This window comes from Pseudomonas sp. B21-035 (genome assembly GCF_024748945.1).
Lineage (GTDB): Bacteria > Pseudomonadota > Gammaproteobacteria > Pseudomonadales > Pseudomonadaceae > Aquipseudomonas.
Window position 1 is genome coordinate 4022816 of record NZ_CP087179.1, and the last position, 56874, is coordinate 4079689.

At 63.4% G+C, this 56874-nt stretch carries 49 protein-coding genes, 1 tRNA gene and 2 pseudogenes (2 of these 52 only partly in view); 25 read left to right on the forward strand and 27 right to left on the reverse strand.

Annotated features, from left to right (window positions below; all coding sequences use genetic code 11):
• Window positions 1-64: the 3' portion of a response regulator transcription factor gene (locus LOY22_RS18255; protein ID WP_045194934.1), read on the forward strand. The gene continues 596 nt to the left of window position 1, outside the view; only the last 64 of its 660 coding nucleotides appear in the window; its start codon lies off the left edge, out of view; it ends in the stop codon at window positions 62-64.
• Here the strand turns inward: LOY22_RS18255 and yegS are convergent.
• The gene (gene yegS / locus LOY22_RS18260) at window positions 48-947 is read right to left on the reverse strand and encodes a lipid kinase YegS (protein ID WP_258594356.1); all 900 of its coding nucleotides are present in this window, start codon (window positions 945-947) and stop codon (window positions 48-50) included. The genes LOY22_RS18255 and yegS overlap by 17 nt on opposite strands.
• 280 nt (window positions 948-1227) lie before the next feature.
• On the opposite strand from yegS, the gene LOY22_RS18265 reads away from it, so the two are divergent.
• Window positions 1228-2682: a mannose-1-phosphate guanylyltransferase/mannose-6-phosphate isomerase gene (locus LOY22_RS18265; protein ID WP_258594358.1), complete on the forward strand. Its 1455-nt coding sequence runs from the start codon at window positions 1228-1230 to the stop codon at window positions 2680-2682.
• A gap of 64 nt (window positions 2683-2746) precedes the next feature.
• Window positions 2747-3994, forward strand: coding sequence for a glycosyltransferase family 4 protein (locus tag LOY22_RS18270; protein WP_045194940.1), 1248 nt, complete (start codon window positions 2747-2749; stop codon window positions 3992-3994).
• Here LOY22_RS18270 and glp read toward each other — a convergent pair.
• Together glp and moaB are read right to left on the reverse strand one after the other, a co-directional pair.
• Complete coding sequence (glp, locus tag LOY22_RS18275; RefSeq protein WP_195884688.1) at window positions 3983-5185, reverse strand: gephyrin-like molybdotransferase Glp; 1203 nt, start codon at window positions 5183-5185, stop codon at window positions 3983-3985. The two genes, LOY22_RS18270 and glp, sit on opposite strands and share 12 nt — an antisense overlap.
• A gap of 7 nt (window positions 5186-5192) precedes the next feature.
• Window positions 5193-5732, reverse strand: coding sequence for a molybdenum cofactor biosynthesis protein B (gene moaB / locus LOY22_RS18280; protein ID WP_045194944.1), 540 nt, complete (start codon window positions 5730-5732; stop codon window positions 5193-5195).
• 197 nt (window positions 5733-5929) lie between these two features.
• Here moaB and LOY22_RS18285 point away from each other — a divergent pair, with 197 nt between their 5' ends.
• The 3 genes from LOY22_RS18285 to LOY22_RS18295 all read left to right on the forward strand — a co-directional run bounded on the left by LOY22_RS18285 (window position 5930) and on the right by LOY22_RS18295 (window position 6798).
• Window positions 5930-6151 carry a YgdI/YgdR family lipoprotein gene (locus LOY22_RS18285; protein ID WP_010223359.1) on the forward strand — a complete coding sequence of 74 codons (222 nt, stop codon included), beginning with the start codon at window positions 5930-5932 and terminating at the stop codon, window positions 6149-6151.
• 63 nt (window positions 6152-6214) lie between these two features.
• Window positions 6215-6291, forward strand: a tRNA-Pro gene (locus tag LOY22_RS18290).
• A gap of 132 nt (window positions 6292-6423) precedes the next feature.
• Window positions 6424-6798, forward strand: a complete 375-nt coding sequence (locus LOY22_RS18295) for a bacteriocin (RefSeq protein ID WP_038994310.1) — start codon at window positions 6424-6426, stop codon at window positions 6796-6798.
• A 91-nt stretch (window positions 6799-6889) separates the two neighbouring features.
• Here LOY22_RS18295 and mqo read toward each other — a convergent pair whose 3' ends face one another.
• The 4 genes and pseudogenes from mqo to LOY22_RS18310 all read right to left on the reverse strand — a co-directional run bounded on the left by mqo (window position 6890) and on the right by LOY22_RS18310 (window position 12459).
• A complete protein-coding gene (gene mqo, locus LOY22_RS18300; protein WP_045194946.1) occupies window positions 6890-8488 on the reverse strand; it encodes a malate dehydrogenase (quinone) in 1599 nt (532 codons plus the stop codon).
• 374 nt (window positions 8489-8862) lie between these two features.
• Entirely contained in the window at window positions 8863-9630 is a 768-nt protein-coding gene (locus LOY22_RS27125) for a methyl-accepting chemotaxis protein (protein ID WP_408980599.1), read from the reverse strand.
• A 165-nt stretch (window positions 9631-9795) separates the two neighbouring features.
• A pseudogene (locus LOY22_RS27130) lies at window positions 9796-10479 on the reverse strand (methyl-accepting chemotaxis protein); the annotation flags it as partial.
• A gap of 210 nt (window positions 10480-10689) precedes the next feature.
• Entirely contained in the window at window positions 10690-12459 is a 1770-nt protein-coding gene (locus tag LOY22_RS18310) for an ABC transporter transmembrane domain-containing protein (RefSeq protein WP_093380741.1), read from the reverse strand.
• A gap of 277 nt (window positions 12460-12736) precedes the next feature.
• Here LOY22_RS18310 and LOY22_RS18315 point away from each other — a divergent pair, with 277 nt between their 5' ends.
• A complete protein-coding gene (locus tag LOY22_RS18315) occupies window positions 12737-12913 on the forward strand; it encodes a PA1571 family protein (protein ID WP_176794234.1) in 177 nt (58 codons plus the stop codon).
• A 53-nt stretch (window positions 12914-12966) separates the two neighbouring features.
• Here LOY22_RS18315 and pdxB read toward each other — a convergent pair whose 3' ends face one another.
• Window positions 12967-14109 (reverse strand): 4-phosphoerythronate dehydrogenase PdxB, encoded by a 1143-nt coding sequence (pdxB, locus tag LOY22_RS18320; protein WP_258594361.1) that lies wholly within the window; start codon window positions 14107-14109, stop codon window positions 12967-12969.
• A 142-nt stretch (window positions 14110-14251) separates the two neighbouring features.
• On the opposite strand from pdxB, the gene LOY22_RS18325 reads away from it, so the two are divergent.
• A complete protein-coding gene (locus LOY22_RS18325) occupies window positions 14252-15649 on the forward strand; it encodes an MATE family efflux transporter (RefSeq protein ID WP_258594363.1) in 1398 nt (465 codons plus the stop codon).
• Here the strand turns inward: LOY22_RS18325 and tusA are convergent.
• Window positions 15646-15888: a sulfurtransferase TusA gene (tusA, locus tag LOY22_RS18330; protein ID WP_093380735.1), complete on the reverse strand. Its 243-nt coding sequence runs from the start codon at window positions 15886-15888 to the stop codon at window positions 15646-15648. The two genes, LOY22_RS18325 and tusA, sit on opposite strands and share 4 nt — an antisense overlap.
• A gap of 51 nt (window positions 15889-15939) precedes the next feature.
• A complete protein-coding gene (gene rlmM / locus LOY22_RS18335; protein ID WP_045194959.1) occupies window positions 15940-17004 on the reverse strand; it encodes a 23S rRNA (cytidine(2498)-2'-O)-methyltransferase RlmM in 1065 nt (354 codons plus the stop codon).
• A gap of 253 nt (window positions 17005-17257) precedes the next feature.
• Between rlmM and acnA the strand changes: the two genes are divergently transcribed.
• The 3 genes from acnA (at window position 17258) to LOY22_RS18350 (ending at window position 22683) form a co-directional block, all read left to right on the forward strand.
• On the forward strand, window positions 17258-19999 hold the full coding sequence (acnA, locus tag LOY22_RS18340; protein WP_093380729.1) for an aconitate hydratase AcnA: 2742 nt from the start codon (window positions 17258-17260) through the stop codon (window positions 19997-19999).
• 151 nt (window positions 20000-20150) lie between these two features.
• Window positions 20151-20927 carry a CPBP family intramembrane glutamic endopeptidase gene (locus LOY22_RS18345; RefSeq protein ID WP_258594366.1) on the forward strand — a complete coding sequence of 259 codons (777 nt, stop codon included), beginning with the start codon at window positions 20151-20153 and terminating at the stop codon, window positions 20925-20927.
• Between the two features lie 190 nt (window positions 20928-21117).
• Window positions 21118-22683, forward strand: coding sequence for a PAS domain-containing methyl-accepting chemotaxis protein (locus tag LOY22_RS18350; protein ID WP_045194965.1), 1566 nt, complete (start codon window positions 21118-21120; stop codon window positions 22681-22683).
• Window positions 22684-22725: 42 nt separating this feature from the next.
• On the opposite strand, the gene LOY22_RS18355 is transcribed toward LOY22_RS18350, so the two are convergent.
• The 4 genes from LOY22_RS18355 to LOY22_RS18370 form a co-directional block, all read right to left on the reverse strand.
• Complete coding sequence (locus LOY22_RS18355; RefSeq protein ID WP_045194967.1) at window positions 22726-23613, reverse strand: pseudouridine synthase; 888 nt, start codon at window positions 23611-23613, stop codon at window positions 22726-22728.
• Window positions 23614-23663: 50 nt separating this feature from the next.
• Complete coding sequence (locus LOY22_RS18360) at window positions 23664-23975, reverse strand: hypothetical protein (protein WP_045194969.1); 312 nt, start codon at window positions 23973-23975, stop codon at window positions 23664-23666.
• A gap of 92 nt (window positions 23976-24067) precedes the next feature.
• Window positions 24068-24499: a D-Ala-D-Ala carboxypeptidase family metallohydrolase gene (locus LOY22_RS18365; RefSeq protein WP_213603634.1), complete on the reverse strand. Its 432-nt coding sequence runs from the start codon at window positions 24497-24499 to the stop codon at window positions 24068-24070.
• A 93-nt stretch (window positions 24500-24592) separates the two neighbouring features.
• Window positions 24593-24829 (reverse strand): glutaredoxin family protein, encoded by a 237-nt coding sequence (locus LOY22_RS18370; RefSeq protein ID WP_123565427.1) that lies wholly within the window; start codon window positions 24827-24829, stop codon window positions 24593-24595.
• A 178-nt stretch (window positions 24830-25007) separates the two neighbouring features.
• On the opposite strand from LOY22_RS18370, the gene LOY22_RS18375 reads away from it, so the two are divergent.
• Window positions 25008-26966: a monovalent cation:proton antiporter family protein gene (locus LOY22_RS18375; protein ID WP_093380714.1), complete on the forward strand. Its 1959-nt coding sequence runs from the start codon at window positions 25008-25010 to the stop codon at window positions 26964-26966.
• A gap of 5 nt (window positions 26967-26971) precedes the next feature.
• On the opposite strand, the gene LOY22_RS18380 is transcribed toward LOY22_RS18375, so the two are convergent.
• A complete protein-coding gene (locus LOY22_RS18380; RefSeq protein ID WP_045194978.1) occupies window positions 26972-28180 on the reverse strand; it encodes an ammonium transporter in 1209 nt (402 codons plus the stop codon).
• 303 nt (window positions 28181-28483) lie between these two features.
• On the opposite strand from LOY22_RS18380, the gene LOY22_RS18385 reads away from it, so the two are divergent.
• The 6 genes from LOY22_RS18385 to LOY22_RS18410 all read left to right on the forward strand — a co-directional run bounded on the left by LOY22_RS18385 (window position 28484) and on the right by LOY22_RS18410 (window position 35902).
• The gene (locus LOY22_RS18385) at window positions 28484-28798 is read left to right on the forward strand and encodes a YqjD family protein (protein ID WP_045194981.1); all 315 of its coding nucleotides are present in this window, start codon (window positions 28484-28486) and stop codon (window positions 28796-28798) included.
• Between the two features lie 9 nt (window positions 28799-28807).
• The gene (locus LOY22_RS18390; protein ID WP_045194982.1) at window positions 28808-29185 is read left to right on the forward strand and encodes a phage holin family protein; all 378 of its coding nucleotides are present in this window, start codon (window positions 28808-28810) and stop codon (window positions 29183-29185) included.
• Entirely contained in the window at window positions 29182-29514 is a 333-nt protein-coding gene (locus LOY22_RS18395; protein WP_045194984.1) for a hypothetical protein, read from the forward strand. Before LOY22_RS18390 ends, LOY22_RS18395 begins: the two co-directional genes overlap by 4 nt.
• A 473-nt stretch (window positions 29515-29987) precedes the next feature.
• Window positions 29988-31319: a deoxyguanosinetriphosphate triphosphohydrolase gene (locus LOY22_RS18400; protein WP_093387412.1), complete on the forward strand. Its 1332-nt coding sequence runs from the start codon at window positions 29988-29990 to the stop codon at window positions 31317-31319.
• A gap of 291 nt (window positions 31320-31610) precedes the next feature.
• The gene (locus tag LOY22_RS18405) at window positions 31611-32237 is read left to right on the forward strand and encodes a response regulator transcription factor (protein WP_045194987.1); all 627 of its coding nucleotides are present in this window, start codon (window positions 31611-31613) and stop codon (window positions 32235-32237) included.
• A gap of 8 nt (window positions 32238-32245) precedes the next feature.
• Window positions 32246-35902, forward strand: coding sequence for a transporter substrate-binding domain-containing protein (locus LOY22_RS18410; RefSeq protein WP_258594372.1), 3657 nt, complete (start codon window positions 32246-32248; stop codon window positions 35900-35902).
• A 60-nt stretch (window positions 35903-35962) separates the two neighbouring features.
• Here the strand turns inward: LOY22_RS18410 and LOY22_RS18415 are convergent, their stop codons facing one another.
• Window positions 35963-36307 carry a YggL family protein gene (locus LOY22_RS18415; RefSeq protein WP_258594374.1) on the reverse strand — a complete coding sequence of 115 codons (345 nt, stop codon included), beginning with the start codon at window positions 36305-36307 and terminating at the stop codon, window positions 35963-35965.
• Between the two features lie 214 nt (window positions 36308-36521).
• On the opposite strand from LOY22_RS18415, the gene dacB reads away from it, so the two are divergent.
• Window positions 36522-37985, forward strand: coding sequence for a D-alanyl-D-alanine carboxypeptidase/D-alanyl-D-alanine-endopeptidase (gene dacB / locus LOY22_RS18420; RefSeq protein ID WP_045194994.1), 1464 nt, complete (start codon window positions 36522-36524; stop codon window positions 37983-37985).
• A 7-nt stretch (window positions 37986-37992) separates the two neighbouring features.
• Here the strand turns inward: dacB and LOY22_RS18425 are convergent, their stop codons facing one another.
• Complete coding sequence (locus tag LOY22_RS18425; protein ID WP_258594376.1) at window positions 37993-40386, reverse strand: diguanylate cyclase; 2394 nt, start codon at window positions 40384-40386, stop codon at window positions 37993-37995.
• A 102-nt stretch (window positions 40387-40488) separates the two neighbouring features.
• Window positions 40489-42687, reverse strand: coding sequence for a bifunctional 23S rRNA (guanine(2069)-N(7))-methyltransferase RlmK/23S rRNA (guanine(2445)-N(2))-methyltransferase RlmL (gene rlmKL / locus LOY22_RS18430; RefSeq protein ID WP_093380696.1), 2199 nt, complete (start codon window positions 42685-42687; stop codon window positions 40489-40491).
• A gap of 540 nt (window positions 42688-43227) precedes the next feature.
• Between rlmKL and rmf the strand changes: the two genes are divergently transcribed.
• On the forward strand, window positions 43228-43443 hold the full coding sequence (gene rmf, locus LOY22_RS18435; protein WP_010223328.1) for a ribosome modulation factor: 216 nt from the start codon (window positions 43228-43230) through the stop codon (window positions 43441-43443).
• Between the two features lie 96 nt (window positions 43444-43539).
• Here rmf and LOY22_RS18440 read toward each other — a convergent pair whose 3' ends face one another.
• The gene (locus LOY22_RS18440; RefSeq protein WP_045195001.1) at window positions 43540-44562 is read right to left on the reverse strand and encodes a quinone-dependent dihydroorotate dehydrogenase; all 1023 of its coding nucleotides are present in this window, start codon (window positions 44560-44562) and stop codon (window positions 43540-43542) included.
• Window positions 44563-44714: 152 nt separating this feature from the next.
• Here LOY22_RS18440 and LOY22_RS18445 point away from each other — a divergent pair, with 152 nt between their 5' ends.
• The 5 genes and pseudogenes from LOY22_RS18445 (at window position 44715) to cobA (ending at window position 50327) form a co-directional block, all read left to right on the forward strand.
• On the forward strand, window positions 44715-45929 hold the full coding sequence (locus LOY22_RS18445) for a CmpA/NrtA family ABC transporter substrate-binding protein (RefSeq protein WP_093380693.1): 1215 nt from the start codon (window positions 44715-44717) through the stop codon (window positions 45927-45929).
• Between the two features lie 14 nt (window positions 45930-45943).
• On the forward strand, window positions 45944-46519 hold the full coding sequence (locus LOY22_RS18450; protein ID WP_258594380.1) for an ANTAR domain-containing response regulator: 576 nt from the start codon (window positions 45944-45946) through the stop codon (window positions 46517-46519).
• Between the two features lie 150 nt (window positions 46520-46669).
• Window positions 46670-47881, forward strand: coding sequence for a NarK/NasA family nitrate transporter (locus tag LOY22_RS18455; RefSeq protein ID WP_093380690.1), 1212 nt, complete (start codon window positions 46670-46672; stop codon window positions 47879-47881).
• Between the two features lie 10 nt (window positions 47882-47891).
• Complete coding sequence (locus tag LOY22_RS18460; protein ID WP_093380688.1) at window positions 47892-49562, forward strand: bifunctional protein-serine/threonine kinase/phosphatase; 1671 nt, start codon at window positions 47892-47894, stop codon at window positions 49560-49562.
• A 28-nt stretch (window positions 49563-49590) separates the two neighbouring features.
• A pseudogene (gene cobA / locus LOY22_RS18465) lies at window positions 49591-50327 on the forward strand (uroporphyrinogen-III C-methyltransferase).
• A 57-nt stretch (window positions 50328-50384) separates the two neighbouring features.
• On the opposite strand, the gene LOY22_RS18470 reads toward cobA, so the two are convergent.
• From LOY22_RS18470 to ppsA, 8 genes are all read right to left on the reverse strand, one after another.
• Window positions 50385-51422, reverse strand: coding sequence for an OmpA family protein (locus LOY22_RS18470; protein ID WP_045195013.1), 1038 nt, complete (start codon window positions 51420-51422; stop codon window positions 50385-50387).
• 110 nt (window positions 51423-51532) lie between these two features.
• Window positions 51533-52099, reverse strand: coding sequence for an RNA polymerase sigma factor SigX (sigX, locus tag LOY22_RS18475; protein WP_036990388.1), 567 nt, complete (start codon window positions 52097-52099; stop codon window positions 51533-51535).
• Window positions 52100-52213: 114 nt separating this feature from the next.
• Window positions 52214-53038, reverse strand: coding sequence for a mechanosensitive ion channel family protein (locus LOY22_RS18480; RefSeq protein WP_038994250.1), 825 nt, complete (start codon window positions 53036-53038; stop codon window positions 52214-52216).
• A gap of 2 nt (window positions 53039-53040) precedes the next feature.
• Complete coding sequence (locus tag LOY22_RS18485; protein WP_371128640.1) at window positions 53041-53295, reverse strand: CrfX protein; 255 nt, start codon at window positions 53293-53295, stop codon at window positions 53041-53043.
• Between the two features lie 93 nt (window positions 53296-53388).
• A complete protein-coding gene (locus tag LOY22_RS18490) occupies window positions 53389-54384 on the reverse strand; it encodes a zinc transporter ZntB (RefSeq protein ID WP_045195019.1) in 996 nt (331 codons plus the stop codon).
• A gap of 28 nt (window positions 54385-54412) precedes the next feature.
• Entirely contained in the window at window positions 54413-54901 is a 489-nt protein-coding gene (gene rraA, locus LOY22_RS18495; RefSeq protein ID WP_038994247.1) for a ribonuclease E activity regulator RraA, read from the reverse strand.
• A 196-nt stretch (window positions 54902-55097) separates the two neighbouring features.
• Window positions 55098-56087, reverse strand: a complete 990-nt coding sequence (locus LOY22_RS18500) for an alpha/beta fold hydrolase (RefSeq protein ID WP_093380685.1) — start codon at window positions 56085-56087, stop codon at window positions 55098-55100.
• Between the two features lie 107 nt (window positions 56088-56194).
• Window positions 56195-56874 carry the 3' end of a phosphoenolpyruvate synthase gene (gene ppsA / locus LOY22_RS18505; protein WP_045195023.1) on the reverse strand. The gene runs 1696 nt beyond the window's last position, so only the last 680 of its 2376 coding nucleotides appear in the window; its start codon lies beyond the right edge, outside the window; the stop codon is at window positions 56195-56197.

Below are 56874 nucleotides of genomic sequence, written 5' to 3' on the forward strand. Positions count from 1 at the left end.
CTACGACGTCGCCGGCCTGGTGCTGTTTGCCGTGCGCGAGCAAATCATCAGCCTCGACGACTAAGCAGCGGCGAGTCGACCGGCAGGTGCACGCGCAAGGCCGCGGGCAGCACTTCAAAACGCAGGTTGTCGCCCTGCAGGGGCTCACCATCGAGGTTGATGTCCAGGCCTTGCGAGCTTCTGATCTCGACCCATGGCAAGCGCGCACGGACAAACATGCTGTCCAGCCCCAGGCCATCGCTGAGCAGGCCGCGCAAGGTGCCGACCACTTCCTGGGGTGCCGGCAGGATGCTGATGTCGAGCAAACCATCATCAACCTGCGCCTGGGGGCACAGCGCATGCCCGCCGCCGGCCTGCCGCCCGTTGCCGATGCCCAGCGCCAGCAACTCGCCCTGCCACTGGAAATCCGGGCCGTGCAGCGCCACCGAGGCTGCGCGCAGCTCACTAAAACGCGACAGGCCGGTGAACAGGTAGGCCGCCGCACCCAATACCTTTTTCAGGTCTTCGGAGGTGTTGGCGGTAACCTGGCTGCCGAAACCACCGGTGGCCATGTTCAGGAATACCTGCCCACCCACCTCGCCCAGGTCAATGGCCCGGGCCGGTACTTCCAGCAGCATCAGCGCCTGCGCCGGCTCCAGCGGCACGCCGGCAGCCTTGGCAAAATCGTTGGCGGTGCCCAGCGCCAGCAACACCAGGCTGGCGTCAGCGTCGGCACGCACCATGGCCTCGGCGACATCGCGCAGGGTGCCATCGCCACCCGCAGCCACCAAGTGCGGGTAGCCGGCGGCCAGCGCTTCTTCGACCAGGCGCTGGGCGTCGCCCCCCTCCCAGGTCAGGCGCACGTCCAACTGCCAGCCGCGCTCTCGCATGCCGGTCACCGCAGCACGCACCTCTTCGTTCATGGCCTGCTTGCCATGCAGGATCATCAATGCCTTTTGCTGCGCCATGTGTGCGTTCCCCGATGAATTGAGCGTCGAGTATCTCGACCGTTTCCGGCGTCCCTTTACTGCATTGCAGGTAACGTTTCAGCAGAGTTTCGCATGCCATTCACACAAATATCATTGAAAGCTTCGTCGCCGAGGGGCATCATTCGACAAATATTTGGCCTTCATGGACGATGCCAGTGGTAAAAGTCATTTTATTGACTCATTGCGCAAAAGCCTGCCAGGTTGCTCTGTTTACTTTTGCTGCACTGCCCAGGCAGTGCCCCTGACTCGAGGCTGTGAGATGAGTGTTCTGATCCCTTGCATCATCGCTGGCGGCGCCGGCACCCGCCTGTGGCCGGTATCGCGCGAAACCATGCCCAAGCCGTTCATGCGCCTGCCCGACGGCCAGAGCCTGCTGCAGAAGACCTTCGCCCGCGCCAGTTGCCTGGCCGATGTCGAACGGATCCTGACGGTGACCAACCGCGAGGTGTTCTTCCGCACCCAGGACGAATTCCGCCAGCTGAACAAGGCCAACCTGGCCCTGGACTACATCCTCGAACCCTTTGGCCGCAATACCGCCGCCGCCATTGCCGCTGCCGCCCTGCACTGCGCCCGGCTGTACGGTGAGGATGCGCAATTGCTGGTGCTGCCAGCCGATCACCTGATCAACGACCTCAGCGCCTTCGACCAGGCCGTCAGCCAGGCCCGCTTGCTGGCTGCCCAGGGCTGGCTGACCACCTTCGGCCTGCTGCCGACCCGTGCTGAAACCGGTTTTGGCTACATCGAAAAAGGCCAGGCCCTGGATGCCCACGGCTTCAGGGTTGCCCGCTTTGTCGAAAAGCCCGACGCCGACACCGCCCAGCAGTACCTCGATGGCGGCCAGCACCTGTGGAATGCCGGGATGTTCTGCATGCGTGTCGACGCCATCCTGCATGAACTGGAACAGCACGCCCCGCAACTGCTGGCGGCGGTCAATCACTGCCTGGCCCTGAGCCCGTGCAAGGAAGGCGCCCGTGAGTGCCAGGTGGAACTGGACCCGGACAGCTTCGCCCTGGTGCCGGACATTTCCATCGACTATGCCGTGATGGAGACCTCGCAACAGGTCGCGGTACTGCCCAGCCAGCTGGGCTGGAGCGATATCGGCAGCTGGGAGGCGGTGCGCGAGCTCAAGGCCGGTGATCATCAAGGCAATCGCTGCACCGGCGAAACCGTGCTGCACGATGTGCACAATTGCTATATCGACTCGCCAAGGCGCCTGGTCGGCGCGGTGGGCCTGGACAACCTGATTATCATCGACACCCCCGATGCCCTGCTGATTGCCGATGCCGCGCGCAGCCAGGAGGTCAAGGTGATTGCCCAGCAGCTCAAGCGCCAGGGCCACGACGCGTTCCGCCTGCACCGCACGGTCAACCGCCCGTGGGGCACCTACACGGTGCTCGAGGAAGGCCCGCGGTTCAAGATCAAGCGCATCATGGTCCGCCCCGAGGCTTCGCTGTCGCTGCAGATGCATCATCACCGCAGCGAGCACTGGATCGTGGTCAGCGGCATGGCCTGTGTGACCAATGGTGAAGAGGAATTTCTGCTCGATACCAACGAATCGACCTTCATCAAACCCGGCCGGGTACACCGCCTGACCAACCCGGGGGTGATCGATCTGGTAATGATTGAAGTACAAAGTGGCGAATACCTGGGCGAGGATGACATCGTGCGCTTTACTGATATCTATGGACGCGCCCCGGAGCCAGCCGCAAGCTGATTCCCCCGGCGCGTCCATTTTTATCTGCATGCCGTTACCCGCCTGAACACAGAGGAAAGGGGTCATGCGCGTACTCTGGACACTACCCTACCTGCCCTGGCCCACCACCAGCGGCGGTAAAACACGGCAATACCACCTGCTGCGCAGCCTGGCGCAGCGGGGTCACCGCATCACCCTGCTGGTGCAATCGAAAATCCCGCCCAGCGACGCGGCCCGACAGGCCTTGGAACCTTTGCTCGAACGCCTGATCGTGCTACCCAGGCGCCCCTTCCACAGCCCCCTGAACCTGCTGGCGGCGATCTACCCCAGCTATCCGATGCGCGCCAGCATCAATGGCCTGGCGCCGCACCTGCGCCACTGCTTCGAGCAATTGCTGGAAGAGCCCTGGGATGTCATCCAGATCGAGCACAGCTACAGCTTCCAGCCGTTCGAAAAGGCCCTGCAGGCTCGCGGGCTGCCGTTCGTGCTCAGCGAGCACAACATCGAATCGGTCAATGGCGCCGCTTGCCACGACCGCTTGCCACTGTGGCTGCGACCGTTCAATGCCTTTGATCGCTGGCGTTACCGGCGCTGGGAAAACCGCGTGCTCAGCCAGGCCCATGAAGTGGTAGCGGTCAGCCCAACCGACGCCGAACACATCAGCCAGGCGACCGGCGCTGCGGTGTCGGTGGTGATCAATGGCGTGGATTGCGCGCATTACCAGGATATCCAGCCGTCGCTGTGCAGCCAGCGCCTGCTGTTCGTCGGCAATTTCGAATACGGCGCCAACCTTGAAGCCATCGAATGGGCGCTGGAAGACATTCTGCCGCAAGTCTGGCTGAGCAACCCCGCAGTACGCCTGGCCGTGGTTGGCCACGCCTTGCCGCCCAGCTGGAAACTGCGCTGGAGCGACCCGCGAATCGAATGGATTGGCTACCTGCCTGACCTGCGCGAGCTGCAACGCAACTCGGCGATCTTCTTTGCGCCGCTACGTTATGGCGGCGGCTCGAAGATCAAGATACTGGAAGCCATGGCCGCCGGGCTGCCGGTGGTAACCACGGCCAAGGGCGTGTCAGGCCTGCAGGTGACCCATGGCGAGCACTACCTGGCCAGTGACGACGGCGACCAGCTGGCGTTGATGATTAACCAACTGCTCAATCAGCCCTGGCGCCTGCGCCAGCTGTCGCAAGCGGCGCGGGAGTTTGTCTGCAGCCGGCACGACTGGAGCATCGCCGCTGCCCAGCTGGAAAGCGTGCATGCGCGCCCCAGCCTGCGCGCGCCGAGCGGTGCCACCCTGGTGGGCGACACCCTGCTCAGCCGTTCAACCAAGTAGCTCGCTCAAGGGAATGAACTGCACGATATCGCCCTTGCCCGGGGTCTGGCCCTCACGGACTTCGACCAGGCCCTCGGCCCAGGCGGCGCTGCGCAGCACACCCGAGCTCTGGTTCTTGTAGATCAATGCGCTGCCCTGCTCCAGGCGCCCGCGCAGGTATTCGCGGCGAGTGCCAGCCTTGGGCCAGTCGAACCCGGCCGGCACCGCGAACTGCAGCGGCGTGACCTCGGTAACGCCCTGGCGGCGCAACAGGTAGGGGCGGGTCAGCAGGCCGAAGGTCACCAGGGTCGAAGCCGGATTACCCGGCAAGCCAATGACCGGGACGCCCTTGTAATGACCGAAGGTCAGCGGCTTGCCCGGCTTGATTGCCAGCTTCCACAGCGACAGTTCGCCCTCTTCACGCAGGGCGATGCCCAGGTAATCGGCCTCGCCCACCGAAACACCGCCAGTGGAAAGGATCAGGTCGACACCCTGCAGGGCAGCCAGGCAGTTGCGGGTTTTCTCCAGGTCATCGGCCAGAATGCCAGCGTCGATCACCTCACAGCCCAGACGTTGCAGCCAGCTGCCGAGCAGCCGCCGGTTGCTGTTGTAGATCTGCCCGGGCCCCAGGGGCAAGCCGGGCTCGACCAATTCGTCGCCGGTCGACAGCACAGCGACCTTGACCCGCCGCACGACGCTCAGCTCGGCGCACCCCAAGGAAGCCGCCAGGCCCAGCTCGATCGGCCCCAGGCGCGTACCCGCGGCCAAAACCGCCTCGCCAGCGCGGGTTTCCTGCCCTTGCGGGCGAATGTTCTGACCAACGCGCAGCGCCTCGGTAAAGCGCACGCGCTGATCGTCCAGGACGTCGGCGTTTTCCTGCATCTCAACGCAATCCGCCCCCACCGGCACCGGCGCCCCGGTAAAGATCCGCGCACAGGTACCCGGCTGCAACGGCTCGGGTGAATGCCCGGCGAATACCCGCTGGCTGACCGTCAAGGGCTCGCCCGTCCAGTCGGCCAGGCGCAGCGCGTAGCCGTCCATGGCGCTGTTGGGCCAGGGCGGCAGGTCGAGGCTCGAGACCAGCTCATGTGCCAGCACGCGGCCCTCGGCGTCGGCCAGGGCGACCTGCTCGGTAGCGGTGATAGGCGCGGCTTCGGCCAGCGCCAGCAGTTTTGCCAGGGCTTCTTCGACCGGCATCAGTTGAGTGTGCATGGGCGCCTCAACCACGGCTTTCGCAGGGCGCGGCCTGCTTGAGGTGGGTGACGAAGTTGCACGGGCGATGACGGGCGTCGAGCTGCTCGGCAAGGATGCCGTCCCAGCCGGTACGCACGGCGTTGGTCGAGCCCGGCAGGCAACACACCAGGGTGCCGTTGGCCAGCCCGGCCAGGGCCCGGGACTGCACGGTGGAGGTACCGATATCGGCCAGGGAGATATGCCGGAACAGCTCGCCAAAGCCATCGACTTGCTTGTCCAGCAGGCAGGCCACGGCTTCCGGGGTGCTATCGCGCCCGGTAAAGCCGGTACCGCCGGTGATCAGCACCACCTGCACCTGCTCATCGGCGATCCAGGTGGCGACCTGGGCGCGAATCTTGTACAGATCGTCCTTGAGCAGCACCCGCGCCGCCAGAGCGTGGCCGGCCTCGCTCAGGCGGTCGACGAACACCTGGCCGGAGGTGTCGGTTTCCAGGGTGCGGGTATCGCTGACCGTCAGGACGGCAATGTTCAGCGGCACGAAAGGTACATCTGCCTTGGCTTTCATGGGACCTTGAATCCATTGATAGGAACGAATGAGCGGTGTTATATCACAGCCCTGCCTGCCTCGCGCCCGCCAGCGGCCCAGGCATTGTTGCCGGTCAATAATGCTAGATTGCCGCTATGCTGAAATCTGCATGGAACTTGCGCAGGCGCCATGCGTCTCAAGAAACATTACGCACCATCCTTTACTGGAGAAACACAATGATTCAACGGACTCTTCCCGCTTTCCTGCTCGCCCTGGGTCTTGGCACTCTGGCTGGCTGCGCTTCGCCGACCGTCATTACCCTGAACGACGGCCGCGAAATCCAGGCGGTCGATACTCCGCAATACGACGAAGACTCGGGCTTCTACGAATTCGAACAACTGGACGGCAAACGCACCCGCATCAACAAGGACCAGGTCCGTACCGTCAAGGACCTGTGAGCTGATCGACAGGCCGCCTCTGGGGCTTGTCGAGGAGAAGATTTTGAGTAATATTTTCTCCATCGGAGTGTAGCGCAGCCAGGTAGCGCGTCTCGTTCGGGACGAGAAGGCCGCAGGTTCGAATCCTGTCTCTCCGACCACTTTACTCAGCAAAAAGCCCGCCCTCGCGCGGGCTTTTTCGTGCCTGGCAGACGAGCAGCAGTGGCCAGCATTGCGCGGCGGCGACGCTGCCAGCAGAATGCGCGCCTTTTTGAACATTAAGGTTGATTCACATGCGTAAGACTCTTGCCGCCCTGACCCTGGGCCTTTTGTGCGCACAAGGCGCCATGGCCGGTGATGGCCAGACCGCTGTAGGCGGTGGCCTGGGTGGTGTTCTGGGTAACGTGGTCGGGCAGAAGCTTGGCGGCAGCACCGGTGCGGCCATTGGTGCCGGCGTCGGCGGCGCGGCAGGCAGTGCCATGGGCGCGAAAAAAGGCAACAAGACCAAGGCGGCCATTGGTGGCGGCCTGGGTTCGGCCGGTGGCTCGCTGGTCGGCGGCAAGCTCGGTGGCAGCACCGGCTCGGCAATTGGCGCAGGCCTGGGCGGCGCGGCTGGTGGTGCGTTGGGTAACAACCTGGCGGACAGTCATCGCAAGAAACGCCACTGATCCGCAACCGAGTAGCCGGCGATATTTTTGCCAGGCCAGAAACAAACAAGCCCCTGAACAGGGGCTTGTTTGTTTCTGGCAAAGCGAAAGCTTACAGCGCAGGCTCAGCCTGTACCGCAGCTGCCTCTTCCGGCAGCACCGGAACGTACAGCAGGTTCAGACGCGAACTGCTCCACTCACGGGTCTTGTTGGTCAGCTCAAGGTTGTTGTTGAGCTTCTGGCCGTAGGTCGGCACGATTTCCTTCAGCTTGGCCTGCCACTCAGGGGTCTTGATGCGATCCTTGAAGGTCTTTTCCAGCACGCTCAGCATGATCGGCGCAGCGGTCGAAGCACCTGGCGAGGCGCCCAGCAGCGCGGCAATGGTGCCGTCCTGGGCAGCAACGACTTCGGTACCGAACTGCAGGATGCCGCCGTGCTCAGGGTCCTTCTTGATCACCTGGACGCGTTGACCGGCCTGCAGCAGTTTCCAGTCTTCGTTCTTGGCGTTCGGGAAGTACTCGCGCAGGGCCGCCATGCGGTCATCGAAGCTCAGCATCAACTGACCCATCAGGTAGGTGCTCAGGTCGATGTTGTCGATACCGGCGTGGGTCATCGGCATGATGTTGTGGGTGGTCAGCGCAGCGAACATGTCCAGCAGCGAGCCGTTCTTCAGGAACTTGGTCGAGAAGGTGGCGAACGGGCCGAACAGCAGCACTTCCTTGCCGTCGATCACGCGGGTGTCCAGGTGCGGAACCGACATTGGCGGCGCACCAACCGAAGCCTTGCCGTACAGCTTGGCCTTGTGGCGGGCAACGATGTCCTGGTTGTCGGTCATCAGGAACTGGCCACCGACCGGGAAGCCGGCATAGCCGTCAGCTTCAGGGATGCCCGATTTCTGCAGCAGCTTCAGCGCGCCACCACCGGCACCGATGAAGACGAACTTGGCCTTGATGCTGCTCTCGACGCCCTTGTTGGCCAGGTCAGCGACGACCACGGTCCAGGTGTTGTCGGCGTTACGGACGATGTCACGGACTTCGTGCTGGACGTGCAGCTTGACGTTGTCGTGCTTGGTCAGCGAGGCGAACAGCTGGCGGGTGATCTCGCCGAAGTTGACGTCGGTGCCGATCGGCATGCGGGTGGCGGCGATCTTCTGGTCGGCAGCGCGGCCTTCCATCACGATCGGTACCCACTTCTTGATCTGCTCGTGGTCTTCGGAGTACTCCATGCCACGGAACAGCGAGCTGTGCTGCAGGGCTTCATGACGCTTCTTGAGGAACTCGACGTTCTTGTCGCCCCAGACGAAGCTCATGTGCGGCACGTTATTGATGAACGAGGTCGGGTTGCTCAGCACTTTCTGCTCGACCTGGTAGGCCCAGAACTGCTTGGAGATCTCGAACTGCTCGTTGACGCCAACGGCCTTGCTGATGTCGATCTTGCCGTCGGCACCTTCGCTGGTGTAGTTCAGCTCGCAGAACGCGGAGTGACCGGTACCGGCGTTGTTCCAGGCGTTGGAGCTTTCTTCGGCGACCTTGTCCAGGCGCTCGTAGATGTCGATCGACCAACCGGGCTCCAGCTCATTGAGGTAGGTACCCAGGCTTGCACTCATGATGCCGCCGCCGATCAGCAGCACGTCTACGGTTTTCTCGGGCTCACTGGGCTTGGAGCAACCGATGACACTCAGGCACAGGAGCGTCAGCAGGATTTTTTTCATAGTTCAATCCAATTGAAGTGAAGTAATTGGCAATGACCGCAGGTCCCGTAGTGCACGCCCGGATTCTTGTTGTTGCTCGCGCAGTCCAAGGCTTAGCGTAGCTGGTGCTCGGGCAATCGGCCCGGACACCCGCGCACTGGATGGCGGCTGGGGTTGTTCGATGGATCGGGAACGGTCGTCACGCCAGACGCGGGGCATGGCCGCCGCTGTCAGGGTGGGTCGCCTTAAAGCAGGAAGCGGGCCAACTTTTACAAGACCAACGGCTAATAGCTAGGACGTGTCGTCGCACCCCAACTTTAACGGTTTAGCTGGCGACAATCCGCCACATTGCCAGGCCTTTACCGCTGGATGTGGCGGATTTCCCCCGCTTTTGCTCAAGCACTCAGGCGCGCAGTGACCTCCCCCAACTGCCCGGACAAGCCGTGCAAGTGCTGCCCGGCCTGCTCGGTCTGCTGCACCGCCTGCTGGTTGGTGGTGGCAATCCGGGTGATTTCCACCAGGTTGCGCGAGATGTCCTCGGCAACACTGGTCTGTTCTTCCGCCGCCGTGGCGATCTGCCGGTTCATGTCGCGGATAGCCTCGACGGCAACGGTGATGCGCTGCAGCATCTGCCCGGCCTGCTGCACCTGCTCGGCGCCCTCCTCGCTGCGCTGCTGGCCGCTCTCGATGGCTTTTACCGCCGCCACGGCGCCAGACTGCACGGCGCTGATGATCTGGTTGATCTCGGCAATCGACGCGGCCGTACGCTGGGCCAGGCTGCGCACCTCATCGGCGACCACGGCAAAGCCGCGTCCCGCCTCACCGGCCCGTGCCGCCTCGATGGCGGCGTTGAGCGCCAGCAGGTTGGTCTGCTCGGCAATCGCGCGGATCACTTCCAGCACCTTGCCGATGCGGTCGCTGTCGGCTTCCAGATGGCGAATCACCTTGGCGGTGTCGGCAATTTCCTGGTTGACCCCGGCAATGGTGGCAATGGTTGCCTGCATCACCTGCTCGCCGGCCTGAGCGCTGTGGTCGGCTTCATCGGCGGCGCGCGCGGCGTCGGCGGCATGGCGGGCGACTTCCTGGGCGGTCGCCGACATTTCATGCATGGCCGTAGCGACCTGGTCGGTACGCTGGAACTGGTCGTCGGTGCCGCGGGCCATGTTGCCGGCAATGCCGCGCAGCTCGCCGCTGGCGCTTTCCAGCTCACCGGCATTGCGCTGCAGGCGGCTGAAGGTGTCGGCAAGAAAGTCGCGCAGAGTATTGGCCGCCACCGCCAGCCGCCCCAGCTCATCCTGGCGATCGCTGGCGACCCGCGCGGCGAAGCGCCCCTGGCTCAACTGCGCGACATAATCGATCAAGCCACGGATCGGCTCGATCAGGCTGCGGTTGACCAGCCACAGACTGAACAGCCCGACCAGCAACGCCGAGCCGAACATCACCAGCAGCCCCAGCCAGACCGTACGCTCTGCCGACTGGTTGATGGTCTGGGCACGCGCCTGGGCATCGCTGCGCAACTGGCTGACCAACTCACTCATTTGCTCGCTGGCAGCGCGGTCAACACCTTTGACTGCCTGATCGCCTACAACAGGATCAGCGCCCGCCGCCAGAAACGCCTGACGCCCCTGTGCGTAAGCCTGACCCAACTGTCGGTGGCTGGCCTTGAGTTGCTCGGCACGGCCCTTGAGCGGCTGCTCGCTGCGGGCGATCAACTGGTCAAGGATGCCCTGCACCTGCTGCTCACGGGCCAGGAACTGCTGCCAGTACTTGTCCAGCTCAGCGGGCTGCTTGCCGCGCAGCAGCACGTTCTTCCACTCCTGGACCTGGACCTTGAACTGCAGGTTGGCTTCATCGATCAACTGCGACGCCTGCAATGGCCCGTCGATCAGCTGGCCGTAGCCGCGCACGCTGGAGGACAGCAACTGAAAGCACACCAGGGCGATCAGCAGGATCGCCGCCAGGCTGCCGCCGAGCAGGGCGAGAATTTGCACTCTGAGGGATTTACGCAACATCGAAAGAAGTCCCGGAACAAGGAATAAGGGAGCGGCGCCACTCGGCGCCAACCAGGCAAAGACGTCCCTGTCCTCGTTCGCTGGCCACTGACGGCAGGCCAAAAAAAAGCTGCCATCGATCGATAGCAGCCAGGTTCGAGCATTACGCAACAGCTGGAACAGATAGTCTCAAGGGATTGCTACAGAAATGTGACAGTCTGTAGGACGCTGTCACATTTCCGTCACGTTATTGAACTGCAACGCCGCCAGCCGCGCATACAAGGGGCTCTGGGCAATCAACTGGCGATGCGTGCCGATGGCCACCAGCCGGCCCTGATCAATCACCGCAATGCGGTCGGCATGCTGCACCGTGGCCAGGCGATGGGCGATCACCAGGGTGGTGCGCCCGCTCATCAGGGTCGGCAGCGCCTGCTGGATCAAATGCTCGCTCTGCGCGTCGAGGGCGCTGGTGGCTTCGTCCAGCAACAGAATCGGTGCATCCACCAGCAAGGCCCGGGCAATCGCCAGGCGCTGGCGTTGACCGCCCGAGAGGCCAAGGCCGGCGTCACCCAAGTGAGTCTGATAGCCCTTGGGCAACTGCAAGATGAACTCATGGGCATGGGCGCTGCGGGCAGCAGCCTCGACCTGTTCGGCCGTGGCATCGGCGCGCCCGTAGCGGATGTTGTCCTCCACCGTGCCAAAGAACAGCGCCGGGTTCTGCGCTACCAGGGCGAAGTGGCGGCGCAGGTCCTGCGGATCGAGGCACCTGATGTCCTGACCATCAAGCAGGATGCGCCCTTGCTGCGGGTCGTAAAAACGCAGTAACAGGTCGAACAGGGTCGACTTGCCCGCCCCCGACGGCCCGACCAGGGCCAGGGTTTCGCCGGGCTCGACGGTAAGCTTCAGGTCATCGATGGCCGGCGGTGTTGGCCGTGATGGATAAGCAAAACGGATGTCCTGCAACTCGACCCGGCCACTGACCCGCGGCGCCGAGCGCTGCAGGTCAGCAGGCGCGACTATCTCGCTGCGCGCTGCCAGCAGCTCGGCAATCCGCTCGCCGGCACCGGCAGCGCGCTGCAGCTCGCCAATCACTTCGCTGAGGGTGCCGAAGGCGCTGCCGACGATCAGGCTGTAGAACACGAAGGCGGCCAGCTCACCGCCGGAAATACGCCCGGCGATCACGTCCATGCCACCGACCCAGAGCATTACCCCGACCGCCCCGAGCACCAGCACGATCACCAGGGTGATCAGCCAGGCGCGCTGGAGGATGCGTTTGCGCGCCACCTCAAAGGCCGCCTCGACCGTGGCGCCGAAGCGCTGCTGGTCGCTGGACTGGTGGTTGTAGGCCTGCACGGTCTTGATCTGGCCGAGGGTCTCGGCCACATAGCTGCCGACGTCGGCGACCCGGTCCTGGCTCTGCCGCGACAGGTTGCGCACCCGGCGGCCGAAAATCAGGATCGGTGCCAGCACCAGCGGCAAGGCCAGCACCACGATGCTGGTGAGCTTGGGGTTGGTGACAAACAGCAGGACGATGCCGCCCAGCACCATCAGCGCGTTGCGCAGGAACAGCGACAGCGACGAGCCGATCACCGATTGCAACAAGGTTGTGTCGGCGGTCAGCCGCGACTGGATCTCCGAACTGCGGTTACTTTCGAAAAAACCCGGGTGCAGGTAGATCAGATGATCGAACACCTGCTGGCGGATATCGGCCACACAGCGTTCGCCAATCCACGACACCAGATAGAAGCGGCTGAAGGTACCGATCGCCAGGGCCATCACCAACAGCAGGAACAGGCCGATGGACTGGTTGAGCAGGTGCGGCGACTGGGTCATGAAGCCCTGGTCCACCAGCAGGCGAATACCCTGACCCATGGACAGGGTAATCGCTGCGGTAACGATGAGTGCCAGCAAGGCCAGCAGCGCCTGCGTGCGGTAAGGACGGATAAAACGCCAGCCCAGGCGCAGGGCCTGGCGCTGGCGTGAAGAAAACCGGTTGAGCATGGAGTACGCCGTTTGTCCGCTATTTACAGCAGCCTACACCGGACCGTTGATCAAGCGCCAAGGAACTGCGGGCAATGATTGGGCGTCGGAACCAGAACCTGGGCATATAAGACCCAGGCCACAGCCGGCTAGACCGTTTCGGTCTAAAGTACTACTGGAGGTTTACTCGGCTTTCTGATGGACTGGACACGTCGCACAGTGATAACCGAAGGAGCTGTCACAGGCCGGTCACGAGGCGATTCTAGTCTGAGCTTGCAACCTGATGAGGAGACAGGAAATGAGCTTGCAACATCAAGGCAACACCCAGGAAAAACCCGCGCCTAACCCGCAGGCATCGGTAGGCGGCACGATCATCGACAAGGATGGCAATGAGATCACCATCACCGAGGAGATGATCCAGCAGGCCTGCGAGAAGCTGGAAAAAAGCCGGGTAGAACTCGCCAAGAAAGACTGACCCACCCGAATTCTTCAACCCGGCGCACGCGCCGGGTTTTTATTGCCCGCTATTTACACCAGCACGCCGCCCAAGGCGCGGACCAGCTGTGCCAGTTGCGGCGCTTCACCGTGCAGGCGCACGGCCAGGCCTTCGATTTCACGGCGCGGTGGGTAGTGCTTGCGCAAGTTGTCGAAGGCGGCCTTCTGCTGCGCCGGGTCGCGGCTCAAGCTGCGGCGAAAATCGGCATCGTCACGGCGCGGGTCATACACCGCACGGCACAGGGTCGCGAGGGCCCAGGCCGGATCGGTCTCGGCCTGCAAGGCGATTTCGGCCAGCCACGGCTGTGGCAGCAGGTCGCTCAGTTGCACCTCGGCAGGTTCGCCACGCCAGGCGCAATACGCCTGGTAGATCTGCGCCGTACCGCGCTGCTTGCCGTCCAGGCTGTAGCCGGCAATATGCGGGGTGGCGATCACGCAGAGGTCGGCCAGGGCCAGGTCGACCTGGGGCTCGCCCTCCCAGACGTCGAGCACCGCCTGGATATCGTCGCGCTCACGCAGCAACTGGCGTAAAGCCTGATTGTCGACCACCGGGCCGCGGCTGGCATTGATCAGCCAGGCGCCGGGGCGCAGGCGGGCCAGTTGCGCCTGGCCCAGCAGGTGCCAGGTCGGCAGCTCGCCGCTACGGGTCAGCGGGGTGTGCAGGCTAATGACGTCGCACTGCTCGATGATCTGCTCCAGGCTCACATAATCGCCACCCTCGCGCGCCTGGCGCGGCGGGTCGCACACCAGCACCTGCCAGCCAAGGTCGCGCAGCACCTCGACCAGACGCCCACCAACTTCCCCGGCGCCGACCACCCCATAGGTGCGCGCAGGCAAGCTGGCGCCGTCGAGCTCGGCCAGGGTCAGCAGGCTGCCGAGCACATAGTCGACCACCCCGCGGGCGTTGCAGCCTGGCGCGCTGGACCAGTGAATACCAGCCTCGGCGAAATAATCCAGGGCCAGGTGATCGGTGCCGATGGTGCAGGTGCCGACAAACTTCACCTGACTGCCTTCGAGCAAAGTGCGATCGACCTTGGTCACTGAACGCACCAGCAGCACATCGGCATCCTTGACGCAGGCGGCATCGATCGCTCGCCCGGGGTAGCGGCGGATTTCGCCAAAACCGGCAAAGAAGGCATCGAGCAGCGGGATATTCTCGTCAGCAACAATCAGCATGGCGCTCTCCTATCGGGGTGCGCAGTGTAGGCCGATACGGGTGGGGCGATCCACAGGCAGGCGAGGTTCCTGACTGCCGCGTCAAGGCGTAGACTAGCCGGCTTTGCCGATCTTTCCTGTGGACGCCTGCCTTGTGACACCGATGACCGCCGAGACCCAAACCCCCGCCCTGTCGCGCCCGACGCGGATCCGCAGCGAGCTGCGCGGCCTGCTGATGCTGGCCACGCCAATCATCATTGCCCAGTTGGCGACCACCGCCATGGGTTTTGTCGATGCGGTGATGGCCGGCCGGGTCAGCCCCCGCGACCTGGCAGCCGTGGCGCTGGGTAACTCGATCTGGATTCCGGTGTACCTGCTGATGACCGGCATCCTGCTGGCGACCACGCCCAAGGTTGCCCAGCGCTATGGCGCCGGCCAGCATGCCGAGATCGGCCCGCTGGTGCGCCAGGCATTGTGGCTGGCACTGTGCGTCGGCCTGATCGCCAGTGGCCTGCTGCTCAGCGCCGAACCGATCTTGCAGGTGATGAAAGTCGACCCGCAACTGGTGGCGCCGAGCATGGGCTATTTGCAGGGCATTGCCTTCGGCTTCCCCGGTGTCGCCCTTTATTACGTGTTGCGCTGCTACAGCGATGCCCTGGGCCGGACCCGGCCGAGCATGGTTATCGGCTTGTCCGGGCTGCTGCTGAACATTCCACTCAACTACGTGCTGATCTATGGCCACTTCGGCATGCCGGCTCTGGGCGGCGTCGGTTGCGGCTGGGCCAGCGGCATCGTCATGTGGTTCATGGCCTTGAGCATGGCCGCCTGGACCCACTGGGCCCCGGCCTATGCCCGCCAGCGCGTGCTGGTGCGCCTGGACAAGCCGCAATGGCCGGTGATCAAGCGCCTGGTCGGCGTCGGCCTGCCGATCGGCATCGCGGTATTCGCCGAGTCGAGCATCTTCGCGGTGATTGCCCTGCTGATCGGCAGCCTCGGCCCGACCGTGGTGGCCGGGCACCAGATTGCCCTGAACATCAGCTCGCTGCTGTTCATGATTCCGTATTCGCTGGGGATGGCGGTGACCGTGCGGGTTGGCCAGGCGATCGGCGCCGGGCTACCGCGCCAGGCGCGCTTCGCCGCCCTGGTGGGCCTGGGTGCGGCGCTGGTGTTTGCCTGCTTCTCGGCCAGCCTGATCCTGCTGATGCGCGAGCCCGTCGCCTCGATCTACACCCCGGACACGGCGGTGATCCAGATTGCCGCGATGCTGATCGTGTATGCCGCGCTGTATCAGTTCTCCGACGCCATCCAGGTGATTGCCGCCGGCGCCCTGCGCGGTTACCAGGACACCCGGGTGACCATGATCCTGACCCTGTTCGCCTACTGGGGCATCGGCTTGCCGGTGGGTTACGTGCTCGGCCTGACCGACCTGTTCGGCCCCGCAAGCGGCCCTAACGGCCTGTGGGAAGGCCTGATTGCCGGCCTCACCTGCGCGGCGCTGATGCTGGCGATTCGCTTGGCGCGCAGCAGCGCCAAGCACATTCGCCGCGCTGAAAAGCGTTAACCGAGCTTCTTGCGGATCCAGTACAGGTAAGTGCCCGCCTCTTCCTGCTGCCGGACCAGTTCATGGTCGAGGAACACGCAGAACTTGGGGATATCGCGACGGGTCGAGGGATCGGTGGCGATCACCTTGAGCAGGCCGCCGGGGGCCAGGTCGCGAATGTACTGGTGCAGCATCATCACCGGCTCCGGGCAGTTCAGGCCGGTGGCGTCGAGGATGGCATCTGGGGTGAAGTCAGTCATGTAGAACTCCGGAAACAATCAGCTATTGTCGCTCAAGCCGCTCCCGCAGCCTCAGCGCGGTTTCAGATCCAGGCGCCGCAGGTGGCAGGTCACTTCCTCACGGTCGTGATACAGCTGCTTGCAGCCAATCGAGACCTTGACCTTGCGCGCCTTGAAGCCCTCTTCGATGCGCTCGAGCAGGCGCCGCACTTCGGCGTAACGCTGCTTCATCGGCAGCTTGAGGTTGACCACCGCCTCGCGGCACAAGCCCTCGCCGAGCCAGGTTTCCAGCAAGGCGGCACTGCGCGCCGGCTTCTCGACGATGTCACAGACCATCCAGTCCACGGTCTGCCTGGGCTTGTAGGTAAAGCCGTCGGCCATCAGGTGCTGGACCAGGCCAGTGTCCATCAGGCTCTCAGCCATCGGCCCGTTGTCGATGGCGGTCACCAGCATGCCGCGCTTGACCAGTTGGTAAGTCCAGCCGCCCGGCGCAGCGCCCAGGTCTACCCCGGTCATGTCGTCGGACAGGCGCGCATCCCACTGATCGCGAGGGATGAAGTGGTGCCAGGCCTCTTCCAGCTTGAGGGTCGAACGGCTCGGCGCTTCGCGGGGGAACTTCAGGCGCGGAATACCCATCGGCCACATCGCCGAGTTATCCGCCGCCGCCAGGCCGACAAACACCCGCCGGCCGCTGACGAAGGTCAGCAGCAATCGTGGTTTGTGCGCATCCTCAACCAGGCGCCCGGCCTTGCTCAGGGCCTTGCGCAACGGCACTTCGAACTTGCGACAGAAGGTCGACAGTTCTTTGCCATCGTTGGTGTCCATCACCTCCAGCCACAGGCTGCCACACTGCGGGTAATCGGCCAGGGCCTCGAGCAGAACGCTGATGCGGTCGGTTTCCGGCAGCTCGATGAACGCGCCGCGGGCCCATTGCCGGGGGAAGATCAGTTGGGCAAAACGCAGCTCGCGCATCAGTTGCTCGGCACCTTCGGCGTCGTTGCAGATGAACTCGGCGCAGGCGCTCTGCGGCTTGGCCTTGGCATAGCCGGCGACATTCAGGCGCGCGGCGTGCTCGGCGATTTCGGCACAGACTTCGCTCTCGAAACCGGGCCGGCAATGCATAAACAGGGTATTCATCTTCACTCCAGGACGGCTGACGGCCATTACCGCCAACCCTGACCGGGCGCAATACGCAGCGCCGGTAAATCGGCGAATGATAAAGGAAGATCGGAACCTGCGACACTTCCGGCCGGTCCAGTACATGGTCAGGTCCGCCAAACAGGGCTACCCTGACCGTTCAGCCAGGTCCGTGCCGTGCGGACTGTCACAGAGGCGGTGAACCGGCGACAGCAGGGAAGATTGCCGATCACCGGCGCAGAAGGAGTTGGTAATGCCCTCGCTCGATAGCCTGAAAACCCTCAAGACCCTGACGGTCGATGATCGTCTCTACCACTATTACAGCCTGCCCGACGCTGCCCACAGCCTCGGCGACCTGCAGCGCCTGCCGATGTCGCTGAAAGTGCTGCTGGAAAACCTGCTGCGCTGGGAAGACGGCAAGACCGTCACCAGCGGCGACCTTTCGGCGCTGGCCAACTGGCTCAAGGAGCGGCGTTCCGACCGCGAAATCCAGTACCGCCCGGCGCGGGTGCTGATGCAGGACTTTACCGGCGTACCGGCGGTGGTCGACCTAGCCGCCATGCGCGCGGCCATGGCCAAGGCCGGCGGCGACCCGCAGCGGATCAACCCGTTGTCGCCGGTGGACCTGGTCATCGATCACTCGGTGATGGTCGACCGCTACGCCAGCCAGCAGGCCTTTGCCCAGAACGTCGACATCGAAATGCAGCGCAACGGCGAACGCTACGCCTTCCTGCGCTGGGGCCAGAATGCTTTCGACAACTTCAGCGTGGTGCCGCCGGGCACCGGTATCTGCCACCAGGTCAACCTCGAGTACCTGGGGCGCACCGTCTGGACCCGTGAAGAAGACGGGCGCACCTACGCCTTCCCCGACACCCTGGTCGGCACCGACTCGCACACCACCATGATCAACGGCCTGGGCGTGCTCGGCTGGGGCGTCGGCGGTATCGAGGCGGAGGCTGCAATGCTCGGCCAGCCGGTGTCGATGCTGATCCCGGAAGTGATCGGTTTCAAGCTGACCGGCAAGCTGCGCGAAGGCATCACCGCCACCGACCTGGTGCTGACCGTCACGCAGATGCTGCGTAAAAAGGGCGTGGTCGGCAAATTCGTCGAGTTCTACGGCGACGGCCTGGCCGACCTGCCCCTGGCTGACCGCGCCACCATCGCCAATATGGCACCGGAGTATGGCGCCACCTGCGGCTTCTTCCCGGTCGACCAGATCACCCTCGATTACCTGCGCCTGTCGGGCCGTCCTGAAGCCACGGTGAAACTGGTCGAGGCTTACTGCAAAGTCCAGGGCCTGTGGCGCCTGCCCGGCCAGGAGCCGGTGTTCAGCGACGCCCTGGCCCTGGACATGAACGAAGTCGAAGCGAGCCTGGCCGGGCCCAAGCGCCCGCAAGACCGTGTCGCCCTGGGCAATGTCAGCCAGGCCTTCGATGACTTCATCGGCCTGCAACTCAAGCCCTCGAGCAAGGAAGAAGGTCGCCTTGAAAGCGAAGGCGGTGGCGGCGTGGCGGTGGGCAATGCCGACCAGGCCGGTGAAGTCAGCTATGAATACCAGGGCCAGCAACACCTGCTCAGAAACGGCGCGGTGGTGATCGCGGCGATCACCTCCTGCACCAACACCTCCAACCCCAGCGTGATGATGGCAGCCGGGCTGGTGGCGAAAAAGGCAGTGGAAAAAGGCCTGCAGCGCAAGCCCTGGGTCAAGAGCTCGCTGGCCCCCGGCTCCAAGGTGGTTACCGACTACTACAAGGCCGCCGGCCTGACCCAATACCTCGACGCCTTGGGCTTCGACCTGGTGGGCTATGGCTGCACCACCTGCATCGGCAACTCCGGCCCGCTGGACGACGCCATCGAAAAAGCCATCACCAGCGCCGACCTCACCGTCGCCTCGGTGCTCTCGGGCAACCGCAACTTCGAGGGCCGCGTGCACCCGCTGGTGAAAACCAACTGGCTGGCCTCGCCACCGCTGGTGGTCGCCTATGCCCTGGCCGGCAGCGTGCGCGTGGATATCAGCCGCGAACCGCTGGGCGTCGGCAAGGATGGCCAGCCGGTGTACCTGCGCGACATCTGGCCCAGCCAGAAAGAAATTGCCGACGCCGTGGCCAGCGTCGATACCGCGATGTTCCACAAGGAGTACGCCGAGGTGTTTGCCGGCGACGCCCAATGGCAAGCCATCGAAGTACCGCAGGCGGCCACCTATGTCTGGCAGGACGATTCCACCTACATCCAGCATCCGCCGTTCTTTGACGACATTACCGGGCCGCTGCCGGTCATCGAGGATATTCACGGCGCCAGGGTCCTGGCCCTGCTGGGCGATTCGGTGACCACCGACCACATTTCCCCGGCCGGCAACATCAAGGCAGACAGCCCGGCCGGACGTTACCTGCGGGAAAAAGGCGTCGAGCCGCGCGACTTCAACTCCTACGGCTCACGCCGGGGCAACCATGAAGTGATGATGCGCGGCACCTTCGCCAATATCCGCATTCGCAACGAGATGCTCGGCGGTGAAGAAGGCGGCAACACTCTCTATGTGCCCACCGGCGAGAAGATGGCGATCTACGACGCGGCCATGCGCTACCAGGCCGATCGCACGCCACTGGTGGTGATTGCCGGCCAGGAATACGGCACCGGCTCCAGCCGCGACTGGGCCGCCAAGGGCACCAACCTGCTGGGGGTCAAGGCGGTGCTGGCGGAGAGCTTCGAACGCATCCACCGCTCCAACCTGGTGGGCATGGGCGTGTTGCCGTTGCAATTCAAGCCCGGGCAGAACCGCAAGAGCCTGGCCCTGGACGGCCGCGAGCGTATCGACATTCTTGGCCTGAGCCATGCAAAGGTGCAGCCGCACATGACCCTGAACCTGAAGATCACCCGCGAGGACGGTCGCCAGGAGCAGATCGAAGTGCTGTGCCGCATCGATACCCTCAATGAAGTGGAGTACTTCAAGGCCGGCGGGATTCTTCACTATGTACTGCGGCAATTGATCGCAGCCTGAAGTAACGGCCCGGTCCCTGTGACCGGGCCTTTGCCTGATGGAGCAGACCACGTACGATAAGCAGTAATGGCCAAAGGATGGCCGAGTGGCGTGTCCTCGATTGTAAAAGCGCAGTCGAAGGTTTCACGTTTTGCTTTTCAAAGGATGTCTCATGCTTGCCCCGCAATGGATCGGCCTGGCGCTGCTCGGCCTCGGTTACCTCTTCGCCCTGCTCAAGGGCAACCTCGGCCTGCTGGACCTGCCCACCCTGATTGCCCTGCTGTGTGCAGGCTTGCTGGTACGCCGCGCGAGCCTCTGGCAAAAGCTGGTCGGCCATGCCCTGTTCGTGCTCCTGGCCTTTGCCCTGGCCCTGCACATGCTGCCCGGTTTCAGCGGCGCCAAGGTCATCGACAAGGTGCGTTTTAGCAGCGAAGCCCTGCCCTTCTCCATGTACCTGAACCTCGACAAGCCGCTGATCGGCTTCTGGCTGCTGCTGGCGTGCCCCTGGGTGCTGGCCCTGAAGAACAAGCGCCCACTGGCGAGCCTGGCCTGGACCTTGCCATTGGTCATCGCGGTCTGCCTGGGCGGCGCCTGGCTGCTGGCAATGATCGCCTGGGCGCCGAAGTGGCCTGAACAGGCGTGGATCTGGGCCATGAACAACCTGCTGCTGGTGTGCCTGACCGAAGAGCTGCTGTTTCGCGGCTACATCCAGGGCGGCCTGCAACGCCTGCTGAAAAACCAGAACCTGGCCCTGCTGCTGGCCGCCAGCCTGTTCGGCCTGGCCCATCTTGGTGGCGGCTGGCAATGGGTGCTGCTGGCTGGGCTTGCCGGTGTCGGCTACGGCCTGGCATACCGTCATGGCGGCATTTTCGCCGCAGTACTCTGCCATTTCGGCCTGAACCTGGCGCATTTCGCCGGTTTCAGTTACCCGATGCTGGCGCCGTTGTGAACTTGCGGTCATTAGCTGACTTTTGTGTCAAAAACATGAAAGAATGCAGCTAATTTGTTGAACTTTGCACGAGTGACTTAGCGCAGGTCAGATCAGGACTCATTGATCGAAATCAAGCCCTGCAAATATTCATTCAACAAAACCCCCGGCGTGCCGATACCTCTCGAAAGCCTTGCGGATTGAACAGCTAATGCGTAACAACCAGCCGATTACCCAGCGCGAACGGACTTTCCCAGCTCAGCAACGGTTGATTTCGACCACTGATGCCAAGGGCGTTATCACTTACTGCAACGACGCCTTCGTCGAAATCAGCGGCTTCTCCCGCGAGGAGCTGATGCGCGCACCGCACAACCTGGTCCGCCACCCGGATGTGCCGCCTGCTGTGTTTGCGCATATGTGGACCACGCTCAAGCAAGGCCTGCCATGGATGGGCATCGTCAAGAACCGCTGCAAGTCGGGTGACCATTACTGGGTCAACGCCTATGTTACGCCGGTGTTCGAGAGCAACCAGGTGGTGGGCTTCGAATCGGTGCGGGTCAAGCCCACCGCCGAACAGGTACGCCGCGCCGAAGCGCTGTACCAGCGCATCAACCAGGGCAAGCCGGCCATTCCGCGCCGCGACAAGTGGCTGCCGGTGGTGCAGGACTGGCTGCCGTTCATCCTCATCAGCCAGATCGGCTTCCTGATCGGCAACTGGCTCGGCCATTCCTGGGGCTTTGCCCTGGCCGCCGGCCTTTCGGTGCCGCTCGGCCTGCTTGGCCTGAGCTGGCAGCAACGCGGCCTCAAGCGCCTGCTGCGCCTGGCCGAACAAGCCACTTCCGACCCGCTGATCGCGCAGATGTACACCGACAGCCGCGGCGTGCAGGCGCGCCTGGAAATGGCCATGCTCAGCCAGGATGCGCGGATGAAAACCTGCCTGACCCGCCTGCAGGATACCGCCGAGCACCTCAACGAGCAGGCGCGCCAGTCCGACACCCTGGCCCACAACAGCTCCTCGGGCCTGGAACGCCAGCGCGTGGAAACCGAACAGGTTGCCGCCGCCGTCAACCAGATGGCCGCCACCACCCAGGAAGTGGCCAACCACGTCCAGCGCACGGCCGATGCCACTCAGGAAGCCAATCGCCTGACCGGGCGCGGCCGTGACATCGCCGGGGAAACCCGCGAAGCCATCCAGCGCCTGTCGGCTGCCGTCGGCGAGACCGGCCTGACCGTGACTCAGCTGGCTCGCGACAGCGACGAAATCGGTGGCGTGGTCGATGTGATCAAGGGCATTGCCGACCAGACCAACCTGCTGGCCCTGAACGCCGCCATCGAAGCGGCCCGGGCCGGTGAGATGGGCCGCGGCTTTGCCGTAGTGGCCGACGAAGTGCGCCAGCTGGCGCAACGCACCGCCGAATCCACCGGGCAGATCCACGGCCTGATCGCCAAACTGCAACAGACTGCCAACAGCGCCGTGCAGACCATGGAAAGCGGTCATCGCCAGGCTGAAGAAGGCGTTGCACGGGTGATGGAAGCCGACCAGGCATTGGTCGGCATCAGCGAAGCGGTAGCCAACATCACCGACATGGCCACGCAAATTGCTGCTGCCACTGAAGAGCAGACTGCGGTGGCCGACGAGATCAGCCGCAACATCAGCACCATCGCCCAGCTGGCCGACCAGACCTCGGAACAGGCCCAGCACTCGGCGCTGCTCAGCGAAGAACTGACCCGCACCGCCACCAGCCAGTACTCGCTGGTGGAACGCTTCAACCGCTAAGCCCGGCCGCGCATCGCCATTGGCGGTGCGCGGCTCCCCGCCTTACCAGTCGAGCGTCAGCCGGCTTTCAAAGTATCGCTCTGCACCGCTCAACGGGTCATTGAAACGCAGGCTGTGCGCCAGCAGCTTCAGTGGCTTGCTGTAGTCGTCCGGCCCCTGGACGATGTCCGGATAGAACGGATCGTTGCAAATGCTCGCGCCCAGGGCGGTCATGTGCACGCGCAGCTGGTGCGTCTTGCCGGTCACCGGCGACAGCCCGTAGCGCCACAGCTCGCCATTCTTCTCCAGCACCTGGGCGAGGGTTTCGCTGTTGCTCACCCCTTCCACTTCCTGCATGCGGAAGAACGGCTCGCCATTGACCAGGCGACTTTTGTGCACCAGTGGAAACTCACGCTCGGGCAAGGCGCGGGCGATGGCCTGGTAGCGCTTGTCGATCTGCCGGTTGGGAAACAGCGACTGATAGGCCGAACGGCTCTGCGGGTTGGCCGAGAACAGCACCAGCCCGGCGGTGTGCCGGTCGATGCGGTGCAAGGGCACCAGGTGGGGATTGTCCAGGCGGCGGATCAGCCGGCGCAGCAAGGTCTGCTCGACATACTCGCCGGTCGGGGTGACTGGCAGGAAATGCGGCTTGTCGGCAACCACCAGGTGCTCATCGATGTGCAGGATGGCCTCTTCGACCGGGATCGGTTTTTCGTTCGGCACTTCACGAAAGTAGTGAATGCGCAGGCCCGGACGGTAGGCAAGCGCGGCATTGATCGGCGCACCCTGGGCATCGAGCACCCGGCCGCGGGCGATACGATCGAGCCACTGCTCGCGACCGATGGCCTTGAAGTGCTCGCTCAGGCAATCGACCACCGTCGCCCAGTTGCCGGGCGGCAGGCAGACAGTACTGGCTTGATGCTGTGCCGGATCGAAGGGAGGCGTGGCCATGGGAACACTCAGGACGAAAGGACCGGGCATTATCGCCCATGCCCGCCCGCTCAGCCAGCTTCGGTGGCTGCAGCCTCGGTGAACTCCTTGAGCCAGCGCAGCACCTCGACCGCCTCCCAGCGGCCGGGGTCGTAAAGGGCGTACAACAACCCCTGGTAACCGACCACATCCAGCGGCCGGTGGTAACCCGCGCGCTGGAACAGCGCCTCGATCTCGGCGAAGCAGGTATTGAAATGCACTTTATTGAACGGCGTCTTGCCTTCCAGCACCAGGCCGTCAAGGCGCAACTCGAGCACCGCTTCACTCACGACCTCGACAGCCATGCGATTGACGGAGTATTTCAGTTGTTCGACATTGACCATTGATCCGGACCCTCGACGCAAGCGCCATCCCTTTACTGTATTTATATACAGCATATTCAGAGAAGTCGCCTGCGTCAATCAGACGACAGCTGTCAGACCAGACCCGGCAGGTAGCCACTACCGCGGCGAATGGTCAGCACCTGACGGCGTGGCACTTGCGTGCTGAGGCCAAAGTGCACCCACTGGTCGTATTCGAGGATCAACTGATCGAACATCACCTCACTGTCCTTGATTCGCCTGGCCAGTTCGCTCGGCGCCAGCCCGGTCACATTGATATCCACCGCCAGGCCGAGGGTATGCGCACTCCTGGGCGAGCCACCGATTGCCTTGTTGAGGGCCTGCGAACGGTAGCCGCTGCTGACTCTAATCGGCCGGCCGACCAGGCGGCGAACCTCTTCAAGCACAGTGCACAGTCGTTGCAGGTTACTGATGACCTGCGCTTCGGGGGTATTGTCGATACCACGACGAGCGGCAGTCTCCGAGGTAATCATCTCGGCGAGGGAAAAATGTGCGGACAGCTGCATGGGACCATTCCTTGGCGTTGTGTATTCACCAGGGATTGTCCTCGCACCATTGAATCAACGCACGACAGGAAGCCGCTCCCCGCGCCCCCTGCTTTACTGCAAGAAGGTCACCACCTGTTCAGGGTCAAACGGCCAGTTCAACTCTGCACCGGTATCACATCTACGCAGCACCGGAATGAGTAGGCCATAGGTGTCGATCATCCCCTCGTGCTCGGCGATATCGACCAGTTCGACCATCAGGCCATGCTCGACAAACGGCATCAGCAGCGCCTCGGCCACTTCGCACAGGTGACAACCCAAGGTGCCGAACAATTGGCATTCAGGAGGCATTTATGGGTACCAGCATCTGTAGGAACGGATCATTATTCTAGGTCTGCAATCGGGGCCAGTCGAGCGCCGCCCCTGAAGCCGGCCAACGGCAATGAAGTGCTGATGTACATCAACGGCCAAATCGCGTAAGTCGTTCAGACTTAATGGTTTTTTCGCTGTTTTCGCAAGGGAGTGTTTTGTGTTTGCCAACCTGTTGATCATCCTGGCCTCATCGCTGGTCGTCATCGCGTTCTTCCGGCGCCTGAAGTTGCCACCGGTACTTGGCTATTTGTGTGTCGGCCTGTTCGTCGGCCCTACCGCCCTGGACTGGGTCAACGAAAGCGAAGAGCTGCCGGACCTGGCTGAAATGGGTGTGGTGTTTTTGCTGTTTTCCCTGGGACTGGAATTTTCCCTGTCGAAAATGCTCGCCTTGCGCAAGGTGGTGTTTGGCCTCGGCAGCCTGCAGGTGATCTGCACCAGCATCCTCCTCGCCGGCCTGCTGGTGCTGCTCGGTATGCAACCCAACGTCGCCCTGATGCTCGGCGCAGGCCTGGCGCTGTCGTCGACGGCGATCGTCAGCAAGGAGCTGACCAGCCTTGGCGAAATCTTCAGCAGCCATGGCCAGAATGCCATCGGCGTGCTGCTGTTCCAGGACGTGGTGGCGGTGCTGCTGCTGACCCTGGTCCCGGTGTTTGCCGGTCAAGGCGGCCAGGCCTGGTACTGGGCTTTGCCGCTGACCCTGGGCAAGACCGTGATCCTCTTCTTCGGCCTGCTGCTGGCCAGCCGCTGGCTGCTGCCGCGGCTGTTCCATGAGGTGGCCAGCTCGCACTCAGCTGAGCTGTTCGTCTTGCTGGCGCTAGTGATCGTGCTGTTGACCGCCTGGCTGACCCACCTGCTGGGGTTGTCCCCGGCCCTGGGCGCGTTTCTCGCTGGCATGTTGCTGGGTGAAAGCAATTATCGCCATCAGATCGAAGCCGATATCCGCCCGTTCCGCGACATTCTGCTCGGGCTGTTCTTCGTCAGTATCGGCATGCTCATCGACCTGCAGTTGTTCGCCAGCCACGGCTGGCAACTGCTTGCCCTGACCCTCGCCCTGCTGCTGATCAAAGGTGTGGTGGTGGCCGCCCTGGTGCGCTTGCGCGGCAGTGATGCCGAGACCGCCTGGCGCAGCGGCCTGGCCCTGGCCCAGGGTGGCGAGTTCTGTTTCGCCCTGATGGCGCAGATGCAACAGACCCGCCTGCTGCCAGAAGAGCTGGGCAACCTGCTGCTGGCCGCGACCTTCTGCTCGATGCTGGTCACCCCGCTACTGCTGCGCGCAGCGCCGAGCATCGCCGCCCGCCTGCACCGCAAGCCCAACCAGGAGATCCACCTGGAAGAGATCGAAGCGCAAAGCGCGGCAATGAATGGCCACGTGCTGATCTGCGGCTACGGCCGCGTCGGCCAATCGATCGGGCGATTCCTGCGGCGCGAGAACATCGCCTTCATTGCCCTGGATGACGACCCGGTGCGCGTTCAGGAAGCTGCCGCCGGGGAAAACTGCGTGCATTACGGCGACTCGCGGCGCGGCGAACTGCTCACCGCCATCGGCCTTGAACGCGCGCGCCTGCTGGTGATTGCCGTGGACAAGACCGACATTGCCCTGAGCGTGTTGAAAGCCGCCCGCGAGCGGCACGCCCAGGTGCAGATCCTGGTGCGAACCCGTGATGACAGCCAGCGTGAAGAACTGCGCGCCGCCGGCGCCACGGCGGTGGTCCCGGAGCTGCTTGAATCCAGCCTGATGCTGGCCTCCCACGCCCTGGTCATGCTCGGCCTGCCGCAAGAGCAGGTGCAGCAGCGTGTCGATGAAGTACGCAAGACCCGCTACCGCTTGCTGCATGCCTTCTACCATGGCGCCCAGACCAGCCCGGTCGACAGCGAGGGCCTGCCCAAGGCGATGATGCACGCAGTCAACCTCGGCGCCGAAGCCTACGCCTGCGGCCGTCCCTTGAGCGAGCTGGGCCTGGAGCAACTGGGCGTTGAGTTGCAGGCGGTACAGCGCCAGGGCGAGGAGCTGAATGTCGACACCGGCACCTGCCTGCACGCCGGCGATGCCGTATTGGTCAGCGGCCCATTGAGCGCGGTAGAAGCCTGCGAGGCGCGCTTGCTCGCCGGGCGCTGAGCCGTTCAGTCCTGACTGGTGGCGCCGATCTTGTGAATCGACAGGTCGGCGCCGTAGTACTCCTGCTCCTGACTCAGGCGCAAGCCGTGCAGCAACTTGATGCTGCCATATACGGCAAAGCCACCGAGCAACGCCACCAGCACCCCGGCCAGGCTGCCGATCAGCTGGCTGGCCAGGCTCACCCCACCCAAACCACCCAGCGCGCTCTGACCGAAGATTCCACAGGCGATCCCGCCCCATACCCCGCACAAACCATGCAGCGGCCACACGCCCAGTACGTCGTCGATCTTCCAGGTGTTCTGCGCGGCAATAAAACACCAGACAAACAAGGCCCCGGCAATCGCCCCTGTGGCCAGCGCCCCCACCGGGTGCATCAGGTCAGAACCTGCGCACACCGCTACCAGCCCGGCCAGCGGGCCGTTATGCAGGAAGCCCGGGTCGTTACGCCCGACCAGCAAGGCGGCGACAGTACCGCCGACCATGGCCATCAAGGAATTGACCGCCACCAGGCCACTAACCCCTTGCAGGGTTTGCGCGCTCATGACGTTGAAGCCGAACCAGCCGACAATCAGAATCCACGAACCCAGGGCAAGAAACGGAATATTCGACGGCGCAAAGGCCACCAGCTTGCCGTCGCGATAGCGGCCGTTGCGCGGCCCCAGCAACAATACCGCCGCCAGCGCCAGCCAGCCGCCCATGGCATGCACCACCACGGAGCCGGCAAAGTCATGAAAGCCTGCGCCAAAGCGTGCCGTCAGCCAGGCTTGCAGGCCGAAGTTGCCATTCCAGACGATGCCTTCGAAAAACGGATAGACGAAGGCAACGATCAGCACCGTGGCGCACAATTGCGGGGCAAAGCGCGCCCGCTCGGCAATGCCACCGGAGATAATCGCCGGAATGGCTGCGGCAAAGGTCAACAGGAAGAAGAACTTCACCAGGCTATAGCCATGCTCCTGGCTCAATACCTGGGCCGGCTGGAGAAAACTCACGCCATAGGAAATCCAGTAGCCGACAAAAAAGTACGCCAGAGTCGAGACGGCAAAGTCGCTGAGAATCTTCGACAAGGCATTGACCTGGTTCTTGTGCCGCACCGTGCCCACCTCGAGGAAGGCGAAGCCTGCGTGCATGGCCAGGACCATCACCGCCCCCAGCAGGATGAACAGCGTGTTGGAACCGTGGACCAGGGTGTCCACCGCGCTTTGCAAATTTTCCATGGAGTCGGCAGGCCTGCAAAAAAAAAGCACCAAGACAGCCCAGAAGTACTCCTTGGTGCACCAGCCTGGATCGTTGTGACGGCCACCTCCCTGGCCGATCCGGGTGATACGGGAGTTTTTCCTTGGGTTTGTCGTGGATTGGGTTAAGGTTTACAGGTCCGGTAAGGGCCCGCGCCCACAATCGGCGCGGGCACCGGTCCTGGCGCACCAAGGCAAAGCAAAAGCTGTACCAGCCAATTGCACTTGAACCTTCGCCCGCGCCCACGACTCGAAATAGCCACACACACTGTTAGGGAGAGCCCCATGGCCAGCAAATCGGCAAAGACTGCTCAAGACATATTGATGGCTGACTTCCAGGCCCTGGTACGCGATACCGAGAAGCTGCTGGAACACACTGCAACCCTGGCCGGCGATCAGGCCGACGACCTGCGCGAGCAGATCCACGACAGCCTGCTGCGCGCCCGGGAAACCCTGCAACTGACCCAGGACTCGGTCCGCGAGCGCGGCCAGGCGGCCCTGAGCGCCACCGAAGACTACGTGCAGAGCAACCCCTGGCAGTCGATCGGCATTGCCGCCGGCGTAGGGTTTCTGATCGGCCTGTTGGCCACCCGCCGCTGAGGACCGAGCATGGAAAGCGAACCACTGGCCGGTGCCGGCCCCTCCAGCAAGCGCCTGGGCGCGGCAGTACTGGGCCTGTTGCATGGGCATGTCGAATTGTTCGGCATCGAACTGCAGGAGCAGAAAGCCCGAACCCTGAGCCTGCTGCTGTTCGCCGGGCTGGCCCTGGTGTTTGCCCTGCTGCTGTTGACCGCCCTCTCCGGCCTGGTGCTGGTGATGCTCTGGGACAGCTACCGCCTGGCCGGCATCATCGGCCTGTGCGTGTTTTACGGGCTTGCCGCAGTGTTTTGCGGCCTGCGCCTGAAGGCAGCGGTGTTCGATGAATCGTCGCCGTTCAGCTCGACCCTCGAAGAACTTGCCAAGGACCGGGAGCGCCTGTTGCCATGAGCCTGCCAGAACTGCCGCAAACCACCAACCGCCGCGAATTGCGCAAGGCCCTGGTACGCCTGCGTCTGGAGATGCACCGCCAGGAAATTCGCCACGAATCCGGGCAACTGCTCAACCCCCTGACCCGCTTGCGCGCCATGGGCGATTCGCTGCAAGGCGGCCTGGGTATCAAGCACGCGCCGCTGTGGGGTATTGGCGCCGTGGTGCTGCTGGGTTTCCTGACCGGCAAAGGCGCCCGCAGCGGCAGCGTCAGCCGCCTGGTGCGCCTGGGGACCAGCTTGATTCCATTGTTGAAGCTGGCCATGCAAGGGGCTGGTAGCAAGCGTTAAGTGCAGCGCCTGAACTACGACCGCTGCGCGCTCGATCGCGGGTCAAGCCCGCTCCCACAGAAGTACACGCTTAGCAAGAGCGAAGCGAATTGTGCTCTTGATCTTGATCTGCTTTTGATCTTGATCCACCGGCCCCGTTAACCAGAAGGGCCGAGTGCAGGTGTTGCGAAGGGGCGAGTGCGCAGCACCTTCGGCGTTAGCCGTAGTTGCGAAACGTAGAGTTGCTTGCAACTCGTAGTTCGCAATGCCCCGTAGCGACGCCGGAGCGAGGGAACCCGAAGCGCAGCGCAGGGCCCACTGGTGGGGCGAGAATTTTTGCTTACTTTTTTTTCGACTGAAAAAAGTAAGCCGCCGTAAGGGCGGAAGGGGCCCGCAGATCCCCCACCCCAAACGGATAAGCCCACCAAGCCACTTGCACCCCCAGCGCCAAACCCCGAAGCTACCCCCCTGCCCCCCGCACCGGAGAAATGGCCTTGGATTGGCACACCCTGCTCACCCGCGAACGCCTCGGCAAACCCCTGCACAGCCCCGAAGAACTCGGCCGCAGCCCGTTCCACAAAGACCACGACCGGATCATCTTCTCTGGCGCCTTCCGCCGCCTGGGGCGCAAAACCCAGGTTCATCCGGTGTCCAGCAACGACCACATCCACACCCGCCTGACCCACTCCCTGGAAGTCAGCTGCGTCGGCCGCTCATTGGGCATGCGCGTCGGCGAAACCCTGCGCGCCAGCCTGCCGCAATGGTGCGAACCCAGCGACCTGGGCATGGTCGTGCAGTCCGCCTGCCTGGCCCATGACATCGGCAACCCGCCGTTCGGCCACTCCGGCGAAGACGCCATCCGCCACTGGTTCCAGCAGGCCGCCGGGCGTGGCTGGCTCGACGCCATGAGCGAGGCCGAACGCGCCGACTTCCTCAACTTCGAAGGCAACGCCCAGGGCTTTCGCGTGCTTACCCAGCTCGAATACCACCAGTTCGACGGCGGCACCCGGCTGACCTATGCCACCCTCGGCACCTACCTCAAGTACCCCTGGACCGCCCGCCATGCCGACGCCCTGGGCTACAAGAAGCACAAGTTCGGTTGCTACCAGAGCGAACTGGCGCTGCTTGAACAGATCGCCCGCAAGCTCGGTCTGCCGCAGCTTGAAGAGCAACGCTGGGCGCGTCATCCGCTGGTGTACCTGATGGAGGCCGCCGATGACATCTGCTATGCGCTGATCGACCTCGAGGACGGCCTGGAAATGGACCTGCTCGACTATGCCGAGGTCGAGTCGCTGTTGCTCAGCCTGGTGGGCGACGACCTGCCGGAAACCTATCGCCAGCTGGGCCCCGACGATTCGCGCCGACGCAAGCTGGCGATCCTGCGTGGCAAGGCCATCGAACATCTGACCAACGCCGCCGCGCGCGCCTTTGTCGAGCAACAGGACGCCCTGCTGGCCGGCACCCTCGGCGGCGATCTGGTCGAACACATGCACGGCCCGGCCAAACGCTGCGTGCTGCAGGCCAAGGACATTGCGCGCAAGAAAATCTTCCAGGATAAACGCAAGACCCTGCACGAAATTGGCGCCTACACCACCCTGGAGATTTTGCTCAACTCGTTCTGTGGGGCGGCCCTTGAGCAACATGGCGGACGCACGCCGTCGTTCAAAAGCCGGCGCATCCTCGACCTGCTCGGCAAGAACGCACCCGACCCTGACGCCTCGCTGCACAGCTCGTTCCTGCGCATGATCGACTTCATCGCCGGGATGACCGACAGCTATGCCAGCGAAATGGCCCGCGAAATGACCGGCCGCTCAAGCCCGACCTGATCGCGACCACAGCGTACTGCCCGGCATTCGGGCAGTGCGATTTCGCCGATAAGACGTGAGAAACCACCTACACACTGCAAACAACAATAAACTTACCTTATCCTTCGCAACATCAACTTACTATCAACACTATTGACACTGCCACCATACAGAAACCCCTGTAATCCTACATTTCAAAACCAGTAGGACTTTTCCTATATATCATTTAACTCCCCTTGAGTTCATGTGCGACCTGTTCTATCTGCGCTAAGGTGCCGTTTCTCCCTCTGGCACCTTTATGGAAACTTCACCATGTACTCTGTATTCATCGTCGACGATCACCCGGTCATCCGCCTGGCGGTGCGCATGCTTCTGGAGAATGAGGGCTATCGCGTCGTCGGCGAATCGGACAACGGCGTAGACGCCATGCAAATGGTCCGCGAATGCCTGCCGGACCTGATCATCCTCGACATCAGCATCCCCCGGCTCGATGGGCTGGAAGTGCTCTCACGCTTTCACGCCATGGGCATCCCGCTGAAAATCCTGATATTGACCGCACAATCGCCGGCACTCTTTGCCATTCGCTGCATGCACTCCGGTGCTGCCGGCTATGTGTGCAAACAAGAAGATCTCAGTGAACTGCTCAGTGCGATAAAAGCGGTGCTTTCCGGTTATAACTACTTCCCCAGCCAAGCGATCAATCCGCCACGCAAACACGAAGATTGCGCCTCGGAACTGGACCTTTTCAAACAGGTCAATGACCGCGAGTTAATGGTGCTGCAACTATTTGCCCAAGGCCGAAGCAATAAGGAAATTGCCCAGGGCATGTTTCTCAGCAACAAAACTGTCAGCACCTACAAGAAACGGCTGATGCAAAAGCTCAAGGCCAGCTCGCTGGTCGAACTGATTGAAATGGCCAAACGCAATGCACTGGTGTGAGGCCACTCATGCTTAGGCAGCGCCTGACCCTGTTGTTGTGCGGCGTATTGGCCTGCCTGAGCCATGTCACGCAGGCAGACGAAGTCGCCGCCAGCCCGTTCACCCTGTTCAGCCGGGCCGGGCCGATTGCCATGCAACTGTCGCTGACCCCGGCCCAGCGCCTGTGGATCAAGGGCAAGGGCCAGCTGGTGCTGGGTACTTCAGCGCCGGACTACCCGCCGTTCGACATGACCGCCAGCGGCCGTGACTACGAAGGCCTGACCGCCGATTTCGCCGGGTTGATTGGCTCAGCCCTAGACCTGCCCATCCAGGTAAAGCGCTTCGCCACCCGCCAGGATGCAGTCAAGGCCCTGGCCCAAGGGCAGATCGACCTGCTGGGCAGCACCAACGGCTACGAGGCGGCAACTCCCGGCATTGCCCTGTCCAAGCCCTACGCGGTCGACCAGCCGGTGCTGGTCACTCGCGAGAACGAGGCGCGCCCGCTCGACATGGGCCTGGCCGGCCTGCGCCTGAGCATGGTCTATCACTACCTGCCGATGGACGAGGTACTGGCCAGTTACCCGGACGCCACCATCCAGTCCTACCCCTCCTACCAGAACGCCCTCAACGCCGTGGCCTTCGATCAGGCCGATGTGTTTCTCGGTGACACCATCTCGACCCATTACCTGATCAACCAGGGCCATTTGCAGAACATCAAGATGGCCAATTTCGGCAAGCACGAACCGGTCGGTTTCAGCTTTGCCGTGCAGCGCAACAACCAGCCTTTGCTGGAACTGATCAACGCCACCCTCGACAGCGTCTCCAGCAGCACCCGCGAAAGCATCTTCAAACGCTGGAGCGCCGGCAGCGACGTGCTGCTCACCGACCGCAAGCTGCAGCTGTCGCAACGCGAAGAGCGCTGGCTCAGCGGCCACCCGGTGGTGCGCGTGGTGGTCAACGAAACCGCCGCGCCGCTGACTTTTTTTGACAGCGCCGGCAATTTTCGCGGCATCGCCGCCGATCTGCTGGAGCTGATCCGCCTGCGCACCGGGTTGCGTTTCGAGGTACAACGGGCCAGCGGCATCAGTGACATGATCGACCGCCTCAACCATGACCAGGCCGATGTCATTGCGGCAATTTCCCCCAGCCCGCGGCGCGCGGGCACCCTGGCGATCAGCCGCCCCTACCTGGAAAACTCCTACGTCCTACTGACACGCAAAGGCAGCGACCAGCCGGACTCGCTGGAGCAGATGAACGGCCGGCGCCTGGCCCTGACCCGCGACAGCCCGCTGTTCGAAGACTTGCGCCAGCGTTTTCCCGGCATCCAGCTGATCGAAACGGAAAGCACCTTCTTCTCAACCTCGCTGCTGGCCAGCGGGCATGTCGATGCGGCCATCACCGCGCTGATTAACGCCAACTTCAGCCTGGCCTCCCAGCGCGACCTGACGATCCGCGCCTCGGTCGGCGCCGAGCCTGCGACCTTCGCCATGGCCACGGCGCGAGGCGCCCAGGAGCTGGCGTCAATCCTCGACAAGGCGTTGCTGAGCATCGCCCCGGAAGAGCTGGGCATCATCAACAGCCGCTGGCGTGGCTACAGTACCGAAACCGACGCCTATTGGCAGAAGTACCAGCGCCTGATCCTCCAGGTTGTACTGGGCACCAGCCTGCTGTTGCTGCTGTCGCTGGCCTGGAACGCCTGGATGCGCCGCCAGATCAAGCAGCGCGAGGCCGCCGAGCGCGCCCTCAACGACCAGCTCGAGTTCATGCGCGCACTGCTCAACGGTACCCCCCACCCGATGTACGTTCGCGATCGTGCCGGGTTGCTGCAAAGCTGCAACGACAGTTACCTGGAAGCGGTGCAGGCGCGCCTTGAGGACGTCCTCGGCAAGCGCATCCAGGACAGCACCCTGGGCGACAGCTGCTATGCCAGCCAGATCCAGGCCGATTACCAGAAGGTCATGCGCGAAGGCATTCCGCTGATCGTTGACCGGCCCCTGCTGCTCAGGGAACGGGAACTGACCATCTACCACTGGATCCTGCCTTACCGCGACTCGCTTGGCGAAGTACAGGGCATCATTGGCGGCTGGATCGACATCAGCGAGCGCCGCCAGCTGATCCAGGACCTGCGCCTGGCCAAGCAACGCGCCGACGATGCCAATCGCGCCAAAAGCGTGTTCCTGGCGACCATCAGCCACGAAATCCGCACGCCGATGAACGCCATCATCGGCATGCTCGAACTGACCCTCAAACGGGGCGACCAGGGGCATATCGACCGACCGGCCATCGAAGTGGCCTACAACTCGGCGAGAGAACTGCTGGCCTTGATCGGCGACATTCTCGACATGGCCCGTATCGAGTCCGGCCACCTGAGCCTGGCACCAGAGCCCGTTAACCTGGCCGAGCTGGTCGAGTCGGTCGGGCGCGTGTTCGATGGCGTGGCCCGCCAGAAAGACCTGCGCCTGAACCTGGACATCGCCACGCAAGCACGCTGCGAAGTATTGCTCGACCCGCTGCGGTTCAAGCAGATTCTTTCCAACCTGGTCAGCAATGCGATCAAGTTCACCGAACAGGGTCAGGTCACCGTGCACCTGGTTCTGGAGCCCGGCCCGCAAGCGGATCACCCGACCCTGAAGATAACGGTCGAGGACAGCGGCATCGGCATTCGCCCGCAAGACCAGCAGCGCCTGTTCCTGCCCTTCGCCCAGGCCGATCCGGACAGCAACCTGGCCCGCAGCGGCACCGGCCTGGGCCTGGCCATCAGCCGCGACCTGTGCCAGTCGATGGGCGGCAACCTGAGCTTGCACAGCGTGTTCGGCCAGGGCACCCGTGCGTGCATCAGCATGCCCCTGACCCTGCTGGCTGAAACGGCCAAGTCGGACTCCCCCGTAGCGGTGCCCTGTGCGGTGCTGCCAGCGCTGCGGATCCTGGTGATCGATGACCATACGGCAAACCTGCTGCTGATCGCCCAGCAGTTGAACTTTCTCGGGCTCGAACACGCCAGTGCCGACAATGGTTTCAGCGGCCTCAACGCCTGGCGTCAGGCGCACTTCGATGTGGTAATCGTCGACTGCAACATGCCGCAAATGAACGGCTACCAGTTCACCCAGGCGTTGCGCGACCACGAGCGACAGTACCAATGGTCACCCTGCACCATTCTCGGCTACACCGCCAATGCCCAGCCGGAAGTGCGCGAACGTTGTCGCCAGGTCGGCATGGATGATTGTTTGCTCAAGCCTATCAGCCTCAACGCCTTGGGCCAGCGCCTGGCCCGGGCGCCACTGATGAGCGCCCGGCCGGCGCCCCCTGCGCAGTTGCCGTTCGATCTGCAAGGGCTGGAGCCTGTGGTCGGCAACAGCATCAACGACCTGCGCCAGTTGCTTGAAGAACTGCTGCGCAGCTTCAAGCGCGACGGCGCCCAACTCAAGGCGCTCGACCCTGGCCGCGATGTAGCGCAAATGATGAGCCAGGCGCACAAGATTCTCGGCCCGGCGCGGATCATTCAGGCCAACGGCCTGATCCACGCCTGCGAACAGCTCGAGGCCGATTGCCAGGCCAACCTGGCGCCGGCCATGCTGGAGCGTCGGCAACGGCAGATCCTGCACATCCTCTCGGTGCTTGAGCAGGCATTACAGGGGTATTTGCACGAACACTTGCCGGAGCAGCGCTGTTCCAGCGGCACCACCTGAACAGGCGGCGGGGGAGCAGAAACGAAAACGGCGGCCACTGGGGCCGCCGTTTCAGCAGGATCAGGAAGCCGGGGTGACCGGTTTTTCCGGATACCAGGCGTCCAGCAACGGGCTGACTTCAATCTTGGTCAGTTCGCTGCGGCCCTTGAGCCAGGCTTCAACAGCAGCGCGCTGCTCTTCAGTGACCGAACCACGGCTGGCCTTGCAGACCAGACCGAAGTCGTCGCCGCCAACATAGTCCAGACCATTGGCATCCATGGCGTTAGCCAGGAATGCATCGAGGAAGGCGTCAATGGCTTCGTCGGACAGATCTTCCTTGAAATCCAGGTTCAGCTCAAAACCCAGCTCCTGGAATTCATCCACGCAGAGTTTTTTGCGCAGACGGCGGGAACGGTTAGTGGCCATGAAACAATCCTCTTGAGTATTAACGCGCGGCACTTTACCAGTTTCACCGCGCGATTGCCGGAATAAAAGCCGATAAGCTGTTGTTTGATCCTGTATTCACAGGCCCATGGGCGTTCTGCTTGGGGCATAATGCGCGCTATATTTTTCCGTATCGGGGCCTTCACCTTTTTTCGCTCCGTTTTTTTCACCCCTCGCTCGCAGGGTTTTATCGCACATGATCAGATCTCTTCGCCCTCTTCTGCTTGCCGGCCTGCTGATGCCCCTGGCGCTTTCCAGCCACGCCGCCGCGGTCAACACCACGCTTTCGCCAAAAGTGCAGCAGGCGCTGAAAACCAACAAATTGCAGGACTCGGCCCTGTCGCTGGTCATGCTGCCGCTCAACGGCCCGGGCACACCGACCGTGTTCAATGCCGATGTCTCGGTCAACCCGGCCTCGACCATGAAGCTGGTCACCACCTACGCCGCCCTGGAAATGCTCGGCCCCACCCACCAGTGGAAAACCGAGTTCTACAGCGACGGCCCGCTGCGCAACGGCGTGCTGCAGGGCAACCTGTACCTCAAGGGCGGCGGCGACCCGAAGCTGAACATGGAAAAGCTCTGGCTGCTGATGCGCGACCTGCGCGCCAATGGCGTACAGACCATCAGCGGTGACCTGGTGCTCGACCGCAGCCACTTCATCCAGCCACAACTGCCGCAGTTCAACGATGATGGTGGCGACGAAAACAAACCCTTCCTGGTCAAGCCCGACTCGCTGCTGATCAACCTCAAGGCGCTGCGCTTCGTCGCCCGCAACGACGGGGGCAAGGTGCTGGTGTCGGTCGAGCCGCCGATTGCCAACATCCGCATCGACAACCAGGTCAAGGCGGTCAACACCAAGCAGTGCAGCGGCGACGTGCGCTACAACCCGGTGGTGCAAGCTGACGGCGTCAGCGTCGTGGTCAGCGGCCAGCTGGGTGATGGCTGCAACTCGCAGACCTACCTGTCGCTGCTCGATCACCCGACCTACGCCGCCGGCGCCGTGCGCGCCATCTGGAACGAACTGGGGGGTAGCATCCAGGGCCGTGACCGGGTCGACAACGTGCCGAAAAGCGCGCGTCTGCTGGCCCGTGCCTACTCCCCGGACCTGGTGGAAATCATCCGCGACATTAACAAATACAGTAACAACACCATGGCCCAGCAGCTGTTCCTGAGCCTGGGCGCGCAGTTCCGTACCGACGCCGACGGCGACGACGCCCGCGCCGCCCAACGCGTGGTGCGCCAGTGGCTGGCGAAAAAGGGCATCACCGCGCCGCACCTGATCATGGAAAACGGCTCGGGCCTGTCCCGCGCCGAACGGGTCAGCACCCGGGAAATGGCCGCCCTGCTGCAAGCGGCCTGGAACAGCCCGTACGCTGCCGAGTTCATCAGCTCGATGCCGCTGGTGGGCATGGACGGCACCATGCGCAAGCGCCTCAAGCGCACCGCCATGACCGGTGAGGCGCACATCAAGACCGGCACCCTGAACACCGTGCGCGCCATCGCCGGCTTCAGCCGCGACAGCAACGGCAACACCTGGGCGGTCGCGGCAATCCTCAACGACCCCAAACCCTGGGGGGCTTCTGCCGTGCTCGACCAGGTCCTGCTCGACCTGTACCGCCAGCCGAAACTGGTCAACAGCACCGCCGCCGTTCAGCCCTGAGCCTGACTCAGGGCAGTTCGCCCTCGACCCGGTCGCGGCCAGCCTGCTTGGCCGCGTAGACCCCCGAGTCGGCGCGTAGCAGCAAGGCATCGGCGCCCTCCCCCGGGCGCCAGCCGGCCACGCCGAAACTCGCCGTGACCATCCCCACCCCGTCCACCGGCACGCTACGCAGGCCCTGCCAGAGCTCCATGGCCAGGCTGTAGGCCTGCTCGGCATTGCTGCCCGGGCACAACACCATGAATTCCTCGCCACCCAGGCGGCAGAACACATCGGTACGGCGCAGGCGGTGATTGATGCGCTGGCACAGGCTGCGCAGCACATGATCGCCCACGGCATGGCCGTACAAGTCGTTGATGCGCTTGAAGTGGTCGATATCGAGCATGATCACCGCCAGGTCCTGGCTGTCGCGCTGGGCCCGCTCAAGCTCGGCCTTGAGCCGCTCCTGAAAGTAGCGGCGGTTGTGAATGCCGGTCAGTGAGTCGGTTACCGACAACGCCCGCAGCTCCTCCTCGACGCGCTTCAGATCGGAGATATCAGTCAGGTAGCCGTGCCACAGAGTACCGCCCTGCTCGGCCGGCTCCGGCGTGGCTTCGCCGCGGATCCAGCGCATCCCGGCCACCGGCAGCAGCACCCGGTACTCTTCGCGCCAGGGCGTGAGGTGATCAGCGGAATAGCGGATCGAGGCGCGCACCCGTTCCAGGTCATCGGGGTGGATACGCTCGAACACGGCCGTGGCGTCCTCGCGCAGGCGCTGCGGTTCGATCTCGTAGATATCGCGCAAGCCCTCGCTGGCATAGCTGAAGCACGAGCTGCCGTCGGGGTCGAGGCGAAACTGGTAAATGCCGCCGGGCACCTCGGCGCTGAGCTTTTCCAGCAACCGGTCGCGGGCCGCCAGGGCCTCATGCACGCGCTTGCGCTCGGTAACGTCGATGCAGATGGCCAGGTGGCCGACCCACAGGCCGTGCTCATCGAGCACCGCGCTGACCATCATGTTGGCCAGCAGGTGGCTGCCATCCTTGCGCAACAGGGTCCACTCACCAGGCTCGCTCTCACCCTCCTGGACGGTCTCGGCGAACATCGCCTGGGCCGGGCTGACCTCGCGCCCATAACGCTGGCTCAAGGCGCGGGCCCGGGCCTGCAGCTCCTCTGGCGAGACCAGCTCTTCCAGGGTCAGGCGGCCGATGACTTCAGCGCTGTGGTAGCCGAGCATGCGTTCGGCGCCAGCGTTAAAGGTACTGATCACCCCGCGCAGGCTGGTGGCAATGATCGCCACCTGGGTGGCGGCATCGAGCACGCTGCGCAGCTGGTTGTGGGTATCGCGCAGCGACTGTTCGCTGACGCGCAACTCGGCGGTGCGCTGCTCGACCAGGGTCAGGGCACGCTGGCGCTGGCCGAACAGGCTGAACAGCAAGGCGCTGAGCAACAGGCTGAGCAGGCCGCCAAGCAGCACCACGGCAACGACCGCCGAGGAGCGATTGGCGTCCATGAAGGCAAGGCTGGGCTGGATATCCAGTTGATAGTCGTGATCGGCCAGGCGCAACAGATGGGTGGCGGTCAGATCGGTGTCGGCCCCCTGGTTGCCGGATTGGAACAACACCTCATGCTGGCCCTGCCCGGACAGGTCAAGAATGCGCACCACCAGGTTGTCCTCGCTCGGGTTGGGCAGCCCCTCGGCCATCAGCTGCTGCAGGCTGATCACCGCCAGTACGTAGCCATCTGGTGGGGCGGCGGCGCTGCCCGGGGCAAAAACGGGCGCCACCATCAATACCCCGCGGGCGAAGGCCGGGTCGACATGGGTCAGGTTCAAGGGTGCCGACACCGCCATGCTGCCGGGCTGGCGGGCACGGTCGAGGGCCGCCTGGCGCAGCGGCTGGGAGAGCATGTCCAGGCCCAGGGGCTGGACCTGGTGGCTGGAGGCCTGGGTGTACAACAGTGGGTAATAGAGCGCACGCTCAGCCGCTACCTGCAGGCTGCCGGCGTCATTCAGCTCGTGGATGGCATAGGGCTTGCCGAGGAGTTGCGCGGCGCTGCGCTCAAACGCTTGACGCTCATCGCCCCCCACCCGCGGCGCCCAGGCGTAGGCCTGGGTCCGGTACAACAGGGGCTTGGCGTAGCCGTTGAACTCGGCGAGAGTGACGCTTTCGGAGAACACGAAGAAGCGGCGCAGGCCATCGAGACGCTGCACCTGGTCCTCAAAACGCTCTTCGATACGGCTGTAACGCTCACTGGCGAGCAGTTCGAAGCGTTGACGCAACTGCTGGCGGTACAGGTCATGGGTGGCCAGCGCCAGCAGCGCAGTCAACAGGCCGCCGGCGACAAATGCCACGCCGGCCACCAGCCAGGCGGACACTTCCTCGCTGACAAAGCCGAGCATCTTCGGACGAGCGGCGTGCATCGACATAGAAAGCACTCAAAACGCCAGCGTCCAGCGGATCGCGGGCTCTGATTGAGTTATAGCCATTAGCCATTAACGTAGCAATCATCACCCGCGACAATCAGCCAATCAGCGCGCCTGAATTTTCCAGGCCCGGTGAATCTTGCTGTTACGGGCAAAGTCCGGGTCCAGGGTCTGGGCACTGATCTCTTCCACCGCATAGCGCTCAGCCAGGTTTTCGTCGAGCTGGAACTTGCGGAAGTTGTTCGAGAAGTACAGCACACCGCCCGGCGCCAGGCGCGCCACGGCCAGGTCAAGCAACTCGACATGATCGCGCTGCACGTCAAACACGCCTTCCATACGCTTGGAGTTGGAGAAGGTCGGCGGATCGATGAAGATCAGCTCGTATTCCTCGCGACAGGCTTGCAGCCAGGCCATGACATCGCCCTGCTCCAGGCGATTCTTGTCCGAGAAGCCATTGAGCGACAGGTTGCGCCGCGCCCAGTCCAGATAAGTCTTGGACAGGTCAACACTGGTGGTGCTGCGCGCGCCGCCCTTGGCCGCATGCACACTGGCGGTGGCGGTGTAGCAGAACAGGTTGAGGAAGCGCTTGCCGGCAGCCTCGCGCTGAATGCGCAGGCGCATCGGGCGGTGGTCGAGGAACAGCCCGGTGTCGAGGTAATCGGTGAGGTTGACCAGCAGCTTGACGCCGCCTTCCTGCACTTCGAGGAACTGCCCCTGGGCGCTCTGGCGCTCGTACTGGCGGGTACCGCTCTGACGCTCGCGACGCTTGACCACCACGCGGCTCTGGTCGATGCCCAGGGCCTGAGGGATCGCTGCCAGGGCGTCGAACAGACGCGCCTGGGCCTTTTCCGGGTCGATCGAGCGCGGGGCGGCGTATTCCTGCACGTGCACCCAGTCCTGGTACAGGTCGATGGCCAGGGCGTACTCGGGCATGTCGGCATCGTACAGGCGGTAGCAACTGACGTTCTCGCGCTTGGCCCACTTGCCCAGTTGCTTGAGGTTCTTCTGCAGGCGGTTGGCGAACATCTGCCCGCCCTCGCTCAGGCGTGCCGGCTCACTGGCCACGGCGGCCGGGGTACGCGGTTCGGCTGCTTCGCCATTGCGCTCGGGCTGACGGCGCTCGCCGGTGACGAACTGGTCGGGCTGAACCTTGATCAGCAGCAGCTTGCACGGCAAGGCGCCGTTCCAGAAGGCATATTGCTTGTGGCTGCGGATGCCCATGCGCTTGCCCAGGTCCGGGGCGCCGGTGAACACCGCCGCTTCCCAGTTCAGGCAGGCCTGACGCAGGCGCTCGCCGAGGTTCTGGTAGAGGTACAGCAGGCTCGCTTCGTCGCCCAGGCGCTCGCCGTACGGCGGGTTGCAGATCACCAGGCCTTTCTGGTTCTGGTCCGGGCGCGGCTCGAAACTGCCGACTTCGCCCTGGTAGATCTTCACCCAGTCGCTCAGACCAGCGCGCTCGACGTTGTTACGCCCCGGCTGGATCAGCCGCGGGTCGGCCTCATAGCCGCGAATCCACAGCGGCGGGCGGGCCAGGCCGGCTTCGGCACGGGCCAGCGCCTCATCATGGAGTTTGCGCCAGAGGGCCGGCACGTGGCCGAGCCAGGCGCTGAAGCCCCAACGCTCGCGGCGCAGGTTCGGTGCGATATCGGCGGCGATCATTGCGGCTTCGACCAGGAAAGTCCCCACACCACACATCGGGTCGGCCAGGGCGCCGCCCTCGGCAGCGATGCGTGGCCAGCCAGCGCGGATCAACACCGCGGCCGCGAGGTTTTCCTTGAGCGGCGCCGCACCTTGCTGCAGGCGGTAGCCGCGCTGGTGCAGGCTGTGGCCGGACAGGTCCAGGGACAGGATCGCCTCGCCACGCTCCAGGCGCAGGTGCACGCGCAGGTCCGGGTTGAGCTTGTCGACCGACGGGCGCTCGCCGCTGCTGGTCCGCAGTTTGTCGACGATCGCATCCTTGACCTTCAAGGCGCCGAAGTGGGTGTTGTCGATACCCGAGCCGTGGCCGCTGAATTCCACCGCCAGCGAGCCGCTGGCCTCCAGGTGATCCTGCCACTCGACTTCGTTGACGCCGTCGTAGAGGTCGTCGGCGTTCTTCATGTTGAAGCGCTTGAGCACCAGCAGTACGCGGTTGCCCAGGCGCGACCACAGGCACAGCCGGTAGGCGGTTTCCATGTCGGCCGTGCCGCGGATCGCCGAAGTGTGCTCGCGCACTTCTTCAAGGCCGAGGCCGCGGGCTTCTTCGGCAAGCAGGCCTTCAAGGCCTTTGGGACAGGTGAGGTAAAGTTCGAAACGGTCCGACATGGGGTATCCAGAGCCTTGAGCAATAAAGTGGAGAGGCAAGCGCATCGCCCTTCCGATGTTTAATCGAACGCCTTTCCACAGCGTTCGAGTGGCGCTTTATCTCGCGCCGGGCCGCCCGCCAATCCGACTTTTGCCGAGGGCTGAAAAGTCTTTGATTGGCGGGCAGAACGAAAAATTCAGGCAAAAAACCGGGAAAAATGACCCTTCGTCGTTTTGCCGCTGTTGTTACAAATTATCACACAGCGATGGCCAGATGACTTTGCAGCAGGTCAAACCCTGATCATAGCGGGCTTTGCGCCAGATCCTAATCAGACGCATTTATTTACTTATCCTGTGACCCTATGAAAGGTTACGTCCTTATGACAAAACGATCATTCACACTGTGTCCTGCATTGGTTAGAACTGGTCTCAGGTTGTCACCGCAACGGGGCAACACATCCGCTCGCGACGCCGGCAGCGAGCGCAAACCGGCAGAACGATTCTGCCCGACCTTCTAGAGGTCGACGGGACATTACAGTCAACAAGTGAGGGCAACACCCTATGAGAAGACTTAAGCGTGATCCGTTGGAACGAGCTTTTTCACGTGGCTACCAATATGGGGTCACCGGCAAATCCCGCGAGCTTTGCCCCTTTACTCTACCGTCTGTACGCCAGGCATGGATCAATGGCTGGCGCGAAGGACGCGGCGACAACTGGGACGGTATGACCGGCACTGCGGGTATCCATAGACTCAACGAACTTCACGCCGTTGGCTGAACGAGGAACTGAATCCGATTACCATGCGCGCCCTATCCGGGCGGCGGGCTGAGGCCCAGGGGCCCCTTGAGGGGGCCCTTTTTTATGCCTGCGGTTTCAGCGCCCCATGGCGGCGATGGCGTCCACTGCCTCGCGGATCAGGGCCGGGCCCTTGTAGATGAACCCCGAGTAGATCTGTACCAGGCTGGCACCGGCAGCAATCTTCTGCGCCGCATGCTTGCCTTCGGTAATCCCGCCTGCGGCGATGATCGGCAATTTGCCGCCCAGCTCGCCAGCCAGCACCTTGACGATGTGGGTGCTTTTTTCCAGCACCGGCGCGCCCGACAGGCCGCCTGCTTCGTCACCATGCTGCAGGCCTTCGACGCCTTCACGGCCGAGGGTGGTGTTGGTGGCGATCACCGCGTCCATACCCGACTCGACCAGGGCTGCGGCGACCAGCGCGGTTTCTTCGTCGCTCATGTCCGGGGCGATCTTGATCGCCAGCGGCACATGCTTGCCGCGTTCGGTCACCAGTTGCGAGCGGCGCTCGGCCAGGGCGTCGAGCAGTTGCTTGAGCGAATCGCCGAACTGCAGGCTGCGCAGGCCCGGGGTGTTCGGCGAGCTGACGTTGACGGTGATGTAGCTGGCCTGGTCGTAGACCTTGTCGAGGCAGATCAGGTAATCGTCGACCGCGCGCTCGACCGGAGTGTCGAAGTTCTTGCCGATATTGATGCCGAGGATGCCGCTGTATTTGGCGGCGCGCACACGGTTGAGCAGGTTGTCGACACCCAGGTTGTTGAAGCCCATGCGGTTGATGATCGCTTCGGCTTCCGGCAGGCGGAACAGGCGCGGCTTGGGGTTGCCCGGCTGTGGACGCGGGGTGACGGTGCCGATCTCGACAAAACCGAAACCGAGCTGGGCAAAACCGTCGATGGCCGCGCCGTTCTTGTCCAGACCCGCCGCCAGCCCGACCGGGTTGGCGAAGTTCAGGCCCATGACAGTGACCGGCAAGGAAGCCGGCGCCTTGGTCAGCAAGCCGTTGAGGCCCAGACGGCCACCGGCGCCGATCAGGTCCAGGGACAGGTCATGGGAGGTCTCCGGGGAGAGCTTGAACAGCAGCTGGCGGGCCAGGGTATACATGGGCGGGTTTAGCTCGACGTGAGTGAGGGGGCGATTATAGCGGTGGCGTCGCCCGGGGGACAGGGCCGCCTTGGCATATGCGTTGCTTGCACCCTGATCAAACGCCTGCCACGCGAGCGGTACGGCCTGACCTTCGACACAGGCGCAATGACGTGACCAACCCTATTCCCGCAACCTCGCTGGCCTGGGTCAACGGCAGCGATGCCCCGGAAAAGCCCTGCCTGAATCTCGGTTTCATGGCCCTGAGCGATTGTGCCTCGGTGGTGGTGGCCGCGACCCAGGGTTTCGCCCAAACCTACGGCCTGACCCTGAATTTGCAGCGCCAGAGCTCCTGGGCCGGCCTGCGCGACAAGCTGGCCAGCGGCGAGCTGGATGCCGCGCATAGCCTGTACGGCCTGATCTACGCGCTGCAACTGGGCATCGGCGGTAGTCCGGCCGCCGACATGGCGGTGCTGATGGGCCTGAACCAGAACGGCCAGGGCATCAATCTGTCCGCTGCGCTGCAACGTCAGGGCGTGACCAGTCCCGAGGCATTGGAGCGCTTCGTGCACCAAAGCAGGACAAAACTGACCTTTGCACAGACTTTTCCTACCGGCACCCATGCCATGTGGCTGTATTACTGGCTGGCCAGCCAGGGCATCCACCCCTTGCATGACGTCAACAGCGTGGTGGTGCCGCCAGGCCAGATGCTCGCACACCTGCAAGCCGGACGCATCGACGGATTTTGCGTCGGCGAACCCTGGTCGGCGGGCGCCATCGAACAGGGCCAGGGCTTCACCCTGGCCACCAGCCAATCAATCTGGCCGGATCACCCGGAAAAAGTCCTGGGTTGCACCCGGGCCTTTGTCGAACAGTATCCGAACAGTGCGCGGGCCCTGGTGATGGCGGTGCTGACCGCCAGCCGCTTTATCGAGCAGAGCCGCGAAAACCGCCGCAGCACCGCGCAACTGCTCAGCAGCAAGGCCTACCTGGATGCGCCGTTGTCGAGCATCGAGCCGCGCCTGCTCGGCCACTACCAGGACGGCCTGGGCAACCAGTGGCAGGATCGCCACGCCTTGCGCCTGTATGACCAGGGCCGGGCCAACTTGCCGTACCTGTCCGATGGCCTGTGGTTCATGACCCAATTCCGCCGCTGGGGCCTGCTGCGTGAAGACCCCGATTACCTCGCCGTAGCCCGCCAGGTGCAGCAACTGGCGCTGTACCGCGACGCCGCCACGGCGGTCGGCGTGCCCTGCGCAGGTTCCGACATGCGTAGCAGCCAGCTGATCGATGGCAGCCGCTGGGATGGCAGCGACCCGCACGGCTACGCCCGCAGCTTTCGTCTGCACGCGCTGGCCGAGCCGCCCGCCGCCCTCGCCCGACGCTGAACGGAGACGCTCTCATGCTGCGAATCCTGCTAATCGACGACACCGCGAAAAAAGTCGGTCGGCTAAAGGCTGCGCTGGTCCAGGCCGGCTTCGAGGTGATCGAAGAGTCGGGCCTGACCATCGACCTGCCGGCACGCGTCGAAACGGTGCATCCGGACGTGGTGCTGATCGATACCGAGTCACCGGGCCGTGATGTCATGGAGCAAGTGGTGCTGGTCAGCCGCGACCGGCCGCGACCGACCGTCATGTTCACCGACGAGCACGACCCCGGGGTGATGCGCCAGGCGATCCAGGCCGGGGTCAGCGCCTACATTGTCGAAGGCATCCAGGCTACGCGCTTGCAGCCGATCCTCGATGTGGCCATGGCCCGCTTTGAAAGCGACCAGGCGCTCAAGGCCCAACTGCAGGCCCGCGACCAGCAACTGGCGGAGCGCAAGCGCATCGAACTGGCCAAGGGCCTGTTGATGAAAATGAAGGACTGCAACGAAGAACAGGCCTACACCCTGATGCGCCGCCAGGCCATGAGCAAGCAGCAGAAGCTGATCCAGGTGGCCGAACAGATCATTGCCATGAGCGACCTGCTCGGCTGAAGCACTCTGGCCCGGCTCTTGCTATCACCACAGCACAGGTAGCCAACGGCGGTTGCCCCCTTCACGACAAAGACGTCGCACCCCCACTCGCGCCAGCGGGTCGGGTGGCGACGTCTTTTTCGTTTCCGTCCCTGTTCAACGAGGTGTTCGATGAAGACGAGTTTCTGGAAGTCCGGGCATGCCCCCACCCTGTTCGCCGCCTTTTTGTATTTCGACCTGAGCTTCATGGTCTGGTACCTGCTCGGCCCGCTGGCGGTGCAAATTGCCGCCGACTTGCAACTGACCACCCAGCAGCGCGGGCTGATGGTGGCCACGCCGATCCTGGCCGGGGCGATCCTGCGCTTTGTCATGGGCCTGCTGGTGGACCGCCTGTCGCCCAAGACCGCCGGGCTGATCGGCCAGGTAATTGTCATCGTCGCGCTGTTCTGCGCCTGGCGCCTGGGCATTCACAGTTATGAGCAAGCCTTGTTGCTCGGGGTGTTCCTCGGCGTTGCCGGCGCCTCGTTTGCCGTATCGCTGCCGCTGGCCTCGCAGTGGTACCCGGCGCAGCACCAGGGCAAGGCCATGGGCATCGCCGGTGCCGGCAACTCCGGCACGGTGTTCGCCGCCCTGCTGGCCCCGGCCCTGGCCGCAGGCTTTGGCTGGAACAACGTGTTCGGTTTTGCCGTGATCCCGCTGCTGCTGACCCTGGTGCTGTTCAGCCTGCTGGCGCGCAACGCCCCCGAACGGCCCAAACCGAAAGCTGCGGCCGACTACCTCAAGGCCCTGGGCGATCGCGACAGCTGGTGGTTCATGTTCTTCTATAGCGTCACCTTCGGTGGCTTTATCGGCCTGGCCAGTGCCCTGCCCGGCTACTTCAACGACCAGTACGGCCTGAGCCCGGTGACCGCTGGCTACTACACCGCCGCCTGCGTCTTTGCCGGCAGCCTGATGCGCCCGTTGGGCGGCGCCCTGGCCGATCGCTTCGGCGGCATCCGCACCCTGCTGGCGATGTACAGCGTTGCCGCCATCTGCATTGCCGCCGTCGGCTTCAACCTGCCCAGCGCAGTGGCTGCCCTGGCCCTGTTCGTCAGCGCCATGCTCGGCCTGGGTGCCGGCAACGGCGCGGTGTTCCAACTGGTGCCGCAACGCTTTCGCCAGGAAATCGGCGTGATGACCGGGCTGATCGGCATGGCCGGCGGCATCGGCGGCTTTCTGCTCGCTGCGGGCCTGGGGGCGATCAAACAGCACAGCGGCGACTATCAGCTGGGCCTGTGGCTGTTCGCCAGCCTGGGCATTCTTGCCTGGTTCGGCCTGCACGGCGTCAAGCAGCGCTGGCGCACCACCTGGGGCTCGGCAGCGGTGACTGCGGCGCGGGTTTGAGGATGACAACATGAGCCTGCAACTGAGCTTTGCCCAGGCCAGCGCCAGCGGCCCCCGGGAGGAAAACCAGGACGCCCTGCGCCTGGTCACCCCCAACCCGGAACTGGCCGCCAGCAAAGGCTACCTGTTCGCCCTCGCCGACGGCGTCAGCCAGTGCGCCGATGGCGGCCTGGCGGCGCGGGCCAGCCTGCAGGCGCTGGCCCTGGACTATTACGCCACGCCGGCCACCTGGGGCGTGGCCCAGGCCCTGGACCGCCTGCTACTGGCGCAGAACCGCTGGCTGCGTGCCAATGGCGGCGGCCAGCCGCTGCTGACCACGCTGAGCGCACTGGTGCTGCGTGGTCGGCGTTTTACCCTGGCGCATGTCGGTGATTGCCGGATCTACCGCTGGGCCGCCGGGCAACTGCAGCGCATCAGCGAAGACCACGTCTGGGACCAACCCGGCATGCAGCACGTGCTCAAGCGCGCCCTGGGCCTGGACCAGCACCTGCAGGTCGACTACCTGGAGGGCGAGCTGCAGGCCGGTGAGTGTTTCGTACTGCTCAGCGACGGCGTCTGGGCCAGCCTCAGCGAAGCGCAGATTCGCGCGGTGCTGCGCGAGCAGATCGACCTGCAGGACGCCGCCCAGACCCTGGTCAGCTCGGCTCACTACAGCGGCAGCCAGGACAATGCAAGCGCCCTGCTGGTGCGGGTCGAACAACTGGGTGCGAGCAACCTCGGTGATTCCCTGGCGCAATTGCAGCAATGGCCACTGCCGCCCGCCTTGCGCAGCGGGCAGACAATCGACGGCTGGCAGGTCGAGCGGGCGCTTGGCCACAGCCGCCAATCCTTGCTGTATCGCGTGCGCGACCCGCAGCAACAGGCATGGCTGCTGAAAACCCTGCCGGCCGAACGCAAAGATGAACCCGGCGCGCAGCAAGGCCTGCTGCTTGAAGAGTGGTTCCTGCGCCGGGTGGCCGGGCGCTACTTCCCCGAAGTGCACCCGGCCAGCCAGCGCCAGCACCTGTATTACCTGATGCGCGAGTACTCCGGGCAAACCCTGGCGCAACGGTTCGCCGCCAGCGGCCCCCTGCCGTTGGCGCAATGGCAGGCGCTGGCCCGGCAACTGTTGCAGGCGGTAGGCGCGCTGCACCGACGCAACATCCTCCATCGCGACATCAAGCCCGAGAACCTGCTCCTGGGCGATGACGGCCAGCTGCGCCTGCTGGATTTCGGCCTGGCGTTCTGCCCGGGGCTTTCCGAGGACCGCGCCCATGAACTGCCGGGCACGCCCTCGTTTATTGCGCCGGAAGCCTTCGACGCCGAGCCGCCCAGCCCGCAACAGGACCTCTACAGCGTGGCGGTAACGCTGTACTACCTGCTCACCGGACATTACCCCTATGGCGAAATCGAAGCCTTCCAGCGCCCGCGCTTCACCCAGGCGATCAGCGCCGCCCGCTATCGCCCGGACCTGCCCGAATGGCTCGAGCACAACCTCGCTCAGGCACTGCTCGCCGACCCACGGCAACGCTTTGAAACCGCCGAGCAATGGCTGTTGCTGCTTGAACAGGGCGACCGCCAGGCGCTCAGCGTGCGCCCGCGGCCGCTGCTTGAGCGCGAGCCGCTGAAAGTCTGGCGCACCCTGGCGCTGCTGTCCCTGCTGCTTAACCTGATCCTGCTGATCAGCCTGCTAAAAGGCTGACAGCCCCTATGCCGATGAGGAAAACCCGATGCATGCGAAAGTCTGGCTGATTGGTGCGGGCCCCGGTGATCCGGAGCTGCTGACCCTCAAGGCGGTACGCGCCCTGGGGAAGCCGAAGTGGTGCTGATCGACGACCTGGTCAACCCGCACATTCTTCAACACTGCCCGCAGGCGCGGGTGGTTGCCGTGGGTAAGCGCGGCGGATGCCGCTCCACGCCGCAAGCCTTCATTCAGCGCCTGATGCTGCGCTATGCCCGTCAGGGCCGCTGCGTGGCGCGGCTCAAGGGCGGTGACCCGTGCATCTTTGGCCGCGGCGGCGAAGAGGCGGCCTGGTTGCAGGCTCATGGCGTCGAAACCGAGCTGGTCAATGGCATTACCGCAGGCTTGGCCGGCGCGACCCAATGCGGTATCTCGCTGACCTTGCGCGGCGTCAGCCGTGGCGTGACCCTGGTCACCGCCCACACTCAGGACGACAGCCCGTTGAACTGGCAGGCGCTGGCCCAGGGCGGAACTACCCTGGTGGTGTACATGGGCGTGAGCAAGCTGGAGGACGTGCAGCAGGGCTTGCTGGCAGGTGGCCTGGCGGCGCAGACGCCGGTGGCCATGATCGAGAATGCCTCGCTGCCTCAGCAGCGCGAGCAACGCAGCACGCTGGCGCAGCTGTGCCAGGACGCCGCCCGCTTCAAGCTGTGCAGCCCGGCGATTGTGGTGATCGGCGAGGTGGCAGCAGCGCACAGCGCAGTGCTGCAGCAACTGACAGCCTGAATCGCAGGCAAAGAAAAGCCCGGCCTAGGCCGGGCTTTTCAGTAGCGCCTGGACCAATTACTTGGCTTGGGCTTCTACTTGTGCTTCTACGCGACGGTTAACAGCGCGACCAGCGTCGGTGGCGTTGTCAGCAACCGGACGGGTTTCACCGTAGCCAACCGACTCAACGCGGTTCGACTCAACACCGTACTGGTTGGTCAGAACTTGCTTAACGGCGTTTGCACGACGCTCAGACAGTTTCTGGTTGTAAGCGTCAGGACCGACGGAGTCAGTGTGACCTTCAACAGTGGTGGTGGTCTGTGGGTACTGCTTCATGAAGTCAGCCAGGTTCTTGATGTCGCCGTAGCTGTTTGGCTTGACGACCGACTTGTCGAAGTCGAACTTGACGTCCAGCTCAACACGGACGACTTCAGCAACAGCTGGGCAGCCATCAGCGTCAACGGTAACGTTGGCTGGGGTGTCAGGGCACTTGTCGACGTTGTCGCAGACGCCATCGTTGTCGCTGTCGGAGCAGACTTCAGCGACTGGAGCAGGAGCGGCTTCAACCTTGCCACCGCTACCACCGAAGTTCAGACCCAGACCAACGGTCGGACCCCACTCGGTGTTGCCGTTGTCGATGTTGTACATGGCTTCAACGCCAGCACGGGCGAAGAACATGTCGGTGATGTACCACTTGGCGCCAGCGCCAACGTTGGCGAAGGTGGAGTGGTCACGGCCGTTACGGGTAGCTTGACCCAGGCTTTCGTGAGCGAAACCAGCCGAAACGTATGGACGCAGAGCGTCGCCGACGGTACCGAAGTGGTAGGTAGCGTCCAGCTTGGCCTTGGAACCTTTGATGTCTTTGTTGAAGACTTCGCCACGAGCGTTGTGAGTCTCGTTGTAGCCCAGGTCCAGGGACAGGTCGTCGGTCAGGAAGTAACCGAGGCGAACACCAGGATTGGTGCCGTCGTTCTTGAAGTTACGTTCGCTGTCGTAGTACTGCTTGGTGACGTTGCCTTCAATTTCGACTGCGCCTTGGCCTTGTGCCAGAGCGCCGAAGGAAGTTGCGGCTACAAGAGAACCAATGGCCAAGCCCAAGGTGTTTTTCAATTTCATCCGTTAAATCCCCATCTGGTGATAGTTAAGCAGTCCCACCAACATCCGGGGGACAACTCGACGGCAAGTCTAGCAGAACTTGCCGGTACGTTAGAGATATTTGCGCGCTACTAAGTTTCAGCAAGGCCCGCAAATTTCTCACGTAGCTTGTCAAGCGCACGCTTGTACCGCATTTTCGTTGCGCTCAGGCCCATGTGCATGATATCGGCGATTTCCTGAAATTCCAGTTCTGCGACAAATCGAAGCACCAGAATCTCGCGGTCAATCGGATTGACATGCACTAGCCATTTGTCCAGCCCGCCTTTCTCTTCCGGTTTTGGCGCCTTCTCTTCCGAGGCCTCCTCGAGTGGATCAAGACTCAAGGCATCCATCAGTCGACGTTTGCGCCGCTCCTTGCGGTACTGGGTGATGCATTCGTTGTAGGTGATGCTGTAGAGCCATGTCTTGAACTTCGATTTGCCCTCGAAGTTCTTCAGCCCATAGAGCACCTTGAGCATCACCTCCTGACAGACATCGTCAGCATCCCGATCGTTCCCTAAATAACGTGCACAGACGTTAAAAAGGGTCCGTTGGTAGCGGCGCATGAGCTCCTCATACGCGCGAGTAACATGAAACAGCTCCTCATGCGAACGCGCCACCAACTCCTCATCAGTGAGCTCGCGGGGGTCGTAACGCATGGGCAGCGAGTGAACTTTATTCAAAACGGATCTGGCCGACAGTCAGGTCAATGTCGCCGCATACCCCTGCCTGGGGCATTTTTGCGGCGGCATACATTAGCAGGATTTGCCCGGTTAGCGGCTATTGACTCGCTGCTCAAGCAGAATCCGGTTGGACAACGACACTAGTTCGCCATCATCGGTCAGCAGGGTCGTCTTGACCGTGCCGATCTCTTCGATCTGCCCTTCGACCTCGCCAATCCGCACTTGTTGGCCCACTTGATATAGTTCACGCACGTAAATTCCGGCCAGGATCTGCCCGGCGATTTCCCGGCTGCCCAGGCCCATGGCCAGCGCTACGGCCAGACCAACGGTAATCAAACCGATGACGATCACATGGTTGAGCAGGTCGGTCTTGACCTCAAGCTGGCTGATTGCCACCGAGATACTGATGATAATCACCAGGCCCTGGGCGATGCGCCCGACGCCTGCGGCATATTCCAGGCCGATGCCTTCGGCGGCGCCGCGTACCAGGCCGTTGACCAGTTGCGCCAGCAACACACCGGCCAGCAGTACCAGCGCCGCACCGAACACCTTCGGCAGGTACAGGGCGAGCATGTCGAGGGTCGCCGAGACGCGCTCAAGGCCCAGGGATTCAGCGGCCGAAACCAGGAAAATCAGCAGTACGAACCAGTAGACGATCTTGCCGATCAGGGTCGAGATCGGCACCTGGATGCCGACCCGGCTGAGCATCTTGGTCAGGCCGGTGCCGCCCATCAGGCGATCCAGGCCGAGCTTGGCCAGCAGTTTCGACAATAGGGTGTCGAGCAGCTTGGCCACGACGAAACCGAGCAGCACCACAACCAGGGCGCCGAACAGGTTGGGAATGAAGTTCGCCACTTTGGTCCACAGCGCTGTCATCGCGGTGACCAGGCTCTGGGTCCAGAGATCAAGTTCCATATTCAATCGGCCTTATCAGCTTTACGGGCGGTAGCGTTACGGCGCACCGGCGCGACATGCGCCGAGCCATTGTTCACGGCAATCATCAGCGCCTGGCTCCAGCGGCCCAGCAGGCTGAACAGATCGCCCGCGCCAACCTGGCGGTTGGCGGTTTTCAGGACCCGGCCCAGGCAGGCGTCGTCGTCGCGGTCCTGACCGGACGGCGATGCCTTGAGCAGGTCTCGCAGGGATTCTTCAAACGGATCGTGCATAGGCACCTCGCGCAATATCTGTCAAAGACGAGGTCGCCAGACAACGGGTCACATGAACCGCCAAGGCAGTTTGTGACTGTATGTTCACAGATTTCATCTTCACACCCAGCGCAGGCGGCGGAACAGCCACCATTGCCCCAACGCCAGGGCCAGTACCAGCAGGCTGGCGAACAGAAAGCCGTAGGGGCTGTCGGAGCCGGGAATGCCGCCGACGTTGATGCCCAGAAGCCCGGTGACGAAACTCATGGGCAGGAAGATGCAGGTGATGATACCGAAGCGGTACATGGTCCGGTTCATCCGCTCGCTGCGGCGCCGGTCCTCGCTCTCGAGCACCAGGGCGGCGCGCTCACGGGTGAGATCCAGCTCTTCGAGGTAGCGGGTCAGGCTGTTGTTGAGCTCGTTCCAGTAGTCGGCATCGTCGGCGGCGAACCAGCTCCACTTGTTGCGCGCCAGTTGTGCGTAGATTTCCCGCTGCGGGTTGAGAAAGCGCCGCAGCCCCGCCGCACGCCGGCGGATCTGCTGCAGGCTGCCCTGGTCCGGGGCATAGCGCTTGTCGGCTTCAAGCTGCTCTTCTTCGCCGTCAACCACTTCCGAGAGGTCGCTGATCAGCGCCTGGACCTTTTCGGTCAGCAGTTGGGCCATGCTCAGCAGCAGTTCGGAGGCGGTCTTCGGCCCTCGATTTTCGGCCAGTTGCTGGAGCAGCTCGTCACTGGCGCGCAACGGCCGCAGGCGCAGCGAGATCACCCGCTGGGCCTCGGCGAAGATGCGCACCGAGACCATGTCTTCGGGTTCAGCGCCGGGGTTTAAGTTGACCCCGCGCAAAAACAGCAGCATCTGCGCATCCGGCAGGGGCAGCAGGCGTGGACGGGTGTTTTCTTCCAGCAACAGGTCGCAGGCAAACTCGTTCAGGCCGCTGTCGTGGCGCAACCAGGTGCGGGTCTGCGGGTGGCTGCGGTCCCAGTGCAGCCACAGGCTTTCCTGGGGCTGCAACGCAAGGGCGTCCAGTTCAGTTCGGGCGATCGCACGGGCACCGCCTTTTCCATCCAGCACCAGGGCATGCACCAGCCCCCATTGCGCGTTTTCTTCCTCGAACATCCCTACCCCACTGACCGGTTTCAGAGCTTTACTCAGGCATTTTCAACGGGCTTGGCGAGACGATCACGCCATTGTTGTCGGCGTAGATGTATTCGCCCGGACGGAAGGTCACGCCGGCAAAGGTCACGGGGATGTTGAGTTCGCCAACACCGCGGCGTACCGATTTGAGCGGGTGGCTGGCCAGGGCCTGGACGCCGACGTCGGTCTGCGCCAGGACATCGACATCACGCACGCATCCGTAGATCACCAGGCCTTGCCAGTGATTCTTCGCCGCCTTTTCGGCGAGCATGTCGCCGAGCAGGGCATGGCGCAGCGAACCGCCGCCATCGACCACCAGGACCTTGCCGGTGCCATCGAGCTCGACCTGCTCTTTTACCCGCGAGTTGTCCTCGAAGCACTTGATGGTGACGATCTCACCCCCAAAGGAGTCGCGGCCGCCGAAGTTGCTGAACATCGGCTCCAGCACCTGCACCAGTTCCGGGTAGGCGTCGCACAGATCGGGGGTGATGTAATGCATGGGAAACTCCTGTCGATTATCGAGACGATGAATGTCGCAGTTTCACTCAATGAACGAGGCCCGGCGATGCGGCTTTAGGCCCAAGGCTACACGTCACTGCCGTTGCGGTCACCTTGGGCAAGGAATCAGTGAACAGATGTTCGCTGAAAAACCCAAAAATGACCAAAACCTTCACAATCGTCATATCTTAACGGCATCAGCTCGCCGGCGAAACGGCCTGCGCCGCCTCCGGCAGCAACGCCGCCAGCGGATCCTGCAACCAACGCTCGACCAACGGCCAGACCTGCGCCTGCGCCGGCTTGCTGACCAGCATGTCGACATGACCAAAGTTGTCGAAGCCCTCCTCACGGCCCAGGCGGACAAACTGCTTGTGCTCGCTGCCCAGTTGCTCGAACAGCTTGCGACAGGCCCACACCGGGTCCTGGTGATCACCCGCGCCGGCCACCGCCAGCACTGGCACATCAACTTCGGCCAGCCCCGCCCACCAGTCGCGATCCTTGTCGCCAAAGCGGCCAAACAGACCGAACCAGCGCATGCTTTCCAGCGCCAGGCCAATCGGCTCGTCTTCCGGGCCGCGCTTGAGCCGCGAGCCGGAAATCTGCGCAAAGCGCTTGAGCAACAGGCGCCCGCCCCACTCCACCGGCGGCAGCTTCAGTGGCCAGTAGGTTCGGCTGACCTGGGTACCGAAGAACGCCACGCTGGCCACCTGCTCGGCGCCCAGGTACTGGCCACCGAGGGCCGCCGCCAGGGTGGTACCGCCCAGCGAGTGACCGATCCAGTGCGCAGGCCTGCCGGCCTGCTCGCAGACGAACGCGGCAATTACCGGCAGGTCATAACGGGCATAGTCAGCCACGCGGTTGTTGCGATAGCCATGGTTGCGCGGCGACAGGCCGTGGCCGCGCATCTCCGGGATCCACACATCGAAACCGGCGCGCGCCAGGTAGGCGCCCAGGCCAATGCCCCGGGGCGAATACCAGAAGCGCCGGTTGGAAAAGCTGCCGTGCAGCAGAATGACCGGGGTGCCACGCACCTCGGCTTGATCGGCCATGCCCAGGCGGGTGAGCGCCAGCTCGACGCTGCGATCCGGGCTGTTACCGGCTTTGATCCGGTACACGTCCTCGCTCAGGTCGCCACGGCGCTCGGCACTGAGCAAGGCCACGGGAAAAAGGGTACTGCTGCTTTGCATAGGGTTCTTGCACAAAAAAGGGCGAGATCCATCACTGGAACACGCCCTGGAATACGGTCGGAACCCTCACCGGCGTAACCGCCAGGTGAAGGCTCCGGTTCAGCGCATCAGTTCGCGGCCTGGCCTTCAGCCAGGAAGAACCAGGTCTCGAGGACCGAGTCCGGGTTCAGCGAGACGCTTTCGATGCCCTGTTCCATCAGCCATTTGGCCAGGTCCGGGTGGTCGGATGGGCCCTGGCCGCAGATGCCGATGTACTTGCCAGCCTTGTTACAGGCCTGGATGGCATTGGCCAGCAGCTTCTTGACAGCAGGGTTACGCTCGTCGAACAGGTGCGCAATGATCCCCGAGTCGCGGTCCAGGCCCAGGGTCAGCTGGGTCAGGTCGTTGGAGCCGATGGAGAAGCCATCGAAGTACTCGAGGAACTCTTCGGCGAGGATGGCGTTGGACGGCAGTTCGCACATCATGATCACGCGCAGGCCGTTGTCACCGCGGGCCAGGCCGTTTTCGGCAAGCAGGTCGACAACCTGGCTGGCCTCGCCCAGGGTGCGCACGAACGGCACCATGATCTCGACGTTGGTCAGGCCCATCTCGTTGCGCACGCGCTTGAGGGCGCGGCATTCGAGCTCGAAGCAGTCACGGAAGGTTTCACTGATGTAGCGCGAAGCACCGCGGAAACCCAGCATCGGGTTTTCTTCTTCCGGCTCGTAGAGCTTGCCGCCGATCAGGTTGGCGTATTCGTTGGACTTGAAGTCCGACAGGCGCACGATGACCTTCTTCGGCCAGAACG

What these genes read in the sequence shown, in the direction of transcription:
- glp (WP_195884688.1), bottom strand. Translation starts at nt 5,185, where the DNA reads ATGCACACTCAACTGATGCCGGTCGAAGAAGCCCTGGCAAAACTGCTG.
- tusA (WP_093380735.1), bottom strand. Translation starts at nt 15,888, where the DNA reads ATGACTGACTTCACCCCAGATGCCATCCTCGACGCCACCGGCCTGAAC.
- LOY22_RS18410 (WP_258594372.1), top strand. Translation starts at nt 32,246, where the DNA reads ATGCTTAGGCAGCGCCTGACCCTGTTGTTGTGCGGCGTATTGGCCTGC.
- LOY22_RS18450 (WP_258594380.1), top strand. Translation starts at nt 45,944, where the DNA reads ATGCTGCGAATCCTGCTAATCGACGACACCGCGAAAAAAGTCGGTCGG.
- LOY22_RS18425 (WP_258594376.1), bottom strand. Translation starts at nt 40,386, where the DNA reads ATGTCGATGCACGCCGCTCGTCCGAAGATGCTCGGCTTTGTCAGCGAG.
- LOY22_RS18470 (WP_045195013.1), bottom strand. Translation starts at nt 51,422, where the DNA reads ATGAAATTGAAAAACACCTTGGGCTTGGCCATTGGTTCTCTTGTAGCC.
- LOY22_RS18405 (WP_045194987.1), top strand. Translation starts at nt 31,611, where the DNA reads ATGTACTCTGTATTCATCGTCGACGATCACCCGGTCATCCGCCTGGCG.
- dacB (WP_045194994.1), top strand. Translation starts at nt 36,522, where the DNA reads ATGATCAGATCTCTTCGCCCTCTTCTGCTTGCCGGCCTGCTGATGCCC.
- LOY22_RS18350 (WP_045194965.1), top strand. Translation starts at nt 21,118, where the DNA reads ATGCGTAACAACCAGCCGATTACCCAGCGCGAACGGACTTTCCCAGCT.
- LOY22_RS18390 (WP_045194982.1), top strand. Translation starts at nt 28,808, where the DNA reads ATGGAAAGCGAACCACTGGCCGGTGCCGGCCCCTCCAGCAAGCGCCTG.
- sigX (WP_036990388.1), bottom strand. Translation starts at nt 52,099, where the DNA reads ATGCGTTACGACCCCCGCGAGCTCACTGATGAGGAGTTGGTGGCGCGT.
- acnA (WP_093380729.1), top strand. Translation starts at nt 17,258, where the DNA reads ATGCCCTCGCTCGATAGCCTGAAAACCCTCAAGACCCTGACGGTCGAT.
- LOY22_RS18385 (WP_045194981.1), top strand. Translation starts at nt 28,484, where the DNA reads ATGGCCAGCAAATCGGCAAAGACTGCTCAAGACATATTGATGGCTGAC.
- LOY22_RS18370 (WP_123565427.1), bottom strand. Translation starts at nt 24,829, where the DNA reads ATGCCTCCTGAATGCCAATTGTTCGGCACCTTGGGTTGTCACCTGTGC.
- LOY22_RS18490 (WP_045195019.1), bottom strand. Translation starts at nt 54,384, where the DNA reads ATGTTCGAGGAAGAAAACGCGCAATGGGGGCTGGTGCATGCCCTGGTG.
- LOY22_RS18365 (WP_213603634.1), bottom strand. Translation starts at nt 24,499, where the DNA reads ATGCAGCTGTCCGCACATTTTTCCCTCGCCGAGATGATTACCTCGGAG.
- LOY22_RS18325 (WP_258594363.1), top strand. Translation starts at nt 14,252, where the DNA reads ATGACCGCCGAGACCCAAACCCCCGCCCTGTCGCGCCCGACGCGGATC.
- rmf (WP_010223328.1), top strand. Translation starts at nt 43,228, where the DNA reads ATGAGAAGACTTAAGCGTGATCCGTTGGAACGAGCTTTTTCACGTGGC.
- LOY22_RS18265 (WP_258594358.1), top strand. Translation starts at nt 1,228, where the DNA reads ATGAGTGTTCTGATCCCTTGCATCATCGCTGGCGGCGCCGGCACCCGC.
- LOY22_RS18480 (WP_038994250.1), bottom strand. Translation starts at nt 53,038, where the DNA reads ATGGAACTTGATCTCTGGACCCAGAGCCTGGTCACCGCGATGACAGCG.
- LOY22_RS18415 (WP_258594374.1), bottom strand. Translation starts at nt 36,307, where the DNA reads ATGGCCACTAACCGTTCCCGCCGTCTGCGCAAAAAACTCTGCGTGGAT.
- rraA (WP_038994247.1), bottom strand. Translation starts at nt 54,901, where the DNA reads ATGCATTACATCACCCCCGATCTGTGCGACGCCTACCCGGAACTGGTG.
- moaB (WP_045194944.1), bottom strand. Translation starts at nt 5,732, where the DNA reads ATGAAAGCCAAGGCAGATGTACCTTTCGTGCCGCTGAACATTGCCGTC.
- pdxB (WP_258594361.1), bottom strand. Translation starts at nt 14,109, where the DNA reads ATGCTGATTGTTGCTGACGAGAATATCCCGCTGCTCGATGCCTTCTTT.
- LOY22_RS18295 (WP_038994310.1), top strand. Translation starts at nt 6,424, where the DNA reads ATGCGTAAGACTCTTGCCGCCCTGACCCTGGGCCTTTTGTGCGCACAA.
- LOY22_RS18360 (WP_045194969.1), bottom strand. Translation starts at nt 23,975, where the DNA reads ATGGTCAATGTCGAACAACTGAAATACTCCGTCAATCGCATGGCTGTC.
- LOY22_RS18310 (WP_093380741.1), bottom strand. Translation starts at nt 12,459, where the DNA reads ATGCTCAACCGGTTTTCTTCACGCCAGCGCCAGGCCCTGCGCCTGGGC.
- LOY22_RS18285 (WP_010223359.1), top strand. Translation starts at nt 5,930, where the DNA reads ATGATTCAACGGACTCTTCCCGCTTTCCTGCTCGCCCTGGGTCTTGGC.
- LOY22_RS18500 (WP_093380685.1), bottom strand. Translation starts at nt 56,087, where the DNA reads ATGCAAAGCAGCAGTACCCTTTTTCCCGTGGCCTTGCTCAGTGCCGAG.
- LOY22_RS18440 (WP_045195001.1), bottom strand. Translation starts at nt 44,562, where the DNA reads ATGTATACCCTGGCCCGCCAGCTGCTGTTCAAGCTCTCCCCGGAGACC.
- LOY22_RS18380 (WP_045194978.1), bottom strand. Translation starts at nt 28,180, where the DNA reads ATGGAAAATTTGCAAAGCGCGGTGGACACCCTGGTCCACGGTTCCAAC.
- LOY22_RS18355 (WP_045194967.1), bottom strand. Translation starts at nt 23,613, where the DNA reads ATGGCCACGCCTCCCTTCGATCCGGCACAGCATCAAGCCAGTACTGTC.
- LOY22_RS18315 (WP_176794234.1), top strand. Translation starts at nt 12,737, where the DNA reads ATGAGCTTGCAACATCAAGGCAACACCCAGGAAAAACCCGCGCCTAAC.
- yegS (WP_258594356.1), bottom strand. Translation starts at nt 947, where the DNA reads ATGGCGCAGCAAAAGGCATTGATGATCCTGCATGGCAAGCAGGCCATG.
- rlmKL (WP_093380696.1), bottom strand. Translation starts at nt 42,687, where the DNA reads ATGTCGGACCGTTTCGAACTTTACCTCACCTGTCCCAAAGGCCTTGAA.
- LOY22_RS18270 (WP_045194940.1), top strand. Translation starts at nt 2,747, where the DNA reads ATGCGCGTACTCTGGACACTACCCTACCTGCCCTGGCCCACCACCAGC.
- LOY22_RS18345 (WP_258594366.1), top strand. Translation starts at nt 20,151, where the DNA reads ATGCTTGCCCCGCAATGGATCGGCCTGGCGCTGCTCGGCCTCGGTTAC.
- rlmM (WP_045194959.1), bottom strand. Translation starts at nt 17,004, where the DNA reads ATGAATACCCTGTTTATGCATTGCCGGCCCGGTTTCGAGAGCGAAGTC.
- mqo (WP_045194946.1), bottom strand. Translation starts at nt 8,488, where the DNA reads ATGAAAAAAATCCTGCTGACGCTCCTGTGCCTGAGTGTCATCGGTTGC.
- LOY22_RS18395 (WP_045194984.1), top strand. Translation starts at nt 29,182, where the DNA reads ATGAGCCTGCCAGAACTGCCGCAAACCACCAACCGCCGCGAATTGCGC.
- LOY22_RS27125 (WP_408980599.1), bottom strand. Translation starts at nt 9,630, where the DNA reads ATGGCCCGCGGCACCGACGACCAGTTCCAGCGTACCGACCAGGTCGCT.
- LOY22_RS18460 (WP_093380688.1), top strand. Translation starts at nt 47,892, where the DNA reads ATGAGCCTGCAACTGAGCTTTGCCCAGGCCAGCGCCAGCGGCCCCCGG.
- LOY22_RS18455 (WP_093380690.1), top strand. Translation starts at nt 46,670, where the DNA reads ATGAAGACGAGTTTCTGGAAGTCCGGGCATGCCCCCACCCTGTTCGCC.